At 55.3% G+C, this 57,380-nt stretch carries 45 protein-coding genes and 6 tRNA genes (1 of these 51 only partly in view); 20 read left to right on the top strand and 31 right to left on the bottom strand.

All coding sequences use genetic code 11. The annotated features are described in order from the left end of the window. The 19 genes from tuf to BUC26_RS10230 form a co-directional block, all read right to left on the bottom strand. Positions 1-1,044 (bottom strand): elongation factor Tu (gene tuf, locus BUC26_RS10320; protein ID WP_073375795.1); only part of this gene is annotated, 1,044 nt, incomplete at its 3' end. Positions 1,045-1,096: 52 nt separating this feature from the next. Next, a tRNA-Thr gene (locus tag BUC26_RS10315) sits at positions 1,097-1,172 on the bottom strand. 20 nt (positions 1,173-1,192) lie between these two features. Then, positions 1,193-1,268: transfer RNA gene (locus BUC26_RS10310), tRNA-Gly, on the bottom strand. A gap of 25 nt (positions 1,269-1,293) precedes the next feature. Then, positions 1,294-1,378, bottom strand: a tRNA-Tyr gene (locus BUC26_RS10305). 66 nt (positions 1,379-1,444) lie between these two features. Beyond that, positions 1,445-1,520: transfer RNA gene (locus tag BUC26_RS10300), tRNA-Thr, on the bottom strand. A 173-nt stretch (positions 1,521-1,693) separates the two neighbouring features. After that, positions 1,694-2,893 carry a quinone-interacting membrane-bound oxidoreductase complex subunit QmoC gene (qmoC, locus tag BUC26_RS10295; protein ID WP_073375794.1) on the bottom strand — a complete coding sequence of 400 codons (1,200 nt, stop codon included), beginning with the start codon at positions 2,891-2,893 and terminating at the stop codon, positions 1,694-1,696. 103 nt (positions 2,894-2,996) lie between these two features. Then, the gene (locus BUC26_RS10290; RefSeq protein WP_073375793.1) at positions 2,997-5,261 is read right to left on the bottom strand and encodes an FAD-dependent oxidoreductase; all 2,265 of its coding nucleotides are present in this window, start codon (positions 5,259-5,261) and stop codon (positions 2,997-2,999) included. 6 nt (positions 5,262-5,267) lie between these two features. Next, positions 5,268-6,524 (bottom strand): FAD-dependent oxidoreductase, encoded by a 1,257-nt coding sequence (locus BUC26_RS10285; RefSeq protein WP_073375792.1) that lies wholly within the window; start codon positions 6,522-6,524, stop codon positions 5,268-5,270. Between the two features lie 255 nt (positions 6,525-6,779). After that, complete coding sequence (gene aprA / locus BUC26_RS10280) at positions 6,780-8,798, bottom strand: adenylyl-sulfate reductase subunit alpha (RefSeq protein ID WP_073375790.1); 2,019 nt, start codon at positions 8,796-8,798, stop codon at positions 6,780-6,782. A 53-nt stretch (positions 8,799-8,851) separates the two neighbouring features. Beyond that, entirely contained in the window at positions 8,852-9,265 is a 414-nt protein-coding gene (gene aprB / locus BUC26_RS10275) for an adenylyl-sulfate reductase subunit beta (protein ID WP_073375788.1), read from the bottom strand. Positions 9,266-9,548: 283 nt separating this feature from the next. Then, entirely contained in the window at positions 9,549-11,681 is a 2,133-nt protein-coding gene (locus BUC26_RS10270; RefSeq protein WP_073375805.1) for an FtsK/SpoIIIE family DNA translocase, read from the bottom strand. Positions 11,682-11,921: 240 nt separating this feature from the next. Then, positions 11,922-12,359: a transcription antitermination factor NusB gene (gene nusB, locus BUC26_RS10265; RefSeq protein ID WP_073375786.1), complete on the bottom strand. Its 438-nt coding sequence runs from the start codon at positions 12,357-12,359 to the stop codon at positions 11,922-11,924. 82 nt (positions 12,360-12,441) lie between these two features. Continuing rightward, the gene (gene ribH / locus BUC26_RS10260; protein WP_073375784.1) at positions 12,442-12,909 is read right to left on the bottom strand and encodes a 6,7-dimethyl-8-ribityllumazine synthase; all 468 of its coding nucleotides are present in this window, start codon (positions 12,907-12,909) and stop codon (positions 12,442-12,444) included. 85 nt (positions 12,910-12,994) lie between these two features. Next, complete coding sequence (locus tag BUC26_RS10255) at positions 12,995-14,203, bottom strand: bifunctional 3,4-dihydroxy-2-butanone-4-phosphate synthase/GTP cyclohydrolase II (protein WP_073375782.1); 1,209 nt, start codon at positions 14,201-14,203, stop codon at positions 12,995-12,997. Between the two features lie 63 nt (positions 14,204-14,266). Next, positions 14,267-14,920, bottom strand: coding sequence for a riboflavin synthase (locus BUC26_RS10250; RefSeq protein ID WP_073375781.1), 654 nt, complete (start codon positions 14,918-14,920; stop codon positions 14,267-14,269). A gap of 3 nt (positions 14,921-14,923) precedes the next feature. Next, positions 14,924-15,532 carry a hypothetical protein gene (locus tag BUC26_RS10245; protein ID WP_073375779.1) on the bottom strand — a complete coding sequence of 203 codons (609 nt, stop codon included), beginning with the start codon at positions 15,530-15,532 and terminating at the stop codon, positions 14,924-14,926. Then, positions 15,532-16,668: a DVU0298 family protein gene (locus tag BUC26_RS10240; protein WP_073375777.1), complete on the bottom strand. Its 1,137-nt coding sequence runs from the start codon at positions 16,666-16,668 to the stop codon at positions 15,532-15,534. Before BUC26_RS10240 ends, BUC26_RS10245 begins: the two co-directional genes overlap by 1 nt. Positions 16,669-16,711: 43 nt before the next feature. Next, the gene (locus BUC26_RS10235) at positions 16,712-17,341 is read right to left on the bottom strand and encodes a tetratricopeptide repeat protein (protein ID WP_073375775.1); all 630 of its coding nucleotides are present in this window, start codon (positions 17,339-17,341) and stop codon (positions 16,712-16,714) included. A gap of 348 nt (positions 17,342-17,689) precedes the next feature. Continuing rightward, positions 17,690-18,667, bottom strand: a complete 978-nt coding sequence (locus tag BUC26_RS10230) for a bifunctional riboflavin kinase/FAD synthetase (RefSeq protein ID WP_073375773.1) — start codon at positions 18,665-18,667, stop codon at positions 17,690-17,692. A gap of 190 nt (positions 18,668-18,857) precedes the next feature. Between BUC26_RS10230 and BUC26_RS10225 the strand changes: the two genes are divergently transcribed. From BUC26_RS10225 to hflC, 5 genes are all read left to right on the top strand, one after another. Beyond that, positions 18,858-18,944 (top strand) — tRNA-Leu (locus tag BUC26_RS10225). 471 nt (positions 18,945-19,415) lie between these two features. Further along, on the top strand, positions 19,416-21,371 hold the full coding sequence (locus BUC26_RS10220; RefSeq protein WP_073375771.1) for a phosphoenolpyruvate carboxykinase (GTP): 1,956 nt from the start codon (positions 19,416-19,418) through the stop codon (positions 21,369-21,371). 145 nt (positions 21,372-21,516) lie between these two features. Beyond that, positions 21,517-22,434, top strand: coding sequence for a rhomboid family intramembrane serine protease (locus tag BUC26_RS10215; RefSeq protein ID WP_073375770.1), 918 nt, complete (start codon positions 21,517-21,519; stop codon positions 22,432-22,434). A gap of 247 nt (positions 22,435-22,681) precedes the next feature. Next, the gene (gene hflK, locus BUC26_RS10210; protein ID WP_073375768.1) at positions 22,682-23,797 is read left to right on the top strand and encodes an FtsH protease activity modulator HflK; all 1,116 of its coding nucleotides are present in this window, start codon (positions 22,682-22,684) and stop codon (positions 23,795-23,797) included. Positions 23,798-23,820: 23 nt separating this feature from the next. Beyond that, positions 23,821-24,753 (top strand): protease modulator HflC, encoded by a 933-nt coding sequence (gene hflC, locus BUC26_RS10205; RefSeq protein ID WP_073375766.1) that lies wholly within the window; start codon positions 23,821-23,823, stop codon positions 24,751-24,753. 1 nt (position 24,754) lies between these two features. On the opposite strand, the gene BUC26_RS10200 is transcribed toward hflC, so the two are convergent. Next, on the bottom strand, positions 24,755-25,480 hold the full coding sequence (locus BUC26_RS10200; protein WP_073375764.1) for a hypothetical protein: 726 nt from the start codon (positions 25,478-25,480) through the stop codon (positions 24,755-24,757). A 334-nt stretch (positions 25,481-25,814) separates the two neighbouring features. On the opposite strand from BUC26_RS10200, the gene BUC26_RS10195 reads away from it, so the two are divergent. Further along, positions 25,815-27,113 (top strand): citrate synthase, encoded by a 1,299-nt coding sequence (locus tag BUC26_RS10195; protein WP_073375762.1) that lies wholly within the window; start codon positions 25,815-25,817, stop codon positions 27,111-27,113. A gap of 26 nt (positions 27,114-27,139) precedes the next feature. On the opposite strand, the gene polA is transcribed toward BUC26_RS10195, so the two are convergent. From polA to BUC26_RS10175, 4 genes are all read right to left on the bottom strand, one after another. After that, positions 27,140-29,815 carry a DNA polymerase I gene (polA, locus tag BUC26_RS10190; RefSeq protein WP_073375761.1) on the bottom strand — a complete coding sequence of 892 codons (2,676 nt, stop codon included), beginning with the start codon at positions 29,813-29,815 and terminating at the stop codon, positions 27,140-27,142. Between the two features lie 266 nt (positions 29,816-30,081). Continuing rightward, on the bottom strand, positions 30,082-30,582 hold the full coding sequence (locus tag BUC26_RS10185; protein WP_073375759.1) for a universal stress protein: 501 nt from the start codon (positions 30,580-30,582) through the stop codon (positions 30,082-30,084). 81 nt (positions 30,583-30,663) lie between these two features. Then, positions 30,664-33,237 (bottom strand): TRAP transporter permease, encoded by a 2,574-nt coding sequence (locus BUC26_RS10180; RefSeq protein ID WP_073375757.1) that lies wholly within the window; start codon positions 33,235-33,237, stop codon positions 30,664-30,666. Positions 33,238-33,462: 225 nt separating this feature from the next. Further along, positions 33,463-34,437, bottom strand: a complete 975-nt coding sequence (locus tag BUC26_RS10175; RefSeq protein WP_073375755.1) for a TAXI family TRAP transporter solute-binding subunit — start codon at positions 34,435-34,437, stop codon at positions 33,463-33,465. A gap of 675 nt (positions 34,438-35,112) precedes the next feature. On the opposite strand from BUC26_RS10175, the gene BUC26_RS10170 reads away from it, so the two are divergent. Together BUC26_RS10170 and BUC26_RS10165 are read left to right on the top strand one after the other, a co-directional pair. Next, positions 35,113-36,534: an ATP-grasp domain-containing protein gene (locus BUC26_RS10170; RefSeq protein WP_073375754.1), complete on the top strand. Its 1,422-nt coding sequence runs from the start codon at positions 35,113-35,115 to the stop codon at positions 36,532-36,534. A 1-nt stretch (position 36,535) separates the two neighbouring features. Beyond that, complete coding sequence (locus BUC26_RS10165; RefSeq protein WP_084540591.1) at positions 36,536-38,131, top strand: KamA family radical SAM protein; 1,596 nt, start codon at positions 36,536-36,538, stop codon at positions 38,129-38,131. Positions 38,132-38,426: 295 nt separating this feature from the next. Here the strand turns inward: BUC26_RS10165 and BUC26_RS10160 are convergent, their stop codons facing one another. Further along, positions 38,427-38,960 (bottom strand): cold shock domain-containing protein, encoded by a 534-nt coding sequence (locus BUC26_RS10160; RefSeq protein WP_073375752.1) that lies wholly within the window; start codon positions 38,958-38,960, stop codon positions 38,427-38,429. A gap of 444 nt (positions 38,961-39,404) precedes the next feature. On the opposite strand from BUC26_RS10160, the gene hemH reads away from it, so the two are divergent. Beyond that, positions 39,405-40,364, top strand: a complete 960-nt coding sequence (gene hemH / locus BUC26_RS10155) for a ferrochelatase (RefSeq protein ID WP_073375751.1) — start codon at positions 39,405-39,407, stop codon at positions 40,362-40,364. 9 nt (positions 40,365-40,373) lie between these two features. Here hemH and rodA read toward each other — a convergent pair whose 3' ends face one another. The 5 genes from rodA to BUC26_RS10130 are packed head-to-tail and all read right to left on the bottom strand — an operon-like array spanning position 40,374 to position 45,974. After that, positions 40,374-41,498 carry a rod shape-determining protein RodA gene (rodA, locus tag BUC26_RS10150; protein ID WP_073375749.1) on the bottom strand — a complete coding sequence of 375 codons (1,125 nt, stop codon included), beginning with the start codon at positions 41,496-41,498 and terminating at the stop codon, positions 40,374-40,376. A gap of 43 nt (positions 41,499-41,541) precedes the next feature. Further along, positions 41,542-43,461, bottom strand: coding sequence for a penicillin-binding protein 2 (gene mrdA, locus BUC26_RS10145; RefSeq protein WP_073375747.1), 1,920 nt, complete (start codon positions 43,459-43,461; stop codon positions 41,542-41,544). 4 nt (positions 43,462-43,465) lie between these two features. Beyond that, positions 43,466-43,999 (bottom strand): rod shape-determining protein MreD, encoded by a 534-nt coding sequence (locus BUC26_RS10140; RefSeq protein ID WP_073375745.1) that lies wholly within the window; start codon positions 43,997-43,999, stop codon positions 43,466-43,468. Between the two features lie 6 nt (positions 44,000-44,005). Then, positions 44,006-44,884: a rod shape-determining protein MreC gene (mreC, locus tag BUC26_RS10135; protein WP_073375743.1), complete on the bottom strand. Its 879-nt coding sequence runs from the start codon at positions 44,882-44,884 to the stop codon at positions 44,006-44,008. 52 nt (positions 44,885-44,936) lie between these two features. Then, the gene (locus BUC26_RS10130) at positions 44,937-45,974 is read right to left on the bottom strand and encodes a rod shape-determining protein (protein ID WP_073375741.1); all 1,038 of its coding nucleotides are present in this window, start codon (positions 45,972-45,974) and stop codon (positions 44,937-44,939) included. 237 nt (positions 45,975-46,211) lie between these two features. Between BUC26_RS10130 and BUC26_RS10125 the strand changes: the two genes are divergently transcribed. After that, a tRNA-Ala gene (locus BUC26_RS10125) sits at positions 46,212-46,287 on the top strand. A 68-nt stretch (positions 46,288-46,355) separates the two neighbouring features. On the opposite strand, the gene BUC26_RS10120 is transcribed toward BUC26_RS10125, so the two are convergent. Next, positions 46,356-46,958, bottom strand: coding sequence for a hypothetical protein (locus BUC26_RS10120; RefSeq protein WP_073375739.1), 603 nt, complete (start codon positions 46,956-46,958; stop codon positions 46,356-46,358). A gap of 375 nt (positions 46,959-47,333) precedes the next feature. Here BUC26_RS10120 and BUC26_RS10110 point away from each other — a divergent pair, with 375 nt between their 5' ends. The 10 genes from BUC26_RS10110 to BUC26_RS10065 all read left to right on the top strand — a co-directional run. Next, a complete protein-coding gene (locus BUC26_RS10110; RefSeq protein WP_073375735.1) occupies positions 47,334-47,711 on the top strand; it encodes a helix-turn-helix domain-containing protein in 378 nt (125 codons plus the stop codon). After that, the gene (locus BUC26_RS24530; RefSeq protein WP_161949834.1) at positions 47,695-47,970 is read left to right on the top strand and encodes a helix-turn-helix transcriptional regulator; all 276 of its coding nucleotides are present in this window, start codon (positions 47,695-47,697) and stop codon (positions 47,968-47,970) included. The genes BUC26_RS10110 and BUC26_RS24530 overlap by 17 nt, the downstream gene beginning before the upstream one ends. A gap of 275 nt (positions 47,971-48,245) precedes the next feature. Beyond that, positions 48,246-51,095 (top strand): phage/plasmid primase, P4 family, encoded by a 2,850-nt coding sequence (locus BUC26_RS10100; protein WP_073375733.1) that lies wholly within the window; start codon positions 48,246-48,248, stop codon positions 51,093-51,095. Next, positions 51,092-51,487 (top strand): hypothetical protein, encoded by a 396-nt coding sequence (locus BUC26_RS22970; RefSeq protein ID WP_073375731.1) that lies wholly within the window; start codon positions 51,092-51,094, stop codon positions 51,485-51,487. The genes BUC26_RS10100 and BUC26_RS22970 overlap by 4 nt, the downstream gene beginning before the upstream one ends. Before the next feature lie 19 nt (positions 51,488-51,506). Further along, positions 51,507-52,061 carry a terminase small subunit gene (locus tag BUC26_RS10090; protein ID WP_073375729.1) on the top strand — a complete coding sequence of 185 codons (555 nt, stop codon included), beginning with the start codon at positions 51,507-51,509 and terminating at the stop codon, positions 52,059-52,061. A gap of 12 nt (positions 52,062-52,073) precedes the next feature. Continuing rightward, on the top strand, positions 52,074-52,400 hold the full coding sequence (locus BUC26_RS10085) for a hypothetical protein (RefSeq protein WP_073375727.1): 327 nt from the start codon (positions 52,074-52,076) through the stop codon (positions 52,398-52,400). 83 nt (positions 52,401-52,483) lie between these two features. After that, the gene (locus BUC26_RS10080) at positions 52,484-52,879 is read left to right on the top strand and encodes a nuclear transport factor 2 family protein (protein ID WP_073375725.1); all 396 of its coding nucleotides are present in this window, start codon (positions 52,484-52,486) and stop codon (positions 52,877-52,879) included. 31 nt (positions 52,880-52,910) lie between these two features. Then, positions 52,911-56,183, top strand: a complete 3,273-nt coding sequence (locus tag BUC26_RS10075; RefSeq protein WP_073375723.1) for a helicase-related protein — start codon at positions 52,911-52,913, stop codon at positions 56,181-56,183. Then, on the top strand, positions 56,180-56,845 hold the full coding sequence (locus BUC26_RS10070) for a DUF4391 domain-containing protein (protein ID WP_073375721.1): 666 nt from the start codon (positions 56,180-56,182) through the stop codon (positions 56,843-56,845). Before BUC26_RS10075 ends, BUC26_RS10070 begins: the two co-directional genes overlap by 4 nt. A 188-nt stretch (positions 56,846-57,033) precedes the next feature. Further along, positions 57,034-57,380, top strand: the beginning of a protein-coding gene (locus tag BUC26_RS10065) for an Abi family protein (RefSeq protein ID WP_208609764.1). It continues 487 nt past the right edge of the window; only the first 347 of its 834 coding nucleotides appear in the window; its start codon is at positions 57,034-57,036; the stop codon falls past the right edge of the window.

Genomic DNA, 57,380 nt, shown 5'->3' with positions numbered 1-57,380 from the left:
CTCGGACAACGTCACTACTCCCGTCACGTCGGTCGTCCGGAAATAAAACTGCGGCCGGTATCCGTTGAAAAACGGCGTGTGGCGACCACCCTCATCCTTGCTCAAGATATAGCACTCCGCCTTGAACTTGGTGTGCGGGGTAATCGAGCCCGGCTTCGCCAACACCTGGCCGCGCTCAATCTCGTCACGCTTCACGCCGCGCAGCAGCGCACCGATATTGTCGCCCGCCTGGCCCTGATCGAGCAGCTTGCGGAACATCTCGACGCCCGTCACGACCGTCTTCTGCGTCTTGCGGATACCGACAACCTCAACTTCCTCACCGACTTTGATGACGCCCCGCTCGACACGGCCCGTCGCTACCGTTCCGCGACCGGAGATCGAGAACACATCCTCAACCGGCATCAGAAACGGCTGGTCGATATCACGCTCCGGCTCAGGAATATAGGAGTCGACCGCTTCGATCAGCTCCCAGATGCACTTCGCCTTCTCTTCGTCATCCGGATTCTCCAGCGCCAGCAAGGCCGAACCGCGGACGAACGGAATGTCGTCGCCCGGGAACTCGTACTTGTCGAGCAGCTCCCGCAGCTCCATCTCCACCAGCTCGATCAGCTCTTCGTCGTCGACCATGTCGCATTTGTTGAGAAAGACGACCATCGCCGGAACACCGACCTGACGTGCCAGCAGGATGTGCTCACGAGTCTGCGGCATCGCTCCGTCCGTCGCCGCGACAACCAGGATGGCACCGTCCATCTGCGCCGCACCGGTAATCATGTTCTTGATATAGTCGGCGTGACCGGGGCAATCCACATGCGCATAGTGACGGTTGGCACTCTCGTACTCCACATGCGCCGTCGCAATGGTAATGCCGCGCTCCTTCTCCTCCGGTGCCTTGTCTATCTCGCCAAAGTCAGTGAACTTTGCCTGACCTTTTAAAGACAATACGCGCGTGATCGCTGCCGTCAATGTCGTCTTGCCGTGATCGATATGCCCGATCGTCCCTACATTGACGTGAGGCTTTGTCCGTTCAAATTTCTCTTTTGACATGTTCCTGTCTCCTCAGGTCATTGAAGTTTTACCCGGTACGTCGTCCTGTCCCTGGAGCTCACGACCGGATTCGAACCGGTGACCTCATCCTTACCAAGGATGCGCTCTACCACCTGAGCTACGTGAGCAGTGCTAACGCCAACCAACATGGAGCGGGAAACGAGACTCGAACTCGCAACCCTCAGCTTGGAAGGCTGATGCTCTACCAATTGAGCTATTCCCGCCTGCACATCAAGCAGGATATGCGGATGGTGGAGGGGGGAGGATTCGAACCTCCGAAGGCTTCGCCGACAGATTTACAGTCTGTTCCCTTTGGCCGCTCGGGAACCCCTCCATGAAGCCGCAAGATGGGGCAACCATCTTTATCCGCTTAACACTGCATTGTAAAGTAATTTCGTCCTGGAGCTGGCGATGGGACTTGAACCCGCAACCTGCTGATTACAAATCAGCTGCTCTGCCAATTGAGCTACGCCAGCTTACAAAGCTGACTAATATACCCACTAGAGTTTGGAGATGCAATACCTTTTTTTCTCCAGGGGCGCCGCTCGGCTTGACCGTATCGTCACGCAAAGACCCAAAAAGCCGGCGAGGCCGTTCCCTCAGGGAACGGCCTCGTGATGTACGGCTTGGTTCTGTTGTGTGCTGATGTCTATTGTTCGATGACCGGTTTGCCGAACGCACTTGACCGGAATTTCTCGAAAGCCATGGCCGTTGTGCGATAAGCGATATGGGCGAACTTGGTATACGGCAGGTAGAGGAAGAGCATCATAACCGAGACGAGATGCAGGAAATAAACGAAGTAGCCGAGTGACGGGATGTTGATCCAGCGAATAATCTGGGCCCCGAAGCCGGTGACGCCAACCGCCATGATCATCCAAATCAGGAACCAATCATAAAAGGTCTTGCTGGACGTTCCTTCACTTTCGGCCTTGGATCGATTGCTCCAGAGGACGTAGATCCCGAACAGCAGCGCAATCGCCGATACGTTGGCGAGGATCTTGAACGGATCGTACAGTGGCAGCGGTCCGTGCAACGACGGCCAGAACAATCCAAGAATATCATTTTTCAGCAACGACCAGCAGGTAACGATAAACAATCCGATGAAAGCGAGCATCAACGGCAGATGTCCCCTAGTCCGATCGTGATTGGTACCGCATTCCTTAAAGCGCTTGTGAGTGAGGATCTCGACGATGGAGGGCCAGAGGAACTGGCCGACAAATTGCGGGACCGACGGGCGGTAATTGCCGCTGATGTCGGCATTGTTCTTCATCTGCTTCCAGAGCCGGGTTAGCCCCATATAGAGGGAAACAATGGCCAGACCCAGTGACGGTACCATGATCAATACAATGAAGAAGATGTTTTTTGCATACCATTTAAAATCCCAGGTACCGAAAAACTGCTGGTACCCATGATCGGCAAAATGCTCCTTATTCGGAATATGCATGCCACCTGAAATCAGCCACATAACAAAGATGACCACCACCGGGATACCGATCAACATCGGCAGGCCTTTTGCCGACGACGCCAGCTTGGCCAGACCTGACGGCCAACCGAAGTGGGTGTAGGCATAGGCGCGGATCGCCCCAAGCACCTCCCCCGGCTTGGCGCCGCGCGGACAATAGGTGGTGCAGTCACCGCACTGATGACAGAGAAAGACATCGGGGTCGGCGAGCAATTTATCCTTCATCCCCCACTGTGACCAGATCATCTCCTTACGGGGAAACGGCTTCTCGTCGGTGGAAAGTGGGCACCGGACCGAGCACGTGGCACATTGATAGCATTTTTTCAACGTGTCGCCGCCGGCACCCTTCAAGTACTTTATAAACGTTAAATCAGGTTGAACATTCATTGTTTGCCTCCTGTTATCTTATCAGCATGGGCCGTAGAGCCGGCTCGGTAAGTTCATACCGCTCCGCCGAGATCCCGGGCGGAGCGGCGTGATAAAAAACAGGTTAGAAGCCTTTAAACGGATTCGGACCCATTTCCACAATTTCATCGACGAAATCATTGACGATTTGCGGAATCTTGTCGTAATCGGTGATGGCCACTTGAACCGCAGCACACCGTTCCGACTCAAGGCCGAGGGTGGACAGCGTCTCACCGATATTTTCCATCCGTTTATTGGCGATTTCCGACCCTTTGACAAAATGGCACTGATAATCGTCGCCATAGGTGCAGCCGAGCAGCATCGCGCCGTCCATACCGGCCGACAACGCGTCACGAATCCAGGCCATGTTGACGGAACCGAGGCAACGAACCGGGATAAAACGAATCATGTGGTTGATGCCGTTTCTCTTCATACCGGCCATGTCGATAGCCGGATAAGCATCATTCTCGCAGACAAAGACCACGATGCGCAGCCGGTCTTCGTCGTCTTCCGGGACTTCAACGGCTTTGATCATCGAACCGATCATATCGATATTGTAATCCTTGAAGCCGATGATCCGTTCCGGACAGGCGCCCATGCAGGTACCGCAACGACGACACCGGGTGTTGTTCGGCAGCGGCGTTCCCTTGGCGTCATCATCAAGTGCACCGAAGGGGCACTCTTCAGTACAGCGTTTGCACTGGGTGCAGCGTTGCATGAAAAATTCAGGGTAGGTGGTGTCGCCGGAGCGGGGATGCACCGACACGCCGCGATCGGTCGATTCCAGACATTGAATCGCTTTCAGAGCGGCACCGGTGGCATCATCGATGGTCTCGTCAATGGTCTCCGCCTTACGGACACCGCCGCAGGTATAGACGCCGGTCCGCCGCGTCTCGTAGGGAAAGCAGATGAAATGGGAATCGGCATAACCGTCGAACAGACCGAGGTCGGAAAAACCGGGTCCCTGACGATAGGCGAGATTGACGGTCGCCTTGTCCTTGGTGGTGGGCACCATGCCGGCTGCCAGGACGACCATGTCGGCATCAAGTTCGAGGTCTTCGCCGAGCAGGGTGTCTTCGGCCGTTACTCGAAGTTTGCCGCCGCTCTCCTCAACCTTGGTCACCGCCGCTTTGGTCATGAAGATACCGTCAGTCATCTGGGCGGCCTTGTAGTACAATTCCTGACTGCCCGGGGTGCGCATGTGCTGGTAGAGGATATACGCCCTTCCTTCAGGATTGTCCTGGCAGACGTACTGGGCCTGTTTCAGGGCGACCATCGAAGTGACCGAATTACAATACGGAAAATCATTGTCGTTATCCTTGCCGCCGGGACTTTGGATAAAGACGACATTGGCAGGTACCGTGCCCTCTTTGGCACGTTTCTCGAATTCGACGTTGGTAACCACGTTAGCCAGAGTGCCGTATCCGAGATGCTCGTACTCGGATACATCGGCCGGAATCCAACCGGTGGCCAGAACAACGGCGCCATGAATTTCAGCATCCGAATCAACAGCCATGTAATTCTGCAATCCGCTGTTGGGGTCTTCCATCTCCCCTTTCTCGATCTTCTCCCGCTCGTCGACCGTTACCTTCCAAGGAGCATCCCAATCGGTCTTGATGCCGGTGGGTTTCAGTGACACCTTGAAATCTCCAGGGGCACCGGCGATACGGGCGACCTCAGTACCGGTCTTGACGGTGATTTTGGCATCATTTTTGACCGCGGCGATCAGTGCTTCGACCGGATTGTCTTCCAGGTCCGTCCACGGTGCTTTGGTCGGAAAAGATTTTCGCCAATTGGCGGCCTGCCCGCCAAGTTGATCGGACTTTTCGACCAGGGTGACCTCGTAACCGGCAGCGCTCGCTTCTTTGGCCGCCGTCAAGCCAGCGATACCGCCGCCCATGACGAGAATCTTGCGGCTCATGTTCTCAAGCTGGAACGGTGTGGCAAGCTCAGTCTTCTTGACCCGGGCACACGCCATGCGCAGATAATCGGCACCTGTTTCCTGGAGAAAGGCAGCGGCCTCGGCATGCGGCTCTTCACCTTCCGCCGGTCGCTGTGCCGTCCACGCCACCTGCTCGCGCAGGTTTGCGCGAATAACGATCTTGTCGTCACCGAAGTCGAATTCCTTCTGCATAACCCGGGGTGAACAGGCACCAATCACCACCGCGTTGACGCCGTCATCGGCAATATCTTTCTCAATCAGGGCACGTCCTTCCGGACTGCAGAGACAACCACTGGTTTTACACTCAATGGCCATCTCGCCACTGACGACCTCGCTGAGTCCATCCATGTCGAGCACATCACCGATGCTGCAACCGGAACACAAATAGGCGCAATATTTTTTATCCATTGTCAACTACCTCCTGGAAACCTGAATTGCCTTCAAAGCGGCAGCCGTGGATGATTGCGTGCAGGTGACGACATCCGCAGCTTTTTTCGCACAACCGGTGCCGATTATGCCCTTGTCGTAATCGGAAATGACAAAACCGTTGTCATCAAGGGTCACACCGGCCGGTACGCCACCTTCCTGAAGGGACGGTTGCATGCCGGTTGCCAGGACGGCCATATCGACTTTCTGGTGCGTTTTGTCACCGGTGACTGCATTTTCCGCAATCACGGTAACCCCGTCCGCCTCGACGACGATATCGGCGACCTTTCCTTTGATAAAGGAAGCATTCGGGTCAGACATCAGTTTATCGCGGAATTTTTCGTACTTACCGGGTGTCCGCAGATCAATGTAGAACACGTAGATCTTTGCTTCCGGATACTGTTCCCGGATATAATTCATCTGTTTGAACGTGGCCATGCAACAGATATAAGAACAGTATTCCAGGTGGTTTTCGTCTCGTGAACCGGCACACTGGACAAAGGCGATCGACTCCGGCTCCTTACCGCTGCCGGGCACGACGATCTTGCCGCCGGTCGGACCGCTCGGCGCCGCCATCCGCTCGATCATCATATTGGTAACGATGGCCGGGGATTTGCCGTAACTGAGGTTGTCGATTTTCAACGGGTCATATGGATTCCAACCGGTGGCCCAGACAATCGAGGCGACGTTGAGGGTGATCGTCGTCGGTTTCATGTCCAGGTCGACTGCGTTGTATTTGCAGGAATCCTTTACCGCTTCCGCGCCGGCGGTAGACAGGGCGCTCTTGTCGATCACATAGCGCCGCGGAAATGCCATCTCATGCGGCAGGAAAGCGGCTTTGCATTTGTCCATGCCAAAATTGAACGGGTTGTCGATCTCGTCTGGACAGGCGGCGGCACAATCTCCACACGCCGTGCAGTTGCTGTTAACATAACGTGGTTCGATACCGATGGTCACTTCGTAGTTACCAGGCCCGCCGCTGACCGATTGGACACTGGCCATCGTGTACGTTCGAATTTTCCGATTGTTCTTGATCCGCTTGAAATTGATTTCAAGACCACAACTCGGTGGACACATCTTCGGGAAATACTCGTTGAGCTGCGCCACTCGTCCACCGAAATACGGGTTTTTGTCGATGATAAACACATCGTTCCCGACCTCGGCGGCCTCAAGTGCGGTAGTCAACCCACTGATCCCTCCGCCCACGACCAAAATTGCACCGGAGGTGCCTTGCTCGTCAGTCATACTTTCCTCCATGGTTACGCTTGTAAAAATGAACCGTCGATACCCAGCCCAAGATCATCGATCCCGGCACCACGGTATCAATTAGTCAATAAAGACGCGAACGCACTGCTGCGCTTTTTCACTCGGGAAAACCGCACCGGGGACTGCACCTTTCCCCATTGAAAACGCGCTGATTCCATAGAAAAAATCTCCAGGAGCCAGAAGCCCCTGGAGATTTTTTTTTACATCATGCTGATCTACGTGTCATCCCATAAATTAGAGCCACGGATCGGTCTCGACGATGCTTAAACATTCGACCTTCTCGCACTTCCATTCCTTGGTTTCCGGATTGAAGGTTGAGTTGACGAAGCAACGCCAGTTCTCGTCATCGATAACCGGGTAATCGGAACGATAGTAGAACCCTGGGTAACGGGACTCTTTCCGGAATTCCATGTGCCGGATGTGGGTCTCGACGCACCAGATGCGGTGGTAGTTCTCCCAGCAGCGGAGCAGTTCATGGAGATCGCCGGCGGCCATCTTCTCGGCATCCTCACGGAGCAGCTGGAGCAGGTCGAGGCAGATGTTGAGCAGTTTGCCGGAGGTCATGTAGTAGGTGGCAACGCCGCCGCCGTACTCGTCGGTGGCCTTCATCAGGCGCATCATCAGACCGGCCGGTTTGCAGTAGTTGGGGTTGACATCCTCAGCGGTAGAAACACCAACAAACTCGTGATAACGCTTGACCGGTGCGTAGATCTCATCGGCGATTTCCTGGGCCGTCTGCTTCAGCTCAGGCTTGAAGTCGGCGTTGTCGCGACAGAATTTGACCATCTGCTTGGCAACGATGCGACCCTCGGCATGCGAGCCGGAGGAGAATTTGTGACCGGAGGCGCCAACACCGTCACCGGCAGTGAACAGGCCGTCAACGGTGGTCATGCGGTTGTAGCCCCACTTGTACTTGTGGACGCGGGATTCGTTCTGTACATCCGGTACCCAGTCTTCGTTCGGGCCGGAGGTCCAGATACCGCAGCAACCGGAGTGAGAACCGAGCATGTACGGTTCAGTCGGCATGATCTCGGAACCGACTTTCTCCGGCTCGACGTTCATACCGGCCCAGAGACCGGCCTGGCCGACGGACATGTCAAGGAAGTCTTCCCATGCCTCGGACTCGAGGTGTTTCCAGAACTTCTTCAGCTCTTTCTCGTCCATACCGGAGGCACGACGCTCTTCCAGGAAGGCGTTGAGAGCAACCTCAGTGGCCATGTAGATCGGTCCGCGGCCTTCTTTCAGCTCGTTGAGCATCAGGTGGTTACGCAGACAGGTCGGGGTGACCGGAGAGTCGCCATAGGGCAGGTACTTGTGCAGTTCTGCCTTGGCGGCTTCGCCACCGGCGTAGAACTCGCCCAGACCGTTGGATACCTTGGCTTTGAACAGCAGGAACCAGGCACCGACAGGGCCGTAGCCATCTTTGAAGCGTGACGGCGTGAAGCGGTTTTCCATCATGGTCAGGGTTGCGCCGACCTGAGCTGCCAGGGTGTAGGTGGAACCGGCATTCCATACCGGGTACCAGGCGCGTCCTTTACCTTCACCGGTGGAGCGCGGACGGAAGATGTTAACGGCACCACCACAGGCAACAACGGCGGTTTTACATTTGATGACGTATACTTTGTTCTCGCGAACGGAGAAACCGGCGGCGCCGGCAATCTGGTTCGGCTTGTTCTTGTCGAGCAGCAGCTTGACGATGAACACGCGCTCCAGGATATTGTCGTCACCCAGGGCGGTTTTGGCCGGCTCGGCGACGATGCACTTGTAGGACTCGCCGTTGATCATGATCTGCCATTTACCGGTACGTACCGGAGTGCCACCTTCGCGCAATGACTTGGCCGGCTTGGCGCCGTCCAGGTTCTCGCCGTCGGCGCCTTTCTTCCAGACCGGCAGTCCCCACTCCTCGAACAGTTTGACCGACTCGTCAACGTGACGACCGCAGTCATAGACAAGGTCTTCACGGATAACGCCCATCAGGTCGTTGCGGACCATCTTGACGTAGTCTTTGATCGGGTTTTCGCCGATGTAGGTGTTGATTGCGGACAGACCCTGGGCAACGGCGCCGGAACGCTCGAGTGCAGCCTTGTCGACCAGCAGGATCTTCATGTCATCCGGTGCCCATTTCTTGATCTCAAAAGCGGTACCGCATGCTGCCATACCACCGCCGACGATCAGAGCATCGACGTCCATTTCGACGACTTCAGGGTTCACAGTGGCCTTGAGCTCGCCTTTCGGTTTGTTTGGTAATGCCATATTCAAATCTCCTTTTGAATAAAAGATTTAAGATGTTTCACAAGCCTACCGGATCACGGGGTCGGCAGTTCTTTCTCAAGGGTCAGGATCTCGTCGTCGAGGTTGGCTCCCTTCTCGCCCGTGTACGCATTGGCAGCACCCTCAGCCGTGGTGCGGATCGGGAATTTGAAGCGCTTCAAATTGCCATTGCGGAACTTGACGGTCCACATGATGGAATCGGAAGAACGCATCGGATGAACCTGGCCGCCCATCGGTACGAAGTCGTCGTAACCGCGGACGAAGACCGCACCCTGCGGGCAGATCTTCACACAGGAGTAACATTCCCAGCAGGCATCCGGCTCTTGGTTGTAAGCCTTCATCTCCTCAACGTTGAGTACCATCAGGTCGTTGGGGCAGATGTACATGCATGCAGTCTTGTCACCGCCTTTGCAGCCATCACATTTGGAAGGATCTACATAACTTGGCATTAAACTACCTCCTCAGTTTGTTTTAACTGTTGTGGCCCTGTCCATACAGGACCCACTTAAACCGAAGTAAACTCGATTACAGCTTTGTACAAAATCCGACCACCGACCGAAGACTACAGAGTCTTCCGGTAGGTCGGCCGGTTAAATTACCGCTGACAGCGGAGCTGCCGGCTTGTGCGGCAGCGCTGTCAAAAAAAATGAACGCTCACTCATTTTCTCAAGAATTTTCTTATAAAGTGTTGCCTGGTAATTGTCAAGGAAATTAATTCCTCACAAACCCCGATTAATCATAGGAATGACGGGCTAAAACCTCCCGCGGCTTGGCGCCGTCCGCCGGCCCGACAATCCCCTCTTTTTCCATGCGTTCGATGATCCGGGCGGCACGATTGTAACCGATACGCAGACGGCGCTGGACCATGGAAATCGACGCCTGTCCCGATTCGCAGACAAAGGAAACTGCCTCATCATAACGCTCGTCATAGTCATCTTCGCTCCCTAATGATGTCAGGGAATCGCTCTCCTCCACCTGTTCCAGTACCGAGTCGTCATAGACGGCACCTCCCTGCTGTTTCAAAAACATCACTAGATCGCTGGTCTCCTTCTCGGAGATATAGGCGCCATGGACCCGCTGGATCATTGCCGTACCCGGCGGCATATAGAGCATATCGCCCATACCGAGAAGATGTTCCGCCCCGGAAGTGTCGATAATGGTGCGGGAATCGACTTTTGAGGAGACCTTGAAGGCGATTCGCGTCGGAAAGTTCGCTTTGATCAGACCGGTCAACACATCAACCGACGGCCGCTGCGTTGCCAGAATCAGGTGAATACCGGCGGCTCGCGCCATCTGGGCAAGCCGGGCGATCGCCGTCTCCACGTCCTTGGAGGCCACCATCATCAAATCCGCCAACTCGTCGACAAAAATGACGATATAGGGCAGTTTTTCGGCCATCGTCTTGTTATAGGAATCAAAACTCTTTACCCGGGCCTCCTCGAGCAAACGATAGCGGCGCTCCATTTCACGAACCGCCCAGAGCAGGGCACGGCTGGCCAGTTTCGGTTCGACCACGACCGGATGAAGCAGGTGTGGAATTCCCTCGTAGCCCGACAATTCGATACGCTTCGGGTCGATCATCAGAAACCGGACTTCATCGGGCGTGGCATTGAACAGGATCGACGCGATAATCGCATTGATCGCCACACTCTTGCCGGCGCCGGTGGCCCCGGCGATCAGCAGGTGCGGCATCCGGGCCAGGTCGGCGATGACCGGATTGCCGACCACGTCCAGTCCGAGCACGATGCCGAGCTTGGCCTGGTGATTGCGAAAATGCTCCGAAGCGAGCAGGTCCCGGATGAAGACTACCTGCCTGATCTCATTGGGAATCTCTATGCCGAGCGCGGACTTACCGGGTACCGAACCGATCACCCTGACCGACTGGGCCTTGAGTCCAAGGGCAAGATCGTCGGCGAGGCTGACGATCTTGTTGATCTTGATGCCGGGGGCCGGTGCGTATTCGTAGGTCGTCACCACCGGTCCTGGGCTGATGCCGACCACTGTTCCTGAGACCCCGAAGTTCTTCAGTTTTTGCTCTAGTTGCTGGGAGATTTTCAGGTAGACGTCGCGACCGATCTTCTCGGTAACCTGATCGTTACGTGCCAGCAGAGAGAGCGGCGGCAGTTTCCAGTCGCCTTTGGCGACCGGTGTGGCACGAAAATCCTTGTCAGCGCCGTCGCTCAGCGGCGACTGAGGTGTTTGGTTGACAACCGGGGAGGAATCGGCAGAACGGATCTCTGGTTCCCGCTCGATCCGTTTGGGTGCGGTGGTCCGGCGTTCCGGCCGTGGCGGCCGCTGCCTTCTGCGACGCACCAGCCGGCCGACCAGCGCCACCCCACCCTGTCCTGTTGCGCGAAGCGCACGCCCGAGCAGGCAGAGCAGCCGATACGGCGAAAACCGGACGGCGAGCATCAGCGACACGAGCAAGAGCAGCAACAGCGCCAGGATGGTCCCAGTGCTGCCGAGCACGGATGAGACCAGACGGAAAACGGTGTGACCGAGAAAACCACCGCTGTCAGCGAGGTCGGCGGCAAAAAAGGCAAGCGAGGACAGCAGCGCACAACAGGCGATGACTGCACCGGTAATGCCCAGGGTCACCTGCGGCAGACGCTCAAAAGACATCCGCGGACTGAAGAAAAACAGGGCCACCAGGGCGAACAGCAACACCAGCAGATACGCCCCCCAACCGGTAAAGCCGAGCAGTACTCCGGCAACCACGTTGCCGACTTCGCCGCACCAGTTGTCACCGGGGGAGACCTGCTTCGAGAAAAGACTGAGCAAGACGAATGCGGCCACAAAGAGGCCGAGAACTCCGACAAATTCCTGCCTGAATCCGGGACTGCTCTTATTCTGTGCTGAGGCCATAGGCTGGAAGAAAATGGAAGTGTGCTCGTCAATGAAAATCGGCGACGTCGCCTGGTCGGTCGGCCGGAAATGGTCTGCGCAGCCGGGCCGCATCACGCACAGCCCGCTGCCGCTGCACCAAAGATGTACCCGTAATGGAAGGAAATTGCAACACTACCGATCAGCAGGCAGCGGTGCTGTGCCGCTGGGGTACATGAAGAAGTGGAACCGCCGAGACAGATGGCGCGACACCGCCGAACGCTATGGCAGGGGCTCCGGCAGATCCTGCCGGACGGCATCGAGGACACCGTTGACAAAGGACGGCGACTCGTCGCTGCCGAACCGTTTGGCAATCTCTACCGCTTCGTTGATTGCCACCTGGGCCGGGACGTCGGCCACATAGAGTAGCTCGTAGATACCGATTCGCAGCAGATTGCGGTCGGTTCCGGCGATGCGCTCGAGCCGCCAGTTCGTTGCATGCTGGCGGATGGCGAGATCAATCTGGTCCCGACGCTCGAGGATGCCCTGCACCAGTTCCAGCGCGTAGTCCCGCGATTTTCTGCTGATTTGATAAAAACCACAGAACTGTTCAAAGCGTTCCGGTACGGATCGTTCGGACTCGTCCGGAAGACCACGGGCAAAATCATCCTGGAAGAGAAACTGCAAGGCCGCTTCGCGCGCTTTCCGTCGTGTCCCCATGAGCCAATCGCCTGCCTATCAGAAAAGCCGCACCCCGCTCTCCGGGATACGGCTCTGGTTACCGAATTCGCGCCGGTTCGATCTAGTTCAAGGCGCCGATTAGATTGGCCATCTCAATGGCCGCCACGGCTACCTCGCCGCCCTTGTTGCCGGCCTTGGTGCCGGCACGTTCAATCGCCTGCTCGATGGTTTCGGTGGTCAACACCCCGAACATCACCGGTACTCCCGATTCCAAACCGGCCTGGGCGGCACCCTTCGACACCTCGTTGACGACCACGTCGAAATGCGGGGTAGCCCCGCGGATCACCACACCCAGGCAGATTACCGCATCGTAGCTTCCTGACAACGCAAGTTTTTTGGCGACCAAGGGAATTTCGAACGCGCCCGGTACACGCACCACCGCGATATCGCTGTCGGCGGCACCTGATCGGCGCAGACTGTCCAAGGCGCCTTCCAGCAGTTTCTCGGATATAAAAGAGTTGAAACGGGAGACGACGATCCCGAACTTCTTGCCATCCGCCTTCAGGTTACCCTCGATGTAACGTATCATGACCTGGTGTCCCCTTTCCTTATGGAAACCTTGAAGATTCTAATTTTTCAAGGTTCCCTGATGTGAGTCTGTCGGCAGGCGGCTGCTATTTCACCTGGATGAGATGTCCCATCCGGTCTCGCTTGCACAACAGGTAGTCCTTGTTTTCCTTGCCGGCTGCCATCTCGATCGGTACGCGATCGACAACCTCGATACCGTATCCCTCAAGACCGACAATTTTTTTAGGATTGTTGGTCAGCATGGCCATTTTGGTCACGCCGAGATCCCGGAGGATCTGGGCACCAATACCGTAGTCGCGCAGGTCCGCCTTGAATCCGAGCTTGAGATTGGCGTCGACCGTATCGACACCCTCCTCGTCCTGGAGACGATAGGCCTTGATCTTGTTGATCAATCCGATCCCCCGTCCCTCCTGCCGCATGTAAAGGACCACGCCGCTGCCTTCGTTGTCGATCATCTTCATGGCCGCCTGCAGTTGTCCGCCGCAGTCGCAGCGCGACGAACCGAAGACATCGCCGGTCAGACATTCCGAGTGGACCCGCACCAGCACCCGGCTGTCGGGCACGATCTCACCCTTGACCAGGGCCAGGTGCTCGAGATCGTCGACATCGTTTTTGTAAACGATGGCGGTGAATTCACCGGCATGTTCCGTTGGAATCCGGGCCTCGGCTAACCGGTGCACGAGCTGGTCGCGATGCAGACGGTAGGCAACCAGGTCGGCGATCGTGGCGATCTTGAGACCGTGTTTATCAGCAAACACCTCCAGGTCGGGCATCCGGGCCATCGTCCCGTCGTCCTTCATGACCTCGCAGATCACTCCGGCGGTGCGCAAGCCGGCAAGCCGTGCCAGATCGACAGAACCTTCCGTCTGGCCGGTACGGACCAGGACACCGCCATCCTTGGCCCTAAGCGGGAAGATGTGTCCCGGACTGACGATATCGTGCGGGGTCGCGCCGGGTGTCACGGCGGCCTGTACAGTGCGCGCCCGATCGGCGGCGGAAATACCGGTGGTCACTCCGGTCCTCGCCTCGATGCTGATGGTAAAACCGGTGCCGTACGGTGACTGGTTGTCGGAAACCATCATCGGCAGACTCAACTGTTCGACGATATCACTGCTCAGCGTCAGACAGATCAACCCCCGCCCGTGGGTCGCCATAAAGTTTATCGCCTCGGGAGTGACCGCTTCGGCGGCCATACAGAGATCACCTTCATTTTCCCGATCCTCGTCGTCGACGAGGATAATCATCTTTCCGGCCCGGATATCTCCAATGACCTCTTCAATCGGACTGACTGCCATACCGCTTCCACCCATTTCTATTGGGAACCTTGAAATTTTCAAGCTCCCCTGTTGATAACGACGTTAATAAAAACCCTTCTCGGCCAGGAACGCCGGATTGATCACCGCTGTTCCCGAGGCCGGATCATGCCTGGCACCGAGCAATTTTTCGACGTATTTGCCGATGATGTCCACCTCGATATTGACCGCGCCGCCGTTTCGCAATCGCCCCAAGGTGGTGGCTTGCAAGGTGTGCGGGATGATCGAGACCGAAAACCGGCCCGGCGAACAATCGTTGACGGTGAGACTGATCCCGTCGACCGCCACCGAACCCTTCTCGATTATATACCGATCGACCTCCCGGGGCACTGAAAAACTCAGGATAGTAAAGTCTCCCTGGTGCTGCAGCGATGCCAGCCGGCCGACGCAGTCGACGTGCCCGGAGACAAGGTGCCCGCCGAGACGGTCTGTCAGACGCAGAGCTCGCTCGAGATTGACCTGTCGGCCGACTGCCAGTTCACCAAGCGTGGTTCGGGCCAGACTCTCCGGTGAAACATCGGCGGTAAACCGCCGGCTGCCGATCCGATAAGCGGTCAAACAAACCCCGTTGACGGCAACCGATTCCCCTTCTTCGGGATCGGAGAAGACAAAGCTCGTTTCGATCTCACAGGACTGGCCGCCGCCGACCGACCGACGGGAGATGATCGTCCCGGTCCCCTGGATGATCCCGGTAAACATCAGCTAATCTGCTTCCCCGGCCAGTTCCGTCGCTCGCTTGCGCAGGCTGTCGGCGATACTCTGGTGCTTGAAGTTGGCATGGATCGATGCCGCTGTACGCAGCGCGTCCGCAGCCTTGCCGGGCTCTTCGGCCAAAACGTAAATGTCAGCCATCATTTCAAGGACCTCGACAGAGCCTTGCGGGTTGTTGTTACGCTGATAATTGTCCAGCAGATCGAAGCAGTGTTCAAGGGCAACACGATACTCCCCGAGTCCCTTATGGGCTTCGATCAGGCACCGGGCCAGGGCCAGCAGGCTTACCGCATCATCGAGTTCTTCGCAGATACTCCAGGCCCGCTGATAATGCACAAGAGCGGCGGTGTAGTCCTGCCGGAGGAGACAGGCGTGGCCGAGCTGGTTGGCAGCGTTGGCGATGCCGACACGATCTCCTTCCTGTTCGAAGCCACGCAGCGCGTTATGCAAGGATACCGCGGCCAGCGCCGCCTCACCTCGTTCCACGTAACCACGGCCTTCTTCAAAATCGAGTTGTGCCTGGCTTTTTTCTCCATCCTGCCCCGAATCCGGCCCGGTGGCCGGAGAGATAGCTGTAATTGGCTGAATCGGTGTACTCATCACGCACCTTCTTTTTTCTGTTGAATAGTGTTGAGCGCTGCAGCAGCCTGCTCGGCCACCGTCGTTCGCTGCGGGATGCCGTCTTGCCAGATGATCAACTCGGCCTGGTCGTCGTGCAGACCGAGCAGTTGAACGGTTGCCTCGGTCGCACCCAGGCGACCGAGCAATCGGGCCGTCTGGCCGCGTACTTCGGCCTGCTCGTACCCCAGCAGCGGAAATAAACCGAAGTAAGGAGTTTTCTTGACCAGATCGGGGCGTTTTGCGGCAATCTCCGCAAGTGCCCAGATCGCCTGACTCCGGGTCGAGTCATTGCCAACAAAACCGGGAATATACTGGGTAAAGGCACCAAAAATATCGGGCCGCCCGGAAATCACGGCGCCAACGGTCTCGATCATCCCCCACGGTGTTGCCGCCGAGTCGAATCCGGCCGCCAAAAGACGGTGCAGCAACTCCGACACCTGTCCCGGGTCTCTGGTAGCGACTCGGGAACAGACTCGTCCGATAAGCTGCGCAATCCGCCAGCGTTGTTCACCATCCGGATCATAGAGCAACCGCTGCAGCAGGCGGAGCGCCTTGCGGTCATCGAGGCAGAGCGCGACCAGCCCGTCTTCGTCTCCGGCCTCGGCCAGTTGCCTCACCAGCTTTTTATCGGCCCGGCGGCGCGGTCCCTGCTGCCAAGAATCGGGCTCCGGCGATGGCGGGACAAAACCGCTGGCGGCCGATGCGGCGCGACCGTCGCTCTCGTCTTTTTGTTTCAACCGCTCGGCCAGCTCAGATAGTTCACGATGCAGACGAACAAAGTAGAGCACACCGCGCACCGACCGACCATTCATCGTGCCGGTGTCGATAACCTGATGGGTCTGTTCGTCGTACTTTTCGATACGTCCGGTCAGATAATCATCCTCCGGCAGCAGTTCCCAAGCCAGATCACTATTGTCTCCGCAGGCGTGCACGAGCGTCTCGACGATTGCCGCACCGACATTATGACCGGTCGGATCGCACGAATAGACGGCCCCGCAAGCACACCGGCCCGCGGTGAATTCGGTCATCTTTCTGTTCGGCAAGTCAGCCGGCGGCTCGACCGCCTGGCCGCAAAAGGGACACCACGGCGACCTGCCTGCTGTTTTGCTACTCATCGGTTCTCTCTTTAGGGGAGCTTGAAGTTCGGCAAGATTCCGATCATGCCAGCTTCTGCTCAAGGCTGGCGACAAAATTCGGATCGACCGAATAGCCGAGTTCCCGTGCTTTTTCCATATGTTTCCGGGCCTCGCTGTAACGTTCACTGAAATAAAGGGCGACGGCCAGATTGTTATGGGCCAGCGGCGAATCGCCATCGAGCTCGAGCCCTTTATGTGCCGCCGCCAGGGCCCGGTCGTCCTCTCCTTTCATGGTCAACACAGACGTCAGGTTCATCCAGACCGTGGACAAAGTGGCATCAATGGCGAGCGCCTTCTCGTAGCGCTCGATGGCGGTATCGAGATCGTTGTTCTGCTGGGCGATCAGGCCGAGATTTGCGTAGGCCTGGGCAGCCTTGGGGTTGACTCCGATGGCCTGTTGGTTAAGTTCCTCTGCCTTCCTGAGCTCCCCTTGGCCGAAATAAATGGCGCCAAGGTTGATCATCGACTCGGCGGACTGCGGGTCAAGTTCGATGGCTTTTTCCAGACAGCCTATCGCCTCCTCGATGCGACCTGATTTCATATAAACAAGACCGAGATGGTGCTGTGCTATCACGTTTTCGGGAAACTCGGCTACCGTCTTTTCCATTTCGGCGATTACCGCCGGCAAATCTTCTTTCAGCTGCTCAGTCATATCGTCATCCTATCAACAGGGAGAGAGTTGTTCGAACCGCAGAACCACCCGCCGGGGTTCGAGGCGCACTGCCACTTTATACCGGCTGCGTTCGGATATTCCCCGGTCAGCCGATCGTCGTGGCACTTCTGGGGAGCCTGAAAAAATCGGAATTTCGTTCAAGATCGAGGCGTGCATGAAAATTTTACCGTAGGCATAGATGATATTCCGAGGATAAAATTTGATTGCGCAACGATGAGATTGGGCGAAATGACATTTTTTCAAGGTTCCCTTCTTTTTGCGGCAACACTATAGACACTTGGAGATCACTTTCAAGCAGAAAAACCAAACCGATCACAAATCAGCCGGTTAATCCGTCGGCTCGATTTCCGCTGCACAACAAGTCGACAACCCCTGCTGAGCGGCGGCAAGAAACCGGCGAGCAGCAAGGACATCACGCCCGATCTGCTCGGCCAACTCGCTGATCCCGGAAAACTTCCGCTCGTCGCGGATGAATTTCAGCAGATTCAGTCTGATCGGCTTACCGTAGATATCTTTGTTGAAATCGAAAATATGCGTCTCGGCAACCAACCGCCCTTCAGCAAACGTGGGATTGTAGCCGATGTTGAGTACGCCGCCGTAGCAGACCTTGTCACAGATGACCTGGGTCGCATAGACCCCGATCCGCGGGATCAGGTCCTCTTCGTTGACCTGCAAATTGGCGGTGGGATAACCGATCTCCTTGCCGCCCCGACGCTTGCCGACCTGGACCACACCGCGAATCTGGTACGGCCGGCCGAGCAGCTGGCAGGCATCGACCATCCGGCCCTCGTGGACGAGTTGCCTGATTTTGGTCGAACTGACCAGCATCCCCTTCTCATAGAACGGCGGCACCACGGTGACCGGAAATCCCTGTCGGCGGCCCTGTTCCTGCAAAAAAGAGGTATCACCGCTCCGTCCCTTGCCAAAGGCATAATCATAGCCGACCACCAATTCACTCATACCGATGGTGTTGAGCAGAATTTCCTGCACGAACTGCTCGGCGGTCGTGGCGGCAAAAGCGCGATCGAACGGGATAATCACCAGGACATCGATGCCGGCCCTGTCGATCTGCTCGATTTTCTGTTCTATGGTCGAGATCAGTTTGATTCCATCCGGCCGCAGGACTCGTAACGGGTGCGGGTCGAAGGTAACCACAACGGAGCAGCCGCCGCTACGCGCGGCCCGCTGGACCACCTCGTTAAACAACTGCTGGTGCCCGAGGTGGACACCGTCGAAGTTGCCGATGGTTACGCAGGCACCGGGCAACGGGGCGGTGATATCTCGCAGATGACGAATGATTTCCATTGTATATAAAGTTAAATCGGCCTCTTTTCAGTCTCCGTTCCAGGTGCTGCAGCCTCCTGGCAAGATACGCTGCAAGCACTGGCGAAGTTAAAAAAAATACCGGAAAATCGGGGAGACAACCCTTTTTTCGGGTGCATTGAAGAAAGTCTTGACAAAACGAGGTCCAACAATCATATTCACCAACACTAATGCCGAAGTGGCGGAATTGGTAGACGCGCTAGGTTCAGGGTCTAGTGGGGGTTTCCCCGTGGAAGTTCGAGTCTTCTCTTCGGCACCAGCAAACATCGAGAGCTTGCAATCGTCAGGATTGCAAGCTCTTTTTTTTTTGCCGACACCATGCACCCCTCTCTCCCCTGCTGTCTCCACTCGTTTGTCCCGGCGCATGGCATACCGTGTCCCGCCGAGCCGTTCAAGTATCCCATAATTGGTGTTTTGTAAAGGCATTTCGCGCCACAGCGGGCGAGTCAGCAGTTCATGTAGCCGGCTTTTCGGACGCAAACCCTTGTCGATAAAAGCGGCAGCACTCCATCAACTCTCCTTGACTGGCCAATAAGAAACTCTTATTATTCGGGCTACTGCACATAACTGCAGTGCTCCGGGTAGCGGCGCGGTGACGGTCGCCGGTCGCCCGATCCGAACGCGCGGAACGCCGTGTCGCCCTGACAAACCGGCGGATGAGCTGGAGAGGCGCTCGGTTTTCGATAACCGGAACACTATTCATATTATCCAAAGCAAGAAGGAGTCAAGCATGCTCGAATTGAACAAAGGTTCCGATATCCTGACAGCTGTCGGTGGAATCACGTCCCTGGAGGACGCCCAGGCGGTCCTGGAAAAATCCTTGGACAAAGCCAATCTGCAAAAGCTGTCACCGATCACCACGGTTGACGCCCTGATCAAGATTGCAAACTCCATTGTGATCTGCAAGCCCGCCGCGGTCTTCATCAACTCCGGCAGTCCTGAAGATGTCCAATGGATCAGAGAGCATGCCCTGCACAAAGGTGAAGAGAAAAAACTGGCCAAACCGGGTCACACCATCCATTTCGACCTCCCCGAGGACCAGGCCCGTCTGGTCAACCAAACCTACTACATCATCAATGAAGGGGAAAAAATCAGCTCACTGGCTAAGTTGCTGCTCAGGGACGAGGCCACCCAGTACGTCCGCCAATACATGACCGGCATCATGGACGGCATGACCATGATCATCGGCTTTTACAGCCGCGGTCCGGTCGGTGCCGAGGCCGCCGTGCCGGCGATCGAGATGTCGTCATCGGCTTATGTGCTGCATTCGGCTGAACTGCTCTATCGCAACTGTTATGATCAGTTCGACCGGGAGGCCGAGCGGGCAAACATCTTCTTCACCAATCTTCATTCGGAAGGAAAAAACCGGCCCGAAGACGTTCCGAATGCCCGTATCCTGATGGACCGCAGCTGGCTTACCACGTTTTCCACCTATTGTACCTACGCCGGCAATACGCTGTTGATGAAAAAAGGCAATCACCGCTTCTGCGTCGATTACGCCACCTATCACAAAAAGGAGGAACAATTATCCGAACACATGTTTATCACCGGCTTGACCGGTCCCGGCGGGCGTGTCAACTTCTGTGCCGGCGCTGCACCGTCGGGCTGCGGCAAAACGACCACGGCGATGGTGGGCAGTCATTTTGTCGGTGACGACCTGGCCCAGATCTGGATCGCCGCCGACGGCACGATCCGCGCCATCAACCCGGAGAAAGGCATCTTCGGCATTGTCGAGGATGTCAATCGCGAGGGCGATCCCTACCTGATGGAGTGTCTGCGCGGCGACGGCACCGAGGTCATCTGGTCCAACGTGCTGATCGACGAGCACGGCGTACCGCACTGGGTCGGCAACGGCGAATCGGTGCCGGAGCGCGGTGTCAACTTTCAGGGCGAATGGTCCCCGGGTAAGACCGATGCCAACGGCAAACCGATACCGATGTCGCACAAAAACTCCCGCTGCACGCTGCTCGCCTCGGCCATCGCCAACCATGCCACCGAGGCTGCTGAAGACCCCGCCGGCGTGCCGATCAGAGTCTTCACCTATTCCGGCCGCGACAGCGACACCATGCCGCCGGTGTGGGCCGCCCGTACCATGGACGAGGGTGTGGTCATCGGCGCTTCCATCGTCTCCCAGGCCACCGCCACCGAGGTCGGCGTCACCGGTGTCCGGCGACAACCGTGGGCCAATGCGCCGTTCATCCCCGGCTCACTAGCCGATTACATGGAAGCCCAGTTCGTATTTTTCAATTCAGAAAAAATCTCTGCCGCCGGCCGTCCGGTCATGGCTGGGCTCAACTATTTCCTGACCGACGGCAACCGGGGCGGTTCGGGCAACAAGCTGCTCGGCGAAAAACGCGACGTCAAGGTCTGGCTCGGCTGGCTGGAGCGCTTCGCGCACGGCGACGTGACGGGCATCGAGACGCCGATCGGCTACCTGCCCCGTTACGATGATCTGAAAGCTTTGTTTGCCGAGATCAACAAAGAATATCCCGAATCGCTCTACGACAAACAATTCTCGCTCTATATTGACAACATCCTCCACCGCCTCGAACTGCAGACCGAGGCGTACGGCAAGGAAGAGAATCTGCCGGCCAAACTGTTCGAGGTGTATCGCCGGCAACAGGCGGAACTGACCAAGCTGAAAGAAGCCTACGGGCCGATCGTTCACCCGAAGCAACTCGCTTAAATCCGCTGACGACCCTGCCCGAAACGGGGGGCAACGTTCTCCTCTGCGAGGAGGCCGCTGCCCCTTTTTTTGGGTATCTGCACTATGTTTCAGGAGCACCGGCCCGCCCTTTTGCTTTCCGCCCGTTCTGTATTATCGTTGCCGCATGGATCAGCCCACCGAAGCGACAACTGATGAAACGATCATCATAACGGCCACCGACTCCTCGATGATCGAGACCTGTTCGCTGGTTCTGTCGGCCACCGCAATCGAGCATCGACTCAGACGGCAACCGGACGGCGCAATCGCTCTTGTTGTCGATAATGCGACCGCCGCCCGCGCAGCGAGGGAACTGGAAGACTATTTCCAGGAAAACCACGATTGGCCGCCACCTCCTCGGCTGCCCGCCCCGACCGCCTCCTCCGGCAGCACGCCACCATCCATCCTGCTCAGCGGAGCGCTGGCCGTCTTCTACCTGGTCACCGGCCCCTGGCGCCCGGATTCACCATGGTTTGGCGGCGGTGCCGGTGACGCGTCGGCAATTATCTACGACGGCCAGTGGTACCGGCTGCTCACGGCACTGACCCTGCACGCCGATTTCGCTCACCTGGCAGGCAATTGCCTGATCGGCGGCTTCCTGCTCCATTTCTTCTTGCAGATCCACGGCACCGGCGTCGGCCTGCTGGCGGTGCTGGTGTCGGGCATGCTCGGCAACTTCGTCAATGTCCAGATCCATGGCGGCGATCACCTCTTCGTCGGTTTTTCCACCGCGGTCTTCAGCATGATCGGCATGCTCTCCGCCCACCAGATGTTGGCCTATCGCACCCTGTTTGCTCCCCGGATGCTCATCCCGGTTCTTGCTGGTGCGGCGCTGCTGGCCATGCTCGGAAGTTCCGGAGCGCGTACCGATCTCGGCGGCCACCTGTTCGGTCTGCTCGCCGGTCTGCTGTGCGGCTTGCTGCTAAGCAGCAGACCGCTTCGGTCAGCTCAGCATTCGTCCTTTATCCAGACCTGCTGCCTGCTGACGGCTGCCGCCCTGGTGATAATCAGCTGGAATCGGGCGTTGGCCCCTCCTGTTTATTGATATCACCGCACGGCTGCCGCCAATCGCAGCCGACTCTGCTTGTCTAATTGCTCATTTTCGATTACCCTTCACCTTGATTTGTTACCAAGCATACGTACGTTTAGCAAATACCTCTGCCAACCATCGATCGTCCCGATTCGCCGGAGCGCACCACACCGGTGAACGGAACGTTCGATTAATTTCGACCGACCGGGGCAGCCCCCGGCCCGGTTGCCGCTGTAAACAATAGACAGACAGGAGACCTTTGATGGCCAACAACGATCAACAACCTCCCTGGGGCAGGAAAAAGCGCCCCCAGACACCGGAGGAGTTTATCGCCCAATTGATCAAGAAAGTGCAGGACTATTTTTCGGAATCGAAAAAGCCCCGATCAGGCGATGACGAACCCTCCTCACAACGAGGACCGACCAATCCGTTCTCCATTATCGGCAAGGTTCTGATCCTTGCACTGATCGTCGTCATTTTGCAAGGCGCCTATCAGTCGTTCTACAAGGTGGCACCGAACGAAGTCGGCGTCGTGCTGCGTTTCGGTGAATACAACCGAACCGCCGAGCCCGGCCTGCATCTGAAGATCCCGTATCTCGAGCACCTCTACAAGGTCAACGTGCGCCAGATCCAGAAATTGGAATTCGGCTTCCGCTCCACCCAGGGCGGCCAGCGCTCCTCCTTCGAAAGCCGGGCCTACGACATGGAATCGCTGATGCTGACCGCCGATACCAACGTCATCAACGTTGCCTGGATCGTCCAGTACCGGATCAACGATCCGATCAACTACCTGTTCAAGGTCCAGGACGTCAAACAGGCCGTCTTCGACCTGTCGGAAAGCGTTACCCGACGGATCGTCGGCAACATGGATTTCGACTACGTGCTGAGCAACCGCGACCTGCTGGCCGCCGCGGTGCGGGACGAGCTGCAGCGGGAACTGACGTTCCTGGAAACAGGCGTCGATCTCGTCGCCGTGCAGTTCCAGGACATCAATCCACCCGACCCGGTCAAACCGGCCTTTAACGAGGTCAACGAGGCCGACCAGGATATGAAGCGGCTCGTCAACGAAGCTGAAGAGCAATACAACCGGGTCATTCCGGCCGCCCGCGGTAACGCGCTGAAGATCGTCGAGGAGGCCTATGGCTACGCCAAGGAGCGGATCAATGACGCGGAGGGCGCCGCGGCCCGGTTCCTCGATATCCTCAAGGAATACCGCAACGCCCCCGAAGTCACCAGGAAGCGCATGTACCTGGAGACCATGCAGAGAGCGCTGCCCAGCGTCGAGACGGTCTACGTTATCGATGAAGGTCAACAGGGCCCGCTGCCGCTGCTGAATCTCCGCTCCGCCGCAAAGCCGCCGGTCCAGGACGGACAGTAACCAATACGAGCAAAGGATATACCATGAAACAAATAGCCAATTTTCTCCTGATCGGCCTGGTCCTGCTCGGCATCGTCGTCGTCTACGACGGCTTTTTCATCGTCGAGGAAGGCAAGCAGGTGGTGATCACCCAGTTCGGCAGACCGATCGGTACGCCGAAAACCGAGGCAGGTATCTATTTCAAGATGCCGTTCGTGCAGCAGGTCAACGAGTTCGATAAACGGATCGTCATCTGGAACGGCGAGCCGAACCAGATTCCAACCAACGACAAGACCTTCGTCTTCCTCGATGTCACCGCCCGCTGGCGGATCACCGACGCACTGACCTTCCTGCAGGCGGTCAAGACAGTAGATCGGGCCCAGTCACTGCTCAACGATATCATCGGCGGCACGGTGCGCGACATGGTCAACAAGAACAACCTGATCGAGATCATCCGCAGCTCCGACTGGTCGATCGAAAACATGAGCCCGTCCAACCAGGAACCGGGCACCACGCCGGAACGGGGACGTGACGTGATTTCCGACCAGGCACTGGAAATCGCCGCCCGGGCAACACCGCAATACGGCATCGAACTGCTCGACGTGGTCTTCAAGCGGGTCAATTATATCGATACGGTCCGAGAGAGCGTCTACAACCGGATGATCTCCGAGCGCAAGCGGATCGCCGCCGAAAAGCGCTCGACCGGTGAGGGGCAGAAGGCTCGGATCCTCGGTACCGTCGATCGCGAACTGCGGGAAATCACCTCCGGGGCCAACCGGGAGGCGATGCTCATCAAAGGCGAGGCCGATGCCGAGGCCACCCGGATTTACGGTGAGTCCTATAACCAGGATCCGGAGTTCTTCGCCTTTATGAAGACATTGGAGAGCTACGAGTCGGTGATCGGCGATAATACCTCGCTGGTACTATCCTCCGATTCTGATCTCTTTCATTATTTGAAGAACAGTTCCAGAAACTAAACTAATCATCATCGTCCCGGTCCGGCCGCTCCGCAGCGTCTGCAGCGGCCGGACCGACATCTTCCCCGGCCACCGGATAAGACGGGTTCTGCTCTTTTTCAAAGGCGATCCTGCCTTTGGCCTCGAGCATCTCGGCAAAGTGTTCCAGCTGTTCTTCGCTCTCGACCCGATCGACGCCGAGCTGATCGAACCGGCAATTACAGCGGCTCAGCTGTCCCTCGCACCAGGGGCACAGCTCCACCGGACAGCCGAAGATGTGCAGCTCGCCGGACAAAACGCCGCAGGCGGCGCAGGTCACAAGTTCGGGCGCATCATCTTCTACCGGCAGCGGCGGCAGTTCGGAAAATGGCCCCACCTGGGCCAGAAACTCCTCTCTGTTCCGGTAACCGAACAACTCCAACACCGCTTCATCCTCAACCCCACGGTCATAATTCCCGAGGAAAAGAGCCTCCCCCGCCGAACTCAGATAGAGATAGCGGTGTCCGGTGGTGGCCAGCGCAATCAGCGCAATCCCCGCCTGCCGGGCGACAAGTCGCAAGTCGACGACCATCTCCTCTCGCCCCTCAGGCACTACTTCATAGTAACTGCGCAGCACCGGAGCGGCGAGGTGCTGATCGCCGAAACGTTGTACCAGGGCGAGCGCCGCCGGCAACTCCTCATCCGTAACCACGTAGCGAACGAGCTCCTCAATGGTCAAACGATCAAGCTCTCTCTGCAGACCGCTCATACAATACCTTCCACTGCTGATCTTTCCGATTTGCCCTTCTTTGTTTCGGGTCCGAACCGCTCCCCGACCCAGAAAAAGAAGAATTGAAATACGACACTGTTCAGACTATAGTACGTCAGTTCCGATTCATTCAAGCACCATTTTCTCCACGCGCAGCCAGCCGGCTGCCGATGCATCTGTCCACAGCGGCAAGAACGATTCGCCCGGACGACACGACTGATAATCCCGGATCAGCCTGACGGTCCCGTATTCCATCTGACCGACGATCTGTTGCAGACGGCGTGCTATCCCGATGACAGATACGGTAATTATCAGGATTTATGGAGGATTTCCGATGTCAAACCAAAATGCGCGCCTGATCGTTGACGGCACTACCCACGAACTTCCGATCATCGAGAGCACCACCGGGGAGAGGGCGATCGACATCCGCTCCCTACTCCGCGACACCGGCTTTATCACCCTGGACAGCGGCTTCATGAACACCGGTTCCTGTGAGTCGCGCATCACCTATCTGGATGGTGAAAACGGCGTTCTTCGCTATCGCGGCTACGATATCGTCGAACTGGCCGAAAACTGTCTCTTCGTCGAGGTCGCCTATCTCCTGCTGACCGGCGAGTTGCCGACCTATGAGGAGTTGGACACGTTCAAGTACGACATGGGTAAATTCGCCCTGATCCACGAGGACATGATCCACTTCTTCGATCATTTCCCGCCGCACGCCTCACCGATGTCGATCCTGTCGACGATGGTCGGCAGCCTTCATGATTTTTACCCGGAAATGGACCGGGAAGAAGACCCCTACGGCGGGATTACCACGACGACCGCCCGTCTGGTCTCGAAGATACGGACCATCGCCGCGTTCTCGTACAAGAAAAATATGGGCCACCCCCTCGTCTATCCCCGCGCCGACCTGAGCTACGGCGCCAATTTCCTGAACATGATGTTCGACCGGCCGAACATGCCCTACAAGATCGAACCGGTTCTCGTCGCCGCCCTGAATAAATTGCTCATCCTGCATGCCGATCACGAACAGAACTGTTCGACGTCGACGGTACGGTTGGTGGGTAGCGCCGGTGTCGGCCTGTATCCTTCCATCTCGGCCGGCATCAATGCCCTCTGGGGGTCATTGCACGGTGGAGCCAACGTGGCCGTAATCCGGATGCTTGAGTCAATCCTCGCCGACGGCAGAGACTTTGAAAAATACATCTCCATGGCCAAGGATCCGGACAACCCCTACCGGCTGACCGGTTTCGGGCATCGGGTCTACCGAACCTACGATCCACGGGCGGAAATTACCAAAAAGATTTGTCACGACGTTCTCGGTTCGCTGGAAATCGAGGATCCGCTGCTCGATATCGCCATGGAACTCGAACAGCGCGTCAGTGAAGACGAGTATTTCCAGGAACGAAACCTCTATCCGAACGTCGACTTCTACTCGGGTATCATCTACCGGGCGATGGGCATCCCCACCAACATGTTCACCGTGATGTTCGCCCTCGGCCGGTTGCCGGGCTGGATCGCTCACTGGCAGGAGATGAACTCGGACAAGGACAGCAGCAGGATCGGACGGCCCCGCCAGGTGTATCAGGGTATCGTCAACCGGCCGTTTATCCCGCTCGAGGCACGTGGCTAAGCGGAGGCCCGCTTACGGCGCTGCGGTTATTTGGCCAGGCTGTGTCCCTGCTGCATATTGACGACGAGCGGGACGTCGAGAGGCAGGGCCTGCTCCATGCAACGACGAATGTCTTCCTGCAGCGCACCACACTGGGTCTCGTCGACCTCGAAGACCAATTCGTCGTGAATCTGCAGCAGCATCCGGCATCGCCCCGGGCGTCCCTGCAACAATTCGTCGACCCGCAGCATGGCCAGTTTGATGATATCGGCAGCAGTTCCCTGGATCGGCGTGTTAATCGCCGCCCGTTCGGCAAACTCCCGACGCGCTTTGTCTGAGGCCTTGATTTCCGGAAGGTAACGGCGCCGGTTGAGCAGCGTGCTGACATAACCGTCTCGTTTGGCTTGCTCGACGATATCGTGCATGAATTGCTGAACGCCGGAGTAGAGATCGAAATAGCGATCGATGAATTTCTGTGCCTCTGTCCTGCTGATGCGAAGCTGGTTGGCCAGGCCGAAACTGCTCATGCCGTAAACGATACCGAAATTGATACTCTTGGCCACCCGGCGCATGTCCGGCGTGATAAAAAGCGGCGAGACGCCGAAGATTTCCGCCGCGGTCCGGTTGTGGATATCGTCCCCTCGCCGGAATGCGGCCAGCAGCGCCTGGTCCTGGGAGTAATGGGCCAGCACCCGCAGATCTATCTGCGAATAATCGGCAAACAGGAATACGGTGCCGGTCTCAGCGACAAAGGCCTCCCGGATCCGGCCGCCCTCCTCGCCGCGAATCGGAATGTTCTGCAGGTTCGGATTGCTGCTCGACAACCTACCGGTGGTGGTCACCGTCTGGTTGAACGAGGTATGAATCCGGCCGGTCTTCTCGTCGATGAGCAGCTTGAGCTTCTCGATATAGGTGGACAGCAGCTTGGCAAGATTGCGATAGTCGACGATCAGGGCCGGCATCTCATGCTGCTGCGCCAGTTTCTCGAGAACCCCGGCGTCGGTGGAATAACCGGTCTTGGTCTTCCTGCCGTGGGGCAGGCCCAACTCCTCGAACAACACCACCCCTAATTGCTGGGGAGAACTGATATTGAACGGGTGTCCCGCCAGACGATAGATCTCCTCTTCCCGCGCGGCCAGTTTTTCCCTGAATTCTTCGGCCAGATCGTCGAGGCGCTGCGGATCGACCTTGATACCTGCCACCTCCATGTGCGCCAGAATCGGCACCAGCGGCATCTCAATCTCGTGAAAGAGACGCAGCATGTCCTTTTCCGCAAGTCGCGGCTGCAACCGCTCCCACAGGGCCAAGGTGCCATGAACATCCTCGCAGGAATAGGTGCCGGCCGCCTCAACCGGAACATAGGCAAAGGCATCGTCTCGCTTGTCGCCGCCGGTAACCTGCTCGTAGGAGGTCATCTTTATATCGATTTCCCGGCACAGGTCATCAAGTTTGAGCGATCGGCGCGCCGGTTCGGTCAGGTACGCGGCGATCATCGTGTCGATCAGCGGCCCGGCCAATGAAACGTCGGAGGCCTGCGCCAGGACTGCGTAATCGTATTTGAGGTTGTGGCCGATTTTCGGTAGCTCGGCCGACGTCAAATACGGTTCGAGCACCTCCCGGACCTCGTTCGGCAGCAATTGACCGGCTACGAGTTCACCGGCCTCATCACGATGGCCAAGCGGGATGTACCAGCACTGCGGCAGACCACAGCTCAAAGAGATGCCAACCAACTCGGCACGGCGGGTGTTGAGTGATGTCGTCTCCGTATCAATCGCCAACAGCGAGGCCTCCGCCAGGATCGCGGCCAGTTCGTCCAATGACTGCCGATCCCGAACCAACCGAAATCCGTCGGTGGCGATCGGGGCGGCGTTGTCGACCTCCTTGAGCAGGTTGGTAAACCCCAATTTCGTATACAACACCTTAAGGCGCCCGTTATCCGGCTCGCCGAGTCGGTACCCGGCCGGCTCGTCCGGCACGACGCAATCGCTCTTGAGGCGGATCAAGTCACGGGAGAGAAACGCCGCATCACGATGCTCGATCAGGCTCTGCTTCATCTTCGAGGATTTCATCTCATCGAGCCGTTCGTAAAGCTGTTCCAGCGAACCGTACTGCTTCACCAATTTTCCGGCCGTCTTCGGACCAATGCCGGGCACACCGGGAATGTTATCGGAACTATCCCCGATCAGGGCGAAACAGTGCAGCAGCACTTCCGGGTCAACATGATACTTATCCCGCACAGCAGCCCGGTCCATGACCTTGTCGCTCATCGGATCCCACATGGTGACTCGGTCGCCGACCAATTGCAGCAGATCCTTGTCACCGGAGACGATGACAATACGGCTCCCCGAATCCGCGAGCCGGTTGACCGCGGAAGCAATCAGATCATCGGCTTCGACACCTTGCTCTTCAAAGCTGACCAAACCAAGCGCTTTGACGAGCTCCTTGATATAGGGAATCTGGCCGGCCAGCGCCTCCGGCATCTCCGGCCGGGTGGCCTTGTATTCATCATATAACTGGTGACGAAAGACCGGGCCCCGGCTGTCAAAGGCAACGGCCAGGCAGACCGGCTGCCGTTCCTTGATCAGCCGCCGAACCATGGAGGCAAACCCGAAAACAGCATTGGTCGGCATACCGTCTCGGTTAGTCAGCGCCGAGATAGCATGAAAGGCCCGGTAGATAAAGGCGCTGCCGTCAATCAGATAAATGTCCTCGCTCACGTCCATGGCTCCTTACCGTCGGCGGCTTGCCAGCGGTTTGACCTGCTCTCACAAAAAGGGGGCCTGAAAAATTTTGGATTTCGTTCAAGATCGAGGCGTGTAAGAAAATTTTACCGCAGGCATACACATGATATCCCGACGATAAAATTTGATTGCGCAACGATGAGATAGGGCGAAATGACAATTTTCCAAGGTTCCCAAAAGCAAAGGAGAGGGCAGCCCTCTCCTTTGCCGCCGGGTCTAAAACCGACGTCGGTACAAACACAGTTTCATCAGGTATGGGTAATATGTTTTCGCACCCATTGGGTCATCTGCTCGGTCGTGTCGCCGCCGCGATAGGAAACAACCGGTACCGGGCAGCGTCGAAACATCCGCTCAGCCACCGAACCGGCGAAAATATGCTGCAAATCTCTGGTCTTGATTCCCATCACCACGAGGTCGACATTGGACTCCACGACGAACCTGAGCAACTCCGTGGACGGATCGCCGATCAAAAAAACGAAGCTGACACGGTCATCTGCCAAGGAGAGCTTGGAGGCCATATCGGCAATCGCTTCACGCCGCTCCTTCTTGACGGTTTCGACATAGTGCTCACTGTCGACCTTGAAACCGAACGAGCTGATCTTATCGACAGCCGCCAGATCCCGCTCATTGATCACGTTGACCAGGATCAATTCTGCATCGAGCGCTTCGGCCAGCGTCGCCGAGTAGTCGAGCATCCGTTGGGAAAAACGTGAAAAAGTGAGCGGTACCATGATTTTCTTGATGCTCATAGCGATCTCCTCATGTGGACGATCCAGCGCATAACCGGATGTCGAGCGTTACGGTAAAACCGATATCACGTTATCAAACGTCTACGCCTGCTGGCGTTGTACCCGTCTACGCTGAAAAAACCAGATCAGCGCCAACAGCAGCAAGGCCGGGATAAACATCAATTGTTTCGGCGGCCGCTCATTCTCCACGTGGACACTGGTTATTTCATAACCAAAACGGATCAAGGCACGATCGGCGGGGCTGCCGAACATGACCATGCCGACCCGCAGGTTCTCCCCGTCCTCCGTCGTGGTCAGACCGAGGCTGCGCAATCGATCTTCACCGGTCGACCCATCGCCGATGGACAGCATGACCGTCTTGGTCACTTCGTTGCCGTCAAATTTTTCGCCCTTGACTTGCAATCGGACATGGGAGTTCGGTGCCATTTCATCGAGAATCGACACCAGTTCGGTTGCCGGTCGCTCGGTCAGTTCCGGATACCACTGGTCCCAGAAAAAACCTGGACGAAGCAGCGTGAACGTCACAAGCAGCAGGCAGATCGTCTCCCAGATCTTGTTTCTCGTCAAAAAATAGCCCTGGGTCGCGGCAGCGAACATCAGCATGGCCACGACCGCGCCAAAAACAACGACGACAAAGTGGAGCGGCGTGCCGACCCCGATCATCAGTATTTCATTATTGAAGATAAAGATGAACGGCAGGATCGCGGTCCGGATATCATAGGTAAATCCCTGGATACCGGTTCTGATCGGATCACCTCCGGAAATACCAGCCGCGGCAAAGGCGGCCAGGCCGACAGGCGGCGTGTCATCGGCCAGAATGCCGAAATAAAAGACAAAAAGATGCACCGCAATGAGCGGCACGATCAGCCCATTCTGGGCGCCGAGGCTGACAATGACCGGAGCCATCAACGTGGAAACGACGATATAGTTGGCCGTGGTCGGCAGCCCCATGCCGAGCAGCAGACTGATCACCGCGGTGAACAGCAGAATGAGGACCAAATTCCCGCCGGAGATGAACTCGACGAAAGCGGTCATGACCAGGCCGATACCGGTCAGTGTGACCGTGCCGACGATGATGCCGGCGGCCGAGGTAGCGACGCCGATACCGATCATGTTCCGGGCCCCGGAGACCATGCCGCTGATCAATTCCTGCCAGCCGCGGCCAAAAGAGAACTCCTCGCTGTCACTCTTGCGCAGCCAGCGTTTCAAGGGACGCTGGGTAATGACGATGAACATCAGCAGCACCGTGGCCCAGAACGCCGACAGTGACGGTGACAGCCTCTCCACTGTCAGGCACCACATGAGCACCACGATGGGCAGCAGGAAGTAAAACCCGGCCTGAGCGGTCTCGCGCAACGGCGGCAATTCGGTGATTTCGGTTGTCACCTCCAACTCGGGTACCTTGCAGGCCAGTTTGAGCAGCGCGATATAGGCGACAAGCAGCAAACCAGTACTGACCCAGATGGTCGCCTCACCGGCCACGGTCTTGATCCAGCCAAGCCCGTAATAGGTGACCCCACCGATGATGATCAGTGTCAGAATGGTGGCGACGAAGGTGAACAGACTCTGGAGCAGCGTCCGGCTTCGCTTTCTCACCATCCCTTTTAGCCCCATTTTGCACGCCTCGAGATGGACGATGTAAACCAGGGCGATATAGGAGACGATGGCCGGCAGAAACGCGTGCTTGATGACTTCGATATAGGAGATGCCGACATACTCGACCATCAGGAAGGCAGCCGCACCCATTACCGGCGGGGTCAACTGGCCGTTGGTCGAGGAGGCGACTTCAACGGCGCCGGCTTTCTCCGGCGTGAACCCGACCTTCTTCATCAGCGGGATGGTAAAAGTTCCGGTGGTAACCACATTGGCAATCGACGAACCCGACACCAGTCCGGTCATGGCCGAGGAAACGACAGCGGCCTTGGCCGGCCCGCCGCGCATGTGACCAAGACCGGCAAAAGCGGTCCTGATAAAATAATTCCCGGCCCCGGCCGCCTCGAGCAAGGAGCCGAAAAGCACGAACATGAACACCATATCGGTGGACACGCCGAGCGCCACGCCAAAGACACCTTCGGTGGTCAGCCAGTAATGGGTCATTCCCTTGGTCAGGCTCGCTCCCTTATGAGCGATCACGTCAGGCATATAGGCGCCGGCAAAGGCATACAGCATAAAGACCGCGGCAACTACCATCAGCGGCGGCCCCAGGGCCCGGCGGGTGGCCTCGAGCAGCAGTATCAGGCCGACAACGGCGACGATTAGATCGATCAGCAGCGGTGCGCCGGGGCGAGACGATAACTCGGTATAAAAGAGAAAGATATAGGCCGAACTGGCAGAGGCGATCAGCGCCAGGCCCCAGTCCTGGAACGGGATATAATTTCTTGGCGACGACTTGAAGGTCGGGAAGGCGGTATACGCCAGAAACATTGCGAACGCCAGATGGATCGCCCGGGCTTCCGTGGAGTTGAGGATAAAAATATTAAAGAGATAGGGGAGCGGAGAGGCGTTCCAGAGCTGAAAAAACGTCCAGGCCAGCGGTACAAAAAACAAGATGTTTTTCGGAATCGAACCTACCGGATTTCGACCGCCGGTATCAACTTCGGCAATAAACTCGTGTACGCTCTTTCCGGCAACCGGTCGTTCGCTGGGCTTTGTCATGATCCGTGCTCCTCAAGGCAAGATAGCCGTCAACCTCTCTATCAACCGCTTCGTTCCCGTTCCCGGACAACCAATCAGGACACATCATCCGCGCGGAGGCTGGACCTATCGGGTCTAGACGATGGATGTGGCGGGAACAACATCGAACCTGCCGATACAAAGATGCGCGACCCCGAGCAAACGGCGAAGTCGCGCATCTCTATCATCGAACGATGTGGACCGTGCCTATTGGATCAGGCCCGCTTCCTTGTAGTACTTGGCCGCACCGTCATGCAACGGAGCGGACAGGCCGTCCTTCACCATTTCTTCTTTCTTCAGGATGCCAAACGCCGGATGCAATTGCGTGAACTCATCGAAGTTCTCGAAGACCGACTTGACGACCACATAAATGACTTCTTCCGGTACCTTGGCGGAGCTGACAAATGTCGCTCCGACACCGAAGGTGGTGGTGTCTTCGGGATTGCCGCGATACATGCCGCCGGGGATGACAGCGGTACGGTAGTAGTTGTTCTCCTCGATCAGCTTGTCGATGGCCGGTCCGGTGACGTTGACCAGAACCGAATCACAGGCGGTGGTTGCCTCCTGGATGGAGCCGTTCGGATGGCCGACCGTGTAAATGATCGCATCGACCTTGTTGTCGCACAGCGCCTGGGACTGCTCGGCCGGCTTCAACTCGGAGGCGAGTTTGAAATCATCATTGGTCCAGCCCAGGACGCCCATGACGACTTCCATGGTGCCGCGCTGACCAGAGCCAGGATTACCGATATTAACGCGCTTGCCCTTCAGGTCCTCGAAATTCTTGATGCCGGCGTCGGCGCGGGCGACAACGGTAAAGGGCTCGGGATGAATGGAAAAGACGGCCCGCAGGTCCTTGTTAGGTCCATTTTCCTCAAACCTGCTGGTTCCATGATAGGCATGGTACTGCCAATCCGACTGGACAACGCCCATGTCCAACTCGCCGGACGCTACGGCATTGAGATTATAAATCGAACCACCGGTACTTTCCACCGTGGCACGGATGCCATGCTCGTCTTTACCCTTGTTGACCAGGCGGGCGATCGCCCCACCGGTCGGATAGTAGACACCGGTGACGCCGCCGGTACCGATAGTAACGAATTTGGTTTCGGCAACGGCAGCCGAACTAAAGGCCATAGCACACCCCAGGGTCAGGGCTGCAAATAATGCTACCTGCTTCTTCATACTCAATCCCTCCTCGTTTTTTATTATTGTTCTCCATGGCTTATACAACAAGCCAAGGAGGCGATCAATGGCCACCGCGGCAGAGCGGTTAACCATGTGAAACCATTGTATGAACGCGGGGAGTGGAACATACCGGAAATCGCGGAGACACGTGGCAGCAAGTGACAACACGCGCGTCCTCGCCTCTCCAGCAATCTCCGATATAATACTATATAATTCACAAAATTCCGTTGACAAGTCAAGCCATTTCCCGATCTGCCGACTCTCATCAGGGGATTTGCCGCACCGCCCGGGAAAAGACTCCATGACCGCTTGACAAAGTACCCGGCAAGCGTTAATGACTGACAACATTAGACGAGGCTTGGACGAGAAAATTACAGCCGAACGAGGCGCTTACCCGTTCCAATTGTCGTTCAGCGCCTGTAAAAACATGCATCCAGAAGGACATGGACTGCACCGATCCGCCCCCCCCAGCCGAAGGGGACACTACGACGTTATCAGGGCAGTGTTCGCACCCTCTCCTGCAGCGCCGCAGCATTGCCCGTTTCCTTACCGAACCGGACCCTCACCAGATACCGCCCCCACCGGGGAACCACTTATTGAATAGCCCCATCTGCCGTCCCCCGATGCGGCAGATATCGATCTTTTCCCTCAGCACAGACAAGGAATACGTTCATGGTCCCCGAAGATGACGAGATACTCTTTACCAATTTCAATTACAACCCTGACTACTACTATTTTCTCTACGTCGGCGAACTCAAGACGTACAGCCTGAACTACTTCGTTCAGGAGGCACTGGCCCACCGGATACCCAATCGGCCGATCAAGTTCGTTGCGATCGTCCCCGATATCTGCATCCAGTACAATTACGCCAATATTATCGTCATCAACCCGCGGGGCGAGGAAGAATTCATTTCCGATCACGCCTTCGTCCAGCAGGAAAAGAAACCCCGCCGGAGCTGGCGCATCGATTCGAGCCGATTCATGAGCGCGGTATCAAACAACTCGGCTATCCGCACCCTGATAGACCGGATTCTCGAGCGCCAGAACCAACTCTATATCAATCTCTACGAGAGCGTTCTCGATATGACGCTCGACCAGATCGAGCGGGTCTCGATTCTCGGACCAGACAAATATATCGCCCGACAATTCAACAACAAAATCACGCAATACAAGGCCCTCGAGGGGGTCGTACCGCTGGCCGATCACAAGGTCTGCGAAGACAAGGATTGCCTGCTCAAAACGACGGCAGACCTGCGCAGCCAGTGGACCGACGGCATTTTCGTTTCCGGTGCGTACTCGGCGGCCGGTATCAACTCGGCGGTCACCTACAACCAGCATCAGGTGGAAAGCCGCTTCGGCGCCACCAACGACGTCTACCTGATCTCGAAATTCATTCCGCACCAGCTCGACCCGACGGTGCTGGCCGTGGTCGCCAACGACCAGGATGTCTATATCGCCGGCATTGCCGACCAGGTGATCGTCGACGGCAACCGCTTCATCGGTTCCAAGTTTCCATCGCTGGCCACCCCCGAGCAGAAACAGAAAATGCACGAATACACCGTGCGTGCCGGTCGCATGCTCGGCGAGAAAGGTTACCGCGGCATCTTCGGCTGCGACTATCTGATCGACAACAACGGTGAAATCCTCTTCCTGGAGATAAACGCCCGCAAGCAGGGAACCACCCTGGAATTCTGTTACACTCTCGAGCAGACCCTGCCGGAAGGCGCACCGATGCTGCCCGAACTCGAATACTATGCCGTCACCGAAGGACGGTTCCCCCGCAACACGGTGGAAATGAAAGAGAACCTGCGCAAGATCCACTGGGGAACCTACAACTACAAGATCCAGACGAAAAAACTGACCACCGGCTACATTCCGCAAAATCCGTACGAACGGGAGACGTTTCGCAAGGTGGCCAATGGTGAACTGCTGAAAGACTTTGTCATTCTCGAACATCCGGGGACCAATTTTCTTGTCATGCCGGGCATGTTTCTGGCCCGCGTCGTCTCTGTCGCACGCAATCGCGAAGACGTCGACGAAGGGTTGTGCCAGGGCGTTGGCTTCATCCAACAAACCATTGTAGAGGCTGAATAACATGGAGCAATCATGCCATCACACCGACCGGCCGACCAGCGACTGGGATCAATACACCGAAGCGCTCTTTACCACGCTGTTTGCTGCCGGCGACAACGACACCACGGTGCCGGAAGACGAACAACAAACAGTGGCCCAGTTGCTGGCCGAGGCCCGACAGACTGACAAAACGGGCCCGATCCTCGATCTCTTCTCCTTTCTGCTCAATCAGGCCGGAGAAAATCGTCGCTCTCCGACGGCATTCACCATCGACCGGCCCACGCTCGAGGACCTGGCCCGCAAGCATCAACAGATCGATGAACACCTGGTCAGCATCGGCGGTCGATTGACCCAGGCCCGTCCCATTGCCGTCGAGGCAAATCAACGGGTTGACGAATATCTGGCCGAAAAAGATACCGTCGCCCCGAGCGGCATCGAACTCTGGGATACGATCCTGGAAAACCAGCAACGAATCAAAAAAGCCCTGTCGATGACCGACGAGGAATGGCACAGCTTTCCCGGCCAGATCCGGCACTCCATCGACTCCATCGACACCCTGGCCGGACTCGTCGACCTGCCCGAAGCCGCTGTTGCCTCGATCACAAAAGTCACTGAAAAATACCGGATGCGGCTCACCCCCTACTATACCAGCCTGATCATGCCGGGCAGCGTCAACGATCCGATCATGCTGCAGTCGATCCCGACCGGTGAAATGATCGATAACGCCGGTATCGAGATCCCGCCGGTGGCAGCCGATCATTCGCCGGCACGGCTGATCGACCAGTTCTATCCGCGCGTGGTGACCATCAAGGCGACCAACATGTGTGCCATGTACTGCACCCACTGCCTGCGCATCGCCCATATCGGCCGTAAGGACCAGATCTACTCGCGTGATGCATACAACGAGGCGCTCGATTACATCCGTTCCAACACCAGAATCAGAGACGTTTTGATCACCGGCGGCGACGCTTTCGTCTTGCCCAATTCCATGCTCAAATGGCTGCTCGAAGAACTCGACCGAATCGATCACGTCAAACTCAAGCGACTCGGCACCAGAGTCCCGGTCACCGTACCGATGCGGGTCGATGAGGAATTGCTCGATATCATCGAAGCCAGCAACGATCGCAAACCGATCCGTGTGGTGACCCAGATCAATACCGCCCAGGAGATCACCCCGGTCTCGCGCGACACCTTCCGCCGCATCTCGAAACGGTGTTTCACCGTACTGAACCAGGCGGTCCTGCTCAAAGGCATCAACGACAGTCGAGTCAAGATGTGGAAGCTCTGCGAGACCATCCAGGAGGCCTATGTCCGGCCCTACTACATATTCAACTGCAGTTACCGCAACCCGCAGTTCACCCACTTCCGGGTGCCACTCGAGGTGGGCCGCGACATCGTGGAATCGATGTACGGCAATATCTCCGGCGACGCCATCCCGCGCTATATCGCCACCGCCGGCGGCAAGATTCCGCTGCATCGCAGCAATGTCGTGACCATGAACGACAACAACAGCTACACTCTCAAAAAGCCGTGGAACGGCCAGGAAGTCTCCTACCCCGATGCCGATCCACAGCTCTATGCCAACGATCACTTCGCCTTTGCCGGCTACCAGCGCTGATCCGTCAAAGCGCAAAAACACGACAACCCCGCACCGTTTCCGGGGTGGGGTTGTCCTGAGTTTAGTTATGACGTCCCCGGGCTGGTCGGTTCTGCCGGAGGCTGCATCGCAAAGGCCCGGCGGGCCGGAGAATCAGGCCCGAAGGGCTGCGGACAGGACGTCCGCAGCCGGAGGCAGGAGCGGCCAGCCCTTCCGCCCATGACGCCGATTTTCATCGTTCGGTATGACCTTTGATCATAATAGCTCATGTACGGAGGACAGGTTAAAACCTCTCCCGCCTTTTTATTAGATTGACTTATTTGGCGAGCCGCACCCAAGATGCCTGTGGGCCTTTGTCGCCGAAGGTCTCACCGTAGAGGACGCTGTCGCCTTCCGCCAACTCCTCAATAGCGATATTTTTCAGGGCGTTTTCGTGAAAATAGATCTCTCTTTCATCGAACGAGCGGATAAATCCGTATGATTCATGCGGGGAAACCATATTGACGACGCCAGCCTTATCGACTTCCAACGGGACATCGGCACCTTTCTTCACTTTCCGGATTTTGCGGAGCTTCTCCTTGAGCTGCAGGGTCAAGACATCAAAGGCCTCGATAAGCAGTGGCCGAACCACTTCACCTTTTTTGCTGACAACCATGGTGTCGTTTGGTACCGAAGCCACGATCTTGACTTCGTAACCGCCCTCTTTGTGATGAGTCGTGGCCTCGATAACGACGCGCAGGTGAAGAACAAAACTGGCATAGTTGCGCAGCAACTTCTCCTTCTCCTCCTCGATTTTGATCTGCCAGCCTTTTTTCAACTCAACATTTCGGGCTTCGACTTTCAGTTCCATAGAATTCCTCCATAATTCGTTCCAGCAGCGGAAACCCGCCGCTAAAAACATGCACCCGTCAAGGTGCTCCACGACGTACGACCACCGGCCCGTATTGTGCAAACCAAGCGATTCCGCCACACTATCGGCGGACATGTATCAAGCAGGTGGTTACGACAAATGAGACAACTGGAGAGAGCAGAGGGTTGGGGGTTTCGGGTCAAAAGCGATTTCGGCATCAGAACCGGACTCTCGTGAACGCTTGCGGGACAGCCGTTGCAACCATCCCTTTCCTTATATTATATGCGGCTGTCGATCAGAATCAAGTAACTCCTTTCGATTTTCAGAATCCCTAACTCCTCGGCTCCGCCGTTCTGCTCAGGAGGTGCTGTTCAGACTTTGCCCGACCTGCTCTTTATGGTATGAAAAGCGGATGAACACCTTCACAGACCATCTCGATCATCCATGAACCAGCCGCGCACCGGTATCGTTCTGCTCAATATGGGCGGCCCGGAGAAACAGGAAGATGTCAGGCCGTTTCTCTACAACATTTTTTCCGACCGGCAGATCATCCGTCTCGGCCCACGGCTGCTCCAGAAGCCCCTGGCCTGGCTGATCGCCCGAAAACGCGCGCCGAAAAGCGCTGCCACCTATGCCCAGATCGGCGGCGGATCACCGATTACCTCCATTACCAAGCAGCAGCAGCAGGCCCTGCAACAGGCCCTGAGCGGCGACGGCGATTTCCTGGTAACGACCGCCATGCGATATTGGCGCCCCTTTACCGAAACCGCCGTCGAGGAGTTGCTGGCGGCCCGGGTCGAGCGTATTGTCGCTCTCAGCCTCTATCCCCATTACTCCCGCGCCACCACCGGCTCGTCGCTCAATGAACTCAAGTCCCGATTGACCCGGGCCGCTTACTCCGGCCGGCTCGTCGAGATTTCCTCATGGCCGGATCAAGCGGACTATATTTCCTGCCTCGCCGAACGAATCACGGCCGGACTCGATCTCTTTGCGGACAAACCGGTACAGATCGTCTACAGCGCCCACAGCCTTCCGGTCTCCTTTATCGAGGAGGGTGACCCATATGTCGAGCATTTGCAGCGGACCATTGCCGCAGTGGAAGCACAAACCGGTCGCCCCGGTAGACTGTGCTACCAGAGCCGAAGCGGCCCGGTCGAATGGCTCTCACCGGCAACGCCGGAGATGATCAGAACCCTTGCCGACGAAGGCTGCCAGGCCATCCTGATGGTTCCTCTGAGCTTCGTCTCCGACCACGTTGAAACACTTTACGAAATCAATATTGCCTACCGCGCACTGGCCGGCGAATATGGCATCCGCCTGGAATCGACGCCGGGACTCAACACGACGCCCCGCTTCATTGCCGCCCTGAGAAACCTGGTACTGGACCACGCGACCGAAGGATGAGCCGGCCCGTTAATCGACAGACGTGTGCCCGTTCTGAAAACGCCGCATCCGGACATTGAACAGTATCCCAAGGCCGAGCATCGTCGTCAGCAATGAGGAGCCGCCGTACGATACGAGCGGCAGCGGAATACCAACCACCGGGAGCAGTCCGAGAATCATCAGCAGGTTGATGACCGCCTGCCAGAAAATCAGCATAACGATGCCAAACGAAAGCAATACACCGAACCTGTCCCGAGCGTACATGGCGGAATACAACCCCCAGATCAGCATCAGGAAATAGGTGCCGAGAAAAAACATCGAACCGAAAAAACCCCACTCCTCACTCCAAACGGCAAAGGCGAAATCGGTGTGCCGTTCCGGCAGGAAATGCAGGTGCCCCTGAGTACCCTCGAGATAACCCTTGCCGAACTGTCCGCCGCTGCCGACCGCAATTTTCGACTGCATGATCTGGTAACCGTGCCCCATCGGGTCCGCCTCCGGATCGAGAAACGTCCGTATCCGCTGTTTCTGGTAGGGCCTGAGCAGGTGTTGCCAGGCCAAGAACACGGCTCCGAGGCCGCTGCAGCCAAGGATCGCATAAACCGAAAATCGCAGCTTGACAAAGATCGTCATCGACATGAAGATAAATCCGAGCATCAGGGCAGTGCCAAGGTCGGGCTGGAGCATGATCAGCAGGAACGGTACCGCGGTAAGCAGAATCGGCACAATCAATTGTCTGATCGTGTAACCGTCGGTAATCTCCCGCCGAGAATAGTAGCTGGCCAGAGAAATCACCAGCATCAATTTGGCCAACTCGGACGGCTGCAGGTTGAAAAAACCGAGCGATATCCAGCGCTGGGCACCACCGGCACTCCTGCCGACAAAGAGAATCACCACCAGCAGAATAACGACGATGGCGTAAAAGACATAGTTCCAAAAATGGAGTTCCTGATAATCAAAGCCGAGAATGACCAGTATGGCGGCAAAACCCATCAGGAAAAAATAGGCCTGTTTCAGGTAGGGCGGCGTCCCCCACGGCTGGGCCGGGTAGGAGGCGCTGTACAGGTTGAACAAAGCCATCGAACAGACCAGCAGTAGCATGATCAGCAGCGCCCAGTCAAAATGCGAGAGCAGCCTTCGGTCAAATCGAATCATTGCACCATATCCTCTTCGCGACGATCAACAGCCTCCATCTGGTTCACGCTTCCCCGCCTCCCCGCCCGCTTTCTTCGGCCTTTGCGTTGGCCTGTTCGATGAGCCGGTGCTCGAAATATTTTTTCAGCACCACCCGGGCCACCGGGCCGGCGCCGGAACTGCCATGCAGGCCATGTTCCACGAGCACGGTGACGGCGATCTTCGGATCATCAGCAGGTGCGTAGCAGGTAAACCAGGCGTGATCCCGAAACTGGTATGGGATGTCTTCATCCTTGAGCCCTTTGTAGACTGCGAGTCGCACGACCTGAGCGGTACCGGTCTTGCCGGCCACCGGCAGCCCCTCGATTCGCACCAGTCGGGCCGTCCCCCGCTTGCCGTGAACAACTTCGAGCAATCCGTCCTGAATAATGGGTAAAAATGATTTCTCCCGATCGGACAATTCGCTGACCACTTCCGGGGAAAACCGCTCGACCACGCGCCCGTCGGGAGTAGTCACCGCTTCCACCAGTTGCGGGCGATAGACAGTCCCACCGTTGGCCACGGCAGCTGTCATCAGGGCGACCTGCAACGGCGTGGTCAGGTTGAAACCTTGACCGATGGCGATCGACAGGGTTTCTCCCTCGTGCCACTGTTCGTTGTAACGTTGCCGCTTCCAGGCTCGAGTCGGCGCCAGACCGGCCTTCTCATATTCCATATCCACACCGGTGAGATTGCCAAGGCCGAGCTTGCGGGCGTATTGGGCCAATTTATCGACACCGACACGCTGGCCGACTTGGTAGAAAAAGACGTCGCAGGATTCCGACAGAGCCCGCCGGATCTCGACCGGACCGTGTCCGCCGCGTTTCCAGCAGCGATAGGTGCGATTACCAAACCGGTAGTGACCGGGACAATAGATCACCGACTCTTCATCGATGACTCCTTCGGCCAGACCGGCCAGAGCAGTGACCAGTTTATATGTCGACCCAGGTGGATAAGCAGCCTGCACGACCTTGTTGATCAGCGGATGACGGGGATTGTTCAAAAGGGCGTCCCAGTTCTTCTGAGAAATACCGCCGATAAAGTCCTCCAGGTGAATAGTCGGAGTGCTGGCCGCGGCCAGTAAGCGCCCGGTCTCGACTTCAAGCACCACAACAGCACCCGCCTTCTCACCGATGGCCATATATTGCTCGGCGGCCTGCTGTAGTTCCGCATCGAGGGTCAGATGGATATCATGCCCCGGCAGCGGCTCGACATTTTTCAGCTGTTGCTGTTCGAAGCCGCGCGCATCGACTTCGGTGGAGCGCCGCCCCTTCTCGCCGCGCAGGTCTTTTTCCCGCAACAACTCGAGTCCGCGCTTGCCGACCAGATCGCCGCCTTCATAAAAGCCGTCCGGATCTTTGCTCAATTGTTCACGGTTGATGGAGCCGATATAACCGATCAGGTTGGCAGCCAGGTCGCCATAGTGGAAGGTACGCACCGGACGGACCTCGATCCGCACACCGGAAAATTTATACCTGTTGTTTTCCAGGAAGGCCAGGGTTTCCCAGTCGATATCCTCCTTGAGCACAACCGGCACGTGTCGCGGTGTTCCCTCCGCTTCCCTGATCCGACCCCAGAGCTTTTCAATATCTTCGCCGAGGACCGGTGCCAACCGTTTCAGGACATCGCCGATCTCGTAGGAATCCTCCCGGGTCATAACGACATTGAAGGACGGCCGGTTGCTGACGATCTCCCGCCCATAGCGATCAAGAATATGGCCGCGTGGCGGCGGCAGTGAAATCAAGCGAACCCGGTTGGTTTCAGCCTGCTGGCGGTACTGGTCGCCTTTGCTGATCTGCAGGTACCAGAAACGGGCAACGATCGGAAAGAAGAACGCCAACACGAAAAAAGGCGCAAAGAGGGCCCTTCGTTGCAACATGATCAGGGCCCGATCGTCTCGTTCACTGATCTCTTCGATGTCTTCGAGGAAGACTTTATCCTTCATATTCCTATCTGAACCGATTACCGGATTTTCGATGAATAATGCGCGATACCGTCCTGCGCTGCTGCAGATACTCGTATAACGTGTTGAACAAGGCGAAACCGGGGATAGTGGCGGCCACGACAATTACCGTTTCCCTGGTCAATCGCCCCCATGACCAGGATGGCAGTGATTCGACGTCGAACACGGTCAGCGCACCATAGATCAGCACCTGGATCACGAAATAGGCCAGACCGACCAGGGGTACCTGGTAGGCCGACTCCTTGACCGGGCTGTTTTTCGCCAGTACGCTCAGCACCAGGAAGACGAGCAGATACTCGAAAACGAATATTCCCGGGGAACTTGCCGCCACCACATCCATCATCCAGCCGCAGCCAAAGACGAGTACCAGCCCCCGCAACCAGTCAAACCGATAGGCGATAAACGAAACGAGTATAAAGACCAGATCAGGAGCGCGGAGCCAACCGTGTCCAAGTTGCAGGACCGTTGTCTGCAAGACGACCAGAAAAACGGCGAGAAGAAAGAAAATGACGGTTCGCATTAAGACCTACCTGCCACCGGAAACGATACGCTCCTGGGACACCGACTGTTGCAGCGACAGGTTGAGTTGAACGAATTCCAGACGCTGGAAATCAACGGTCGGCTCGACGGCAATCTCCAGGAACATGCCCCGTTTCTGGCGCTGCACCTCGGATACGACACCGACCGGAATCCCGGAGGCGAACAAGCCGCCGATACCCGCTGTAACGACATGGTCGCCCTGACCGACATCAGCATTTTTCAATACGTAATGAAGCACATAACCGTCCTGACCAGCCCCTTTGAGGATGCCGCGGACCCGGTTTTTCTGAATCAACACATCGATAGCGCTGCTCGGCGCGATAGCCAGCAGAATCTTGCTGTAATTGCTCGACACTTGGATGACCTGGCCAACAACACCCTGCGCTGTGAGCGCCACCATACCTTCCATCACGCCATCCGTCTCGCCGCGATCGACAATGATGGTATGAAACCAGAAGGCGGGGTCCCGGCCGATAACGCGGGCCGTCAGAGGAGGAAAGTCGGTCGCCTGGCGAAAACTCAGCTCTTCCTGGAGACGCAGATAGGTGGCATACGACTCCCGGTATTTGGCGAGTTCTTCTTCGTAGGCAACCAGCAGCGTCTTCAGGCGCACGTTCTCCTGGCGGACATGCACCAGATCGATGTAGCTGTCCCATACCCGTCCGACCTCGGCAACCACCCGGGAGACCGCAGACTGCAGCGGGCCGAGCGCCTCGAGCGTCACCTGGTGAAAGGCGCCGAAGCGGCCGCCCAGTGTCGAGGCGAAGAGGACCAGACACAGCGACAATAAAAGCAGAAACAGGAGCAGCGTCCGGAAACGCAGCGTTTTGGTCCTGCTCTTCCTATCCTTGGCTTGCGTATTCACGGCAGAATGACACCTGCTTTGCCGTCCCGGGAAAGGGTGTGTCTCGTCTGACTCAGTCTATACAGACTTCTTTCAGGATCTCGATATTGTCGAGGGCCTTGCCGGAGCCGAGCACTACCGAGGACAACGGATCATCGGCAACGATGATCGGCATCCCGGTTTCTTCCTTCAGGCATTTGTCGAGGTTTTTCAGAAGTGCGCCGCCACCGGTCAGGACAATTCCCTGGTCGACGATGTCGGCGGCCAGTTCCGGCGGCGTCACCTCGAGGGCGACACGCACCGCTTCGACGATTACATCGACCTGCTCGGCAATGGCCGATTGGATCTCGTCGGCTCCGACGGTGATGGTCTTCGGCACCCCCGATACCAGATCCCGCCCCTTGATATCCATGGTCTCATAGGGTTCTTCAGGCATCACGTTGCCGATGGTGGTCTTGATCAACTCGGCGGTCCGCTCTCCGATGGCCAGGTTGTGCCGCCGCTTGATGTATTGCAGAATCGCCTCGTCCATCTTGTCCCCGGCCACCCGTACCGATTTTGCATAGACGATGCCGGCCAGCGAGATAACCGCTACCTCGGTGGTGCCGCCGCCGATATCAATGATCATGTTCGCCGTCGGCTCGGTAATCGGCAGATCGGCACCGATGGCGGCGGCCATCGGCTCCTCGATCAGGTACACCTCACGGGCACCGGCCGACTCCGCCGATTCCTTGACGGCTCGCTTTTCGACCTGGGTGATACCGGACGGCACCGAGATGATGATGCGCGGGTGAACCAGCGTCCGCCGGTTATGCACCTTCTTGATAAAATAGCGGAGCATCGCCTCGGTCACTTCGAAATCGGCAATGACACCATCTTTGATCGGCCTGATGGCACTGATGTTGCCCGGTGTCTTGCCAAGCATCAGTTTAGCCTCCTGGCCGACGGCCAGCACCTTGTTCATCCGGCCGTCCTGCCGCACCGCGACCACCGATGGCTCCCGCAGCACGATCCCTTTGCCTTTGACGTAAAGCACCGTATTTGCCGTACCGAGATCAATAGCCAGATCGTTGGACAACCAGCCGAACAAAAAATTGAATGGCGAGTACATATAGTCTTTCCTTATCGGGTGGAATATCGAGACACTACCTGTCAACCCAGCGCTTTCGCTCCTGTTATCCTTAAACTGGCGCAAAAGCGGATCGATTGGATGATAAACTCGCGATGATACCAGTTAGCCGGCCGCTACGCAAGACTAATGGAAAGCCCCCGCCGTTCCGATTTTTTATTGACAAGCTCCACGAATCCCTGGTATACGACACATCTCCATCGCACCAACAGCCGGAGTGGGGCTATAGCTCAGCTGGGAGAGCGCTTGAATGGCATTCAAGAGGTCGTCGGTTCGATCCCGTCTAGCTCCACCATCAATATCAAAGGCTTACAGGAATTCCTGTAAGCCTTTTTCTTTTTCGGTTCTAAGCCGGTTCTAACTTTATTCCTGTTCATTCCGAGAGATCATACTCGATTTCTTTTTCTCTCTGTATAACTCAGCTCGCCTAAACCTATTTGCCCTCTTCTTCTCTTTCGATAGACCTGCCTGGTAAATTCGCTGCTTACAGACTTTTCCGCACGCTCTCTGGTCAAAGGATTTCTTAATCAGAAAAAAGCACCCGCATCCGGGACACTGTCTTATCCCTTTAGTTGATGGATTCAGCATAAGTTGGTTCAAAACATTTACTATCACAAATTCATCCCCCTCGTCCTGAACCAACATACTAAACCCTTGGTTATCTTGCTTGATCGAGCCACCCTGCGACTGAAAACTCACTGGCATTTTCTCGACAATACACTCTAGGGCCAGGCGAGTTGCAAGTTGTGCTCCACGTGCATGCTCAAAAAGTACGTCGGAGTCGTCTCCATATAACTTCCATAAATGTAATATGTTGCGATTTGGAGAAAATAGAATGCCAGCTTTCAGACCTCTTTTTAGCGCAATATCCAACAGCATCGTTGGTAGTTTCCTCCCATCCTTCTCGTTAGCGAACTCGAGAATTCTATCGAGCAACTCCCTTTGATATTTGGCTCGATTTTCCATAATCCCTCCTTTGACTAACGCCATTTCCAAAATGGGGTTAGTCTATTTCCCTTTGTTTACAAATAGTTAGCCTTGACCATGCGTCTTATCGTCGGTATTTTGTGTTTAACGATTAACACGCGCAACTACGTTGCTCAAGCAAAGAGGGGAGGAACCTACGATGAAACCTTTTTTTACGGTTCGGGAAGCCTGTGCTGCCAACCAGCTCGACAGGTCTCCGAATTGGATTCGAGCCGCAATAAGACTAGGGAAAATCAAAGCCGTTAAGGCAGGGAACACACTTCTGATCCCTGTCGAAGAAATCAACAGGATTAAAGCTTCAACACCAACAATTAGCAGGGATGAATTGCTAGGCAACCGAGGAGGAAATTTCCGATGAAAAATTTTATCAGAAAAACACTTGTTACACTTTTTAATCGTCAAGACAGATCCGTCTATAGCTACGCCGACCCAAAAACAGAAAGTGGAAGCCATACGATTTCTATAGACCAAACAGCTGCCGTCGATAAAAAAAATCGTAGAAAAAAAGATAATCAGATGATGATGGTGCTAGAGTTATTATCGTACGGTCCGATGACCACCATCGATGCACTTGATAAGGGAATTACTCGACCAGCAGCCGTAATATTCGAACTCAGAAAAATGGGATACAAGATCAACACCAGAATGATCGATGTTGTGTCTCGAAAAGGCGAAGTAACAAGAATAGCGAGTTACATATTGTATTGGGACGGAAATGGACGATTTATTTGAAGAAAAAGAACATCTTTTAGACCAGATTGAGGATGTTCTCCGGCGCGTTATACTTGAAGAAATCAGAAATTCTGCAAACAATCACGATAAGCTTTGGACTATTGAAGAGACCGCCACTTATCTTGGAATAAAGCCTCAGACTCTATCCGTTTGGAACAGTAATGGAAAAGGTCCTCCACCTACGAAAATTGGAGGACGTACGATGTATATTCCAGAATTAGTTCGTGAATACACACGACACCATACTCGGCCAAGGTGATAGTAAAAGATCTACAAAACACGACAACCATCCTGTTGGTTATTGTTGTTCAGATCAAGAGATAACCATGATTGAAAGCATAAATAAATCCATAAATCGCATATACGGTGCAACTGCGAAACTTAAAACCAATAGTTTCATCTATTGTCACCTCATTGTTACCAACAGACAACATATGCGAGCACTGGCAAAACGCACACTAGTCAAAATCGGGACCTATGGAGTAATACCTGACTCATGGATAAAATCCCTGATCAACAAATGGGGATATAAGCATGACTGATATCGACAAAATAGCTCAAGCATTAGGGGGAACTTCTGCAGGCAACAAAGGATATATATGCTTATGCCCGGCTCACGATGACAACACACCCAGCCTCAGTATTGACGAAGGAGAACACGGACGAATTCTCGTTAAATGCCACGCTGGATGTTCGCAAGAATCTGTAATTGCTGCCATCAAAGAACGGGGCTGCTGGCCTGTCTCTCAATCAAAACAAACCTCTTCTTCATGCATTATTGACAACCACAGAACCCAACCGAACACTAAAATTGCTGAAAAAAATCACAAACAGCAGCAGGCAGCGACTATTGCGTCCAGAATATGGCATGCATCTCGTCCATCAACGGATTCGCACCCTTATCTTGAAAAAAAAGGGGTAAAAGCCGTAACCACGATTCGAAAGATTAGCCTTACAACCCTAAAAACCATCATCGGGTACACCCCAAGGGCGAACGATCAACCGCTATCAGAGGGGGGTATTTTGGTAATCCCGGTAAAGGTAAATAACATTATCAGCACAGTCGAGTTAATCGACCAGGAGGGTCGTAAGAGTGCCCTGCTATCAGGTAGAAAAAAGGACGGCTATTGGGCAACAGAACGTCTTCCAGCGGGTCCCGATTTCAAGAAACCGATCCTCATCGGTGAGGGGGTGGCAACCTGCCTATCAGCAACTGCCGCGACTGGGTATCCAGCCGTGGCGGCTCTGTCATGCCAAAATCTCCTTTCCGTAGCACAACAAATGCGGCACAGGTACCCTCTCGCGGAAATTGTTCTACTGGCGGATCTGTTAAAAGATCGCGACGAGCCGAATCCCCGGGCAGTAGAAGCGTCAGAGGAGATTTCCGGAAAGCTGGCCGTCCCGGATTTCGGCCCAAACCGGCAACCCGACATGAATGACTTCAATGACCTGGCGGTTCAAAATGGACTGGATAGCGTCAGTCAATGTATTGCTCGATCTCTGCATCATGAGGAGGTGGATGGCTCGCAAAGAGAAAATGACGTCAACCTCTTGCTCGAGCGCGTCGTTGCTGATCATGGTGCGCCGCATTTACCCGAGAATCTCAGACTGCTTGTTGATTTGAGTAAAAAGGATAGAGCCGAGTTTGTTCGGGTCAGAAGCGAGTTAAAAAAGCGTAACAACGAGGTCAACCTCGGTCTACTTGATAAGGACATGGCGCTCTACCTCTCGAACGCCGAGAAAAATGAGGCATCGCCTGCATCTCCTTCATTTCCGGTAACCTATCCAACATGCCCTATTGCATTAAAAGAGAAACTACAACATTTTCATGATGTTCTGGTCAAGGAAGAGCAGGAGGGTAAACGCAAACTCGCCCCTCAATCGTTGGCCGCCCAGATCGTCGCGGAAGCCTTAAAAGGTTTCTTCGCATACAGCAATGAAGGTTCATGCTGGTATCATTACAAAGAAGGATACTGGCAGGAATGTCGGCCAGAGAAATTCGATCAGGTGGTTACCCTGCTGCTCTATATTGGAACCGGCGACGTCGGGTTCACCAACTCGTATCAGACAGGTGTGGCTGCGCTCATTCAGAAAAACGGCAAGAATCTGCTCCCGGAATTTCCCGGTAACCTCATTCCTTTCAACAACGGTCTGCTCGATCGAGACACGAAAAAATTATTGCCCTTGACTCCGGATACGGCAACGACCTGGATAATCCCCTTTGATTATTTACCCGAATCTCATTGCCCAAATTTTCTAAATTGGCTCGATCACGCTGTCTCCGGAGACCAGGAGACCATCCAGCTTCTCCGAGCCTGGCTCAATGCGCTTCTGACAGGTATGCCCGAACTGCAAGTTTTTTTACACCTCATCGGCCCTGCTGGAACCGGCAAGAGTACTTTCGGCCGCTTGGTCTTTTTTCTCGTTGGCGAGCACAACGCCACCACAACCACGTTAAAGCAATTGGAAACCAATCGCTTTGAGGGGTCAAACATTTTTGGGAAACGCTTGGTGGCTATCGAAGAATGCGACAAATATGGAGGGTCGGTGTCGGTCCTCAAGTCTATGACTGGCCAAGATCCCCTTCGGTTGGAGCGGAAAAACAAGCAGCAAAACAGTTCGTTTATCTATAGGGGGCAGACCCTGATGATGAGTAACGAGCGGCTGGCAACCAAGGACTATACCAGCGGCATTGAGCGACGCCGAATCACGGTTGAGTTTTCCCGACGCCTGACACTTGAAGAACGAGCAGCCTGGCAATCACGCGGCGGGGAAGAGGGATTGTTACACCCCGAAGCCCCGGGGATAATCAACTGGGCTCTTGCTCTGAGCTATGCCCAAGTGCAAGAAATTTTTAACAAGATGCCGGCCAGAACCCGCCAGGCGAATCTCGAAGCCGCCTGCTACAACAACCCTGTTCTTGAGTGGATGCTAGAAACTTGTCTGCCGGATGACCACGGAGCTACACAGGTTGGAGTGAAGCAGGAGTATCGCGGAGTGGATGGCGAAACCTTTTACCGCAATTCAGAAATTTGGCTCTATGCCAATTACCTGACATGGTGCAGAAGGGCCGGACGCGAAGCCCTGTCCTCGCAGCGATTCAGTTCCATGATTTTGGATGCGGCGCATTCCTATGGAGCTCAAGTAAAGAAGGAGCGCAAACAAAAAGGAACGATGGTTTTGGGTCTTCGATTCCGTCGCGAGGACGAAATGCCTTGGATAACAAAAGTGCATGGAAGCATGCAGGATACCATGTCGCATAAGCCATTGAAAATGAAGAATATGCAGGAGGTGTATACCACTCCGACACTTCTGAGCGAGAGAACGGATATATGTACCGTGATTGCTTGTGGTGATGATGAAGATGTTGAGGAAGAGATATGACTACGGAAGCAATTATGGAGAGGGTACGTCAATTGGGTGTGGTTATATCACTATCCCCACCAGATACAATCAGGATCGCGGGAAAGGAATCGGCGGTTGCGACCATCAAACCTGTCATCAGGGAGCACAAGGGTGCCATTCTTGCTTTGTTGAGAAGAGAAGATGGTCGTGGCAAAGAACAACCATACTTCGACGGAAGCGGCTTATTGCGGATCCCCCTTGACTGCAAACAGAGATACAAATGGTGGGATGGCGGCCAGTCGATCCTTGATACGCTGCTTGAACTGAAGGCTCCCTATGAGGTTATTGCAAGGTATATCGGCCCGATTCATCAGCCTATCAGTTGGAAAAAATGGCAGATTTTGGCAGGACAATATCCCGATGCGAAATGACTCATACAGGAATAAAGCGATGGGAGGAATCATGGGCTCAAGACGGACGATCAAAAAAGAGAAATTTGCTCATAAATATGTCGAAACCGGTAATGCTTCGGAAGCTTATAGGTTTGCCTATAATACAGCGAGGATGAAGCCGGAAAGCGTAAAAAGAATGGCCAGCGAACTGCTAAAGGACCTCTACGTTACCTCCACTGTTGAAGAGTTGCGGGATAAAATGATGGCGGAAATAGACGTTTCATCCGAAAAGGTTCTGCGCGAGTGTGCACGGATCGCTTTTTTTGACCCCCGTAAGCTCTTTGACGAGGATAACGCGCTTCGTGATATCTCCACGCTGGATGCTCAAGAGGCTTCGGTGATTGCGAGTATTGATGTGTTCGAGGTTAAAGGAGACGGGTCGGGGCCAGGGACAAAATATATAAAGCGAATCAGGTTCAACGACAAACTGAAAGCTCTTGATGCGTTAGCGAAGCATTTTGGTTTATACAACAAGAGTGACCAGGAGCAGAGAACAAGGTTTGTTATAGTTAAGGATTTCACGGGAGCAAAAACCAGAACAAATTTTGACTAGAAGGAGAGGAATATGATTACGGATATTCAATTTTTCCCTCGTATCGATGGATGGATAAAACTAAATAAATCAGAAGCGTCAAGGGGAGGGGCTACTTCGACAGACCTCAATCTCGAAACGAAAGATTGTTCGGCAATAGTAGGAAGGTCACATCACCAACCGCTTTCATTCATGTTTCACATTTCGTCTGCCGGAGGAGGTCTAACACGTGTTCACTTGGGAATAGACAGGGAGGACCTTTTATTGATTTTAACCGAATTAGCAGGTAGAAATCCAACATTATGGGCGGAGATAGTGTCAAACGTCAATTTGTTGAAGAAAGTCGAAGACCGCGATTAACAAGGCTAATTCAAACGGCCAAAAGCCGAGTGGCTGAATAACAGCGTTACTGTAACATCAGGTTCTTATTTAAAGAGAAGCCAATGGAAAATAACACATTGACAGAGAGCCAGGCGGCTACCGCTTACGCTCAGGCCTGGAATCGGTTGGACTGCCGAAAGTTCCTGGAGCTGTTAGCAAAAGACTGTTGTTATGCGTCACAGTATGTTTTTGAAGAGCTGATTGGCCGAGAGAAAATCAGCGAATACCTGGTAGGTAAAATACAGTCAGTGATCGCAACTCGATCAAAGGTGATTGCCGGCTTGGGCGCCCTCGAGACACCAAACCCGGGAAGAGATTGTGCCCTGCTCTTCCAAAACAATACAGAAGAGATAACAGCGGTTATTCTCTTCGAGGTTGAAAACGGAGCAATTAAGCGGTACGACCTTTGTATGCCGGAACTGTTTAGCGTACACAACAAAGGTATATATCCGGTCTAAACAGCTGCAGAAAACGATAGGAACATGGCAGATGAAGATCATCGACAACATCAATTCTTTACTGGGTGACGATCTGAAGGCTTCCATCCACCCCAAGGCTAAACTGAAAATCGCGGCATCGTGCTTTTCGATCTATGCCTATGAAGCTTTAAAGTCCGAGCTTGCAAAGATTGAGTCGTTGGAATTTATCTTCACGGCACCGACCTTCGTTCCTAACGAAGTCACCGACAAACTCAGAAAAGAACGCCGAGAGTTTTTCATCCCCAAGGCCAATCGGGAACGCAGCCTCTACGGCTCCGAATTTGAAATCCAGCTTCGCAATAAACTCACCCAGCGTGCCATTGCCCGCGAGTGTGCCGAATGGATGGGCCGCAAAGCCAGATTCCGCTCCAACAAAACCAAATCCCCGATGCAACAGTTTGCCTGCATTCAGGGGCCTTCGCTAGAAGCGGCATATATGCCTTTGCATGGTTTCACCGCCGTGGATCTGGGATATCAGCAGGGTGATGCCGTTTCCAACATCGTCAACCGGGTAGACGAGACGGCCTTTACGTCGACATACCTTCAGCTTTTTGACCAGATCTGGAGTGACCCGACAAAACTTGAAGATGTGACCGACGCGATCTGTGATCATATCACGTCGGTCTATAAGGAAAATTCACCCGAGCGCATCTATTTCCTGATGCTCTACAACATTTTTAGTGATTTTCTCGATGATATCGACGAAGACGTCCTGCCCAACGACCGGACGGGCTATCAGGATACACTGGTCTGGAACAAGCTTTTCAACTTTCAGCGTGATGCCGCCATAGGCATTATCAACAAGCTGGAAACCTACAACGGCTGCATCCTTGCCGACAGCGTGGGGCTTGGTAAAACATTCACGGCTCTGGCCGTTGTGAAGTATTACGAACTGCGCAACCGTTCGGTGTTGGTGCTGTGCCCCAAGAAACTTGCAGACAACTGGCTTAATTACAACAGCAACCTGACGACCAACATTTTCTCAAGGGATCGCTTCAATTATGACGTTCTATGCCACACCGACCTTTCCCGCACCTCGGGAGAGTCGTTCGGCATTCCTCTGAACCGCGTTAACTGGGGTAATTATGATCTGGTCGTCATCGATGAATCGCACAATTTCCGCAACAACGATGCCGTTAAAGACCGGGAAACCCGCTATCAGAAACTGATGAACCAGATCGTCCGCCAGGGCGTTAAAACCAAGGTTCTGATGCTGTCCGCTACTCCGGTCAATAACCGCTTCAATGATCTGCGCAATCAACTCGCGCTGGCGTACGAAGGCGACTCTGAAAATCTCAGCAAGAAGCTGCGCACGGGCAGATCAGTGGAAGAAATCTTCCGCAATGCCCAAACGGTCTTCAACCAGTGGTCAAAACTGGCACCCGAGGATCGCACGGCGCGAGCTATTCTGGATTCCCTTGATTTTGACTTCTTTGAACTGCTTGACAGCGTCACCATTGCCCGTTCACGCAAGCACATTCAAACCTTTTACGACACCAGTGCTATTGGCCAGTTTCCCGAGCGCCGCAAACCGCTGTCATTTCATTCCCCATTGACCGGGCGCACGGATGTCATGAGCTTTAACGAGATCTTTGAACATCTCTCGCTGCTCAAGCTCGCTGTCTATGCGCCGATCAGCTACATCCTGCCTAGTCGGCTCAAAAAATATGAAGACCTGTACGACACGCAGGTGGAAGGTGGCAAAGGGAAGCTGAAGCAGGCGGACCGCGAACGAAGCCTGCAGGCATTGATGACGACCAATCTGCTCAAACGCCTGGAAAGCTCGGTTGAGGCTTTTCGGCTTACCCTGAAAAGCCTGCACGACAACCACGCCCGTACCCTGAGCAAAATCAATTCATTCAGGGTCACAGGCAATGCTGGCAGTGTCTCTGACTGGACCGATAGCCTGGCAAACCTCGAAGCCGAAGAGGACGATATCCCGGTTCCGGATGACGCCGAGATCGGCGGCAAGGTGAAGATAAACCTTGCCGACATGGATCTTCCTTCGTGGGAGCACGATCTGAAGGTTGATCTGGAAGTCATTAACGCCTTGCTGGAGTCCATGGCAAAAGTCACGCCCGAGGACGACGCCAAGCTGCAACACCTCAAGTCCCTGATTCTCAGCAAGATTGAAAACCCTATCAATGATGGCAATAGAAAAGTTCTTGTCTTCACTGCCTTTGCCGATACAGCGAATTACCTCTACAACAACCTGGCGGGTACCTTACTGGCAACGCAGAGGCTGCACACCGGAAAAGTAACCGGCAAAGATACGCCGAAATCAACCCTCAGAAAGAATTATGATTTTCAGTCGCTGTTGACGCTTTTTTCTCCTCGCGCCAAGGAGAAGGCTCAGGTGCTGCCAAATGAACCAGCTGAATTGGACCTGCTGATTGGCACCGACTGTATCTCCGAAGGGCAGAACCTTCAGGACTGCGATTACCTGGTCAACTATGACATCCACTGGAATCCGGTTCGCATCATTCAGCGATTCGGTCGGATCGACCGCATCGGCTCCATCAACAAAACCATCCAGCTGGTGAACTACTGGCCCGACATTTCTTTGGATGAATACATCAATCTCAAGGAACGGGTTGAAAACCGGATGGTTATTGCCGACGTAACGGCCACCGGCGACGACAACGTCCTCACGGCAAAAAGCAGCGAGATTTCGTATCGAAAGGAGCAACTCCGGCGCTTGCAGGAAGAGGTGATCGAACTGGAAGACCTTAAAACGGGTGTTTCCATCACCGATCTTGGCCTGAACGACTTCCGGATGGATCTGCTGAACTATGTCAAAACCAATGGCGACCTTGCCAACGTGCCTAATGGCATGCATGCGGTTGTCCCAGCCCGGCCCACAATGGGATTGCACCCCGGTGTTATCTTTGCCCTGCGCAACCGCAACCATGCGGTCAACATCAACCAGCAGAACCGGCTGCATCCCTACTACCTGATCTATATCTCTGGCGATGGCCAGGTCATCGCCAACCACACCGAGGTCAAAACACTGCTCGACCTGGTGCGATCCAGCTGCAAGGGACAACCGGACCCCATTCAGGCGGTCTGTCGCCTCTTCAATCAGCAGACCGACGAAGGCCGAAACATGGAGGCTTGTTCCGACCTGCTAAGTACCGCCATTCGTTCGATGATCGACGTCAAGGAGGAAAAGGATCTGGACAGCTTGTTCTCCGGCGGCAGAACCACCGCCCTGGTGAACACCATCGCCGGGCTCGATGACTTTGAGCTCGTCGCCTTTCTTGTGGTGCAGGAGGAAGGATGACAGCCGTGCTCTTCGATTATCCAAAGACCGCCGCCTTCGGACGCGTGCTGCCCAAGAACAAAATCTACGAGCATGGAAGTATAACTAACGCTGTCAGACAGTTATTTGTCCGGCAGGTAGAACAGATCGTCTGGCAGCATAAGCTTGCCCCGGAGACAGTCAACCTGAAGGCATCAAAGGCCGTGCCTGAAATCCAGATCTTCAGTATTACGCTCAAAGGGGACGAACTCAAACCCGAGGTGCTGCGCTGCATTGACCTGGCCATTCCTTTCCCGATCATTTATGAGCTCCGGTTCGACGGGAAAGCAAAACCTGTCGCCGCCTTTAAGCGGCCGAGTGAAGCGGACGCCAGCAAGTGGGTTATCAGCGAATATTTCAATAGCGACTGGACAGCCACCGATACGCCACGCAAGCCCCTGCCAATGGTTTTCGACCTCGAAGCACTCTACGGCCATTTGCTGTTGCCCCTGATGCCGCACCCGGCACGGCCGGGCGAAGACCTACAAGAGCAGGTGGAACGGATGGAGCTCATTAGGCTCAAGCACCGTGAGCTGGAGCGCTGTGAGGCCCGGCTCCGCAAAGAGAAACAATTTAACCGCAAAATTGAGATAAATGCTGAACTGCGTACAATAAAAGGAATATTGGCGGAATTGAAACAATAATCTTTGCTAAATCAAATCAATGGGATTATACTTGTTTTATCAATTTTTCAATTCGAACAACACCCCCCACGCATCTCGTAAGCTCTGCGCACCATGGGGGGTTACTTTTTTTATTGGGGATGGCATTGAGATTTTCTAAGCCTCCCAAGACATTTGAGGAACAAGTCGATCTCCTCCGTTCAAGGGGAATGGAGATAACCGACCCGGAGCGAGTTAAGCGTTATCTCTCCCACTTGAACTACTATCGATTAGCCGCCTATTGGTTACCGTACGAGCAAGATCACCCAGCCCACCTCTTCAAACCCGGTACCTGTTTCAACACAGTTCTAGAGCACTATATTTTTGACCGGGAACTACGCCTGTTAGTCATGGACGCCATCGAACGGCTTGAGGTATCGTTGCGCACGCGCTGGGCCTACTACCTTTCCCACACTTACGGCCCCCATGCGCACCTTGATAGTCGCATTTTCAAAAAGGGACGCTGGTCACATGAAGAGAATGTCCGTAACCTGAAGGAAGTAGTCCGCTCCAGCTC

The organism is Desulfofustis glycolicus DSM 9705, from assembly GCF_900130015.1.
Taxonomy (GTDB): Bacteria; Desulfobacterota; Desulfobulbia; order Desulfobulbales; family Desulfocapsaceae; genus Desulfofustis; species Desulfofustis glycolicus.
Note: the sequence above shows the minus strand (reverse complement) of the source record. Positions and strands in the feature narration are given on the sequence as shown.

Excerpts from the sequence above, each read along its gene's own strand:
- BUC26_RS10200 (WP_073375764.1), bottom strand. The coding sequence starts at position 25,480 with ATGAGCGGTCTGCAGAGAGAGCTTGATCGTTTGACCATTGAGGAGCTC.
- nusB (WP_073375786.1), bottom strand. The coding sequence starts at position 12,359 with ATGGGGACACGACGGAAAGCGCGCGAAGCGGCCTTGCAGTTTCTCTTC.
- BUC26_RS10180 (WP_073375757.1), bottom strand. The coding sequence starts at position 33,237 with ATGACAAAGCCCAGCGAACGACCGGTTGCCGGAAAGAGCGTACACGAG.
- BUC26_RS10140 (WP_073375745.1), bottom strand. The coding sequence starts at position 43,999 with ATGCGAACCGTCATTTTCTTTCTTCTCGCCGTTTTTCTGGTCGTCTTG.
- BUC26_RS10230 (WP_073375773.1), bottom strand. The coding sequence starts at position 18,667 with ATGGAAATCATTCGTCATCTGCGAGATATCACCGCCCCGTTGCCCGGT.
- BUC26_RS10240 (WP_073375777.1), bottom strand. The coding sequence starts at position 16,668 with ATGAGTAGCAAAACAGCAGGCAGGTCGCCGTGGTGTCCCTTTTGCGGC.
- rodA (WP_073375749.1), bottom strand. The coding sequence starts at position 41,498 with ATGATTCGATTTGACCGAAGGCTGCTCTCGCATTTTGACTGGGCGCTG.
- BUC26_RS10110 (WP_073375735.1), top strand. The coding sequence starts at position 47,334 with ATGAAAAATTTTATCAGAAAAACACTTGTTACACTTTTTAATCGTCAA.
- BUC26_RS10215 (WP_073375770.1), top strand. The coding sequence starts at position 21,517 with ATGGATCAGCCCACCGAAGCGACAACTGATGAAACGATCATCATAACG.
- BUC26_RS10185 (WP_073375759.1), bottom strand. The coding sequence starts at position 30,582 with ATGAGCATCAAGAAAATCATGGTACCGCTCACTTTTTCACGTTTTTCC.
- BUC26_RS10075 (WP_073375723.1), top strand. The coding sequence starts at position 52,911 with ATGAAGATCATCGACAACATCAATTCTTTACTGGGTGACGATCTGAAG.
- BUC26_RS10220 (WP_073375771.1), top strand. The coding sequence starts at position 19,416 with ATGCTCGAATTGAACAAAGGTTCCGATATCCTGACAGCTGTCGGTGGA.
- BUC26_RS10285 (WP_073375792.1), bottom strand. The coding sequence starts at position 6,524 with ATGACTGACGAGCAAGGCACCTCCGGTGCAATTTTGGTCGTGGGCGGA.
- BUC26_RS10175 (WP_073375755.1), bottom strand. The coding sequence starts at position 34,437 with ATGAAGAAGCAGGTAGCATTATTTGCAGCCCTGACCCTGGGGTGTGCT.
- ribH (WP_073375784.1), bottom strand. The coding sequence starts at position 12,909 with ATGATACGTTACATCGAGGGTAACCTGAAGGCGGATGGCAAGAAGTTC.
- BUC26_RS10100 (WP_073375733.1), top strand. The coding sequence starts at position 48,246 with ATGACTGATATCGACAAAATAGCTCAAGCATTAGGGGGAACTTCTGCA.
- BUC26_RS10170 (WP_073375754.1), top strand. The coding sequence starts at position 35,113 with ATGGTCCCCGAAGATGACGAGATACTCTTTACCAATTTCAATTACAAC.
- BUC26_RS10120 (WP_073375739.1), bottom strand. The coding sequence starts at position 46,958 with ATGGAAAATCGAGCCAAATATCAAAGGGAGTTGCTCGATAGAATTCTC.
- mrdA (WP_073375747.1), bottom strand. The coding sequence starts at position 43,461 with ATGAAGGATAAAGTCTTCCTCGAAGACATCGAAGAGATCAGTGAACGA.
- BUC26_RS10270 (WP_073375805.1), bottom strand. The coding sequence starts at position 11,681 with ATGGCCTCAGCACAGAATAAGAGCAGTCCCGGATTCAGGCAGGAATTT.
- qmoC (WP_073375794.1), bottom strand. The coding sequence starts at position 2,893 with ATGAATGTTCAACCTGATTTAACGTTTATAAAGTACTTGAAGGGTGCC.
- BUC26_RS10255 (WP_073375782.1), bottom strand. The coding sequence starts at position 14,203 with ATGGCAGTCAGTCCGATTGAAGAGGTCATTGGAGATATCCGGGCCGGA.
- BUC26_RS22970 (WP_073375731.1), top strand. The coding sequence starts at position 51,092 with ATGACTACGGAAGCAATTATGGAGAGGGTACGTCAATTGGGTGTGGTT.
- aprB (WP_073375788.1), bottom strand. The coding sequence starts at position 9,265 with ATGCCAAGTTATGTAGATCCTTCCAAATGTGATGGCTGCAAAGGCGGT.
- BUC26_RS10070 (WP_073375721.1), top strand. The coding sequence starts at position 56,180 with ATGACAGCCGTGCTCTTCGATTATCCAAAGACCGCCGCCTTCGGACGC.
- BUC26_RS24530 (WP_161949834.1), top strand. The coding sequence starts at position 47,695 with ATGGACGATTTATTTGAAGAAAAAGAACATCTTTTAGACCAGATTGAG.
- polA (WP_073375761.1), bottom strand. The coding sequence starts at position 29,815 with ATGGACGTGAGCGAGGACATTTATCTGATTGACGGCAGCGCCTTTATC.
- BUC26_RS10160 (WP_073375752.1), bottom strand. The coding sequence starts at position 38,960 with ATGGAACTGAAAGTCGAAGCCCGAAATGTTGAGTTGAAAAAAGGCTGG.
- BUC26_RS10235 (WP_073375775.1), bottom strand. The coding sequence starts at position 17,341 with ATGACTGAGCAGCTGAAAGAAGATTTGCCGGCGGTAATCGCCGAAATG.
- BUC26_RS10245 (WP_073375779.1), bottom strand. The coding sequence starts at position 15,532 with ATGAGTACACCGATTCAGCCAATTACAGCTATCTCTCCGGCCACCGGG.
- BUC26_RS10080 (WP_073375725.1), top strand. The coding sequence starts at position 52,484 with ATGGAAAATAACACATTGACAGAGAGCCAGGCGGCTACCGCTTACGCT.
- BUC26_RS10130 (WP_073375741.1), bottom strand. The coding sequence starts at position 45,974 with ATGTACTCGCCATTCAATTTTTTGTTCGGCTGGTTGTCCAACGATCTG.
- hflK (WP_073375768.1), top strand. The coding sequence starts at position 22,682 with ATGGCCAACAACGATCAACAACCTCCCTGGGGCAGGAAAAAGCGCCCC.
- hemH (WP_073375751.1), top strand. The coding sequence starts at position 39,405 with ATGAACCAGCCGCGCACCGGTATCGTTCTGCTCAATATGGGCGGCCCG.
- BUC26_RS10165 (WP_084540591.1), top strand. The coding sequence starts at position 36,536 with ATGGAGCAATCATGCCATCACACCGACCGGCCGACCAGCGACTGGGAT.
- BUC26_RS10195 (WP_073375762.1), top strand. The coding sequence starts at position 25,815 with ATGTCAAACCAAAATGCGCGCCTGATCGTTGACGGCACTACCCACGAA.
- BUC26_RS10085 (WP_073375727.1), top strand. The coding sequence starts at position 52,074 with ATGATTACGGATATTCAATTTTTCCCTCGTATCGATGGATGGATAAAA.
- aprA (WP_073375790.1), bottom strand. The coding sequence starts at position 8,798 with ATGGCATTACCAAACAAACCGAAAGGCGAGCTCAAGGCCACTGTGAAC.
- BUC26_RS10250 (WP_073375781.1), bottom strand. The coding sequence starts at position 14,920 with ATGTTTACCGGGATCATCCAGGGGACCGGGACGATCATCTCCCGTCGG.
- BUC26_RS10290 (WP_073375793.1), bottom strand. The coding sequence starts at position 5,261 with ATGGATAAAAAATATTGCGCCTATTTGTGTTCCGGTTGCAGCATCGGT.
- hflC (WP_073375766.1), top strand. The coding sequence starts at position 23,821 with ATGAAACAAATAGCCAATTTTCTCCTGATCGGCCTGGTCCTGCTCGGC.
- BUC26_RS10090 (WP_073375729.1), top strand. The coding sequence starts at position 51,507 with ATGGGAGGAATCATGGGCTCAAGACGGACGATCAAAAAAGAGAAATTT.